The organism is Actinotignum sp. usb-actsch-rep-73 (assembly GCF_059082735.1).
In genome coordinates this window covers 1-57,671 of sequence record NZ_JBHNPV010000085.1, presented here as the reverse complement: position 1 = coordinate 57,671, position 57,671 = coordinate 1, and the positions used below count along the sequence as shown (strand labels likewise).

Below are 57,671 nucleotides of genomic sequence, written 5' to 3'. Positions count from 1 at the left end.
TTTCATGATCCCTATGATACGTGGTGATTAGCGCGCTGATGTGGGCTTTTCGACCTTTTTCATCGCTGCAATAAACATCAAATCCGTACCGTTACGGTGTTCCCACAGTTGGAGGGTGCGACCGGGGTATTTCTTGATACGACCAGCAGCGTCAGGGACGTTGAGAGACTCCGGTGCAAGTGCTTCGCCAAGTGCAACTGTATCGAGAAGCTCTACTTTCCCAGTTTTCAGTAGCTTCTCCACCTGAGCAAGCGTTTCGTCGACGTGCGGAGAGCAGGTGATATACGTCAGGATTCCGCCTTCGCGAACAAGTTCGAGACCGCGTGCCAACAGTTCCGCCTGCAAATCGACGAGGCCGCCAACATCTGCTTGCGTGCGCCTCCATCGTGATTCGGGGCGGCGCCTCATTGACCCCATGCCTGAGCAGGGAGCATCGATCACAACTCGGTCGAAGCTTCCAAGAGGCCACTGGCTCTTGCCCCCGCCGAAGGTACGACCATCGGACGAGACGACCTCAACGCTGTCAAGCTGGCGACACGCGCGTTCTACGAGGCGAGCACGGTGAGGATGGACCTCGTTTGCAATCAGTGTGGCTCCTTGAAGAGCGCCGATCGATGCGAGCATCGATGCTTTGCCACCCGGTCCTGCGCATAGGTCGAGCCAGCACTCGTCTTTGCCTTCAATCGGGGCGGTAGCAGCGATCATTGCGCCAAGCTGGGATCCTTCGTCTTGGACACCGGCGCGCCCTGAGCGGATCGAATCGAGACTACCCGGATCACCGTGTTCGAGAAGAACCGCGCAATCACTGACATCGCCTGGGGCGACGCGAGTTCCCAACACTGATTCAGCTTCATCAGCCAGATCGATTGCTTCGATCAGACCTGGGCGCGCAACGAGGGTCACCAGCGGAGGCTGGTTGTCGCCGGCTAGCAGGTCATCTAATTCGCTAGCCTCGAAGCCATGGCTAATGAGGGCGTCTTCGAAGGCATCGACCATCCAGAGCGGATGCGAAAACTCAATGGAACGACGTTCGTTCGGGTCGCTGATCTGGGCGATTGCATCTTCGATTGCTCCAGGAGCTTCACGAGTGATTGAACGCAAAACCGCATTCACCATTCGCGTTGGCCCCTCGGTCAGGTAGTGGCGAGCGAGATCAACGGTGGAAGCAACTGCCGCATGGTCGGCAACGCGCATATTCAGAAGCTGATGGGCTCCCAGGCGCAGGAGGACTCGAACGGGGGTATCGACCTTATCGATGGGCCTGGTCAGATAGCGTCCCAAAACCCAGTCGAGACGTCCCTGGGCTCGCAGGCTTCCATTGACAAGTTCGGAGGTAAAAGCAGCGTCGCGCGAGTCCAGGCGCTCATGTGAACGCGCGTCACGCAACGCCTTCGTTAGAGCGATGTTGGCAAAGGCATCTTCAGTTTCAACTGCCATGAGCACGTCAAAAGCAATGCGCCTAGGCGTATCGACGTCCTGAAGTTTGCGATATCCATCGGAGTAACGACGGGTTGCCATCAGTTTTCCTCCATCATGCCAAGCACTGCGTCTTCTGAAAGCCTGGCTCCCCTAGCCCATGCGGCAGCGTCCATCCAGCCTTTACCTGCCGGAGCAACCTGTCCAAGGCGAACGATTCCGTCCTGGCAGCCGACTTCAACGCTCTTCTTCGTTACTCGAATATGACCGGGTTCAAGATCATCGCCCTCTACGACTGTTACCGCGGCTAGTTTCAATCGCTTTGAGTCTGGAAGAAGCGTCCACGCGCCCGGGTTGGGGCTCAGACCAAGAATCTGCCGGTCAGTTGCCTGAGCAGACGAACGAAAATCAACGAACCCGTCGCTGGAGCTCAGTTGACGTGCGTGGCTTGCCCGCGGATCATCTTCGTTTTGAGGCACAGCGTGTGCGGTTCCATTCGCAATCGAGTCAACCACATCCACAACTTGTGGAGCGCCGAGAATTGCCATGCGTTCAAGTAATTCGCCCGCTGTTTCATGCGTGATGTCGACCGGAATCGAGGAATAAACAGGCCCGGTATCAAGACCTTTTTCAAGTTGGAAAACACTGGAAGCCGTAGTGGTATCCCCGCTGATCAGTGCCCATTGAACGGGAGCAGCCCCGCGCCACCGCGGAAGAGACGAGAAGTGGAGATTGATCCACCCATGAGTAGGCATGTCCAGAACGGAGCAAGGAATGAGTGCACCGTATGCGACAACGACACCAAGATCGGGGCGTAGTGACTCGACTTGGTTGCATACCTTAGGGTCTTTAAACGAAGACGCTTCAATCACAGGTAGGCCGTGTTCACGTGCGAACTGCGCAACTGGACTGGGGTGTAGCGTGCGCCCACGACCCACTCTGGCAGGTGGACGGGTAATGACACCGACGACCTCATGAGTAGACTCGACAAGACGCTCAAGCGTCGGGATAGCGGGAGCTGGAGTTCCAGCGAAAACAATACGCACGAGGATCAGTCTAACGAACGAAAGGAATCGCTTTAGAAAAGCTCTGGCGGATTGACCGTGATCTTCACGGTAGGAAGCTTGTGGGCACTGCGATATTGCAGGAGCTTCTTCAGTGTGACTAACACTTCGGGAAGCTGGTCACGTTCAACGCTGACCAAGGAGCGCACAATAGGTAACGTCCCTTCCTTCACCGCCTGATACGTGTACTCACCCAGGAGTTCGCCACCGGAGGACTCGGCAACTCCGAGAGAGTCTTTGCGTTGTCCGTCGATCGCGATCACGGTTTTTGCAGGGAAGAATCCGTTGGCTTTGCGGTCTTCAAGCAGATCGTGAGCAAATGAAACAGGGTTATAGCGAATAAGAGCCTGTGCCATGGAAGGCGTGATACCACCACAAATGAGGGCACTTGCTTCGGGGCGAGCGAGTGCCAACGCGTTGAACCACCGGCGCATTGCTTCTTGAGGGGCCCATAGTTCTGGTCGACCAGCAATCGCTTGGGCATCCAAGATCACCACAGCGTGATACCCACCTTCAGCCAGCGGTTCACTACCGGGGGTTGCGACGACAACCTGTGGTTTATGACTGATCGTGCGGGTCAACGCATTGCTTGATGATGAAACCAAGACTGACGCCGTCGGCATTGCGCGGGCGAGTTCTTCTCCCGTTCGTTCAGAGCCGATGCGTGCGTGTCGTAACCGCGTTCCTGCGCACGTTGGGCACTGCCATCCCGACGTGGGGCGGTGACACCATGAACACGAAATGGTGTCCTGGTCTGATTTCTCTAGTGGCCCGTGACAATGATGGCAACGCGCAACACTCCTGCATTGGGAGCATGAAACAACAGGAACATATCCAGCATGAGCGACCTGAACTAACACTGGGCCGGTGGCAAGACCCGTGCGGATAGTGGCAAGAGCAGCTGAGGGAATGCGCATTGCTCCACTGGGGCCTTCCCTCTCGATGTAGGCATCATCAACAACGCGGACGGTTGGGACAAGTGCGCGTTTCTTTGAACCATCTTCCATTAAGGAAACGGCCCAACCGGATTCAACAAGTGCTTGTGCTTTAACAGAACGCGAGAAAGAGGCGATAAGAAGCGAACAGTGTTCTTCGGCGCATCGTGCCATTGCAATGTCGAGTGCATCCGCACGCGGTGCTCGCTGTTCGACAAGACGGTCATCGCTGTCATCCCAAATGACAATGAGACCGAGATTCTTCAACGGCGTCCAGATACTTGAACGAGTACCGACGACGATGCCAAGTTCACCTGCCATCGCTTGGAGGTGCGTCAGATATCGGTCTTCCGCGGATGTCTGCGTTGTCATCAGTGCAGCTGGAACCCCAAGGCGGGTCTGGATCAGCCTATACAGCTGCGATGCCTGCCAGTGTGTGGGCGCGACGATGATGGCTCCACGGTGTGCGGCGGCGTTGGCCTGAATACAGTCCACGAGGCGCTCATCACGCGTTGGCCCCAAAGCTGTCCAGACGCTGCGGACTGGATCACCATGAGACAGGTGAGCAAGAAGCGTACATCCCACGGGATTGTCGTGCCAGGCTCCCCCATCTGCATCAGTGTCTACATTCCACTCAAGCTGTTGGCTTTCGTCCTGTGCTAAGAATGATTTTTCGGCACCCACATGACGCTGTGGAAGTGCAAGCGAGAGTGCTTGTGAGAGCGTTGCTACCTGGCGGTCTGCGATCTTCCGAGCCACTTTCGCAATCGAAGGCGAAAGGACGGGCAGGCGCGAGATAACTTTATCGATCGGACTTAAACGATGTTCGGGGACCTCGGTTCTGACGCTGAGGACCCAACCGGTGACGCTTCTTCCGGCAAGATGAACCTTTACGGCAACGCCTGGAACAACCGAATCGGCGAGCTCTGGAACGATTGCATAGTCCAGCGGGCGATCAAGGTGTGGGACATCAACATCCACGCACACGCTGGCAATAGCCTGCGCGGTGGCGACCTGCTCTAAGCCAAAAAGAACGTCGCTGTTACCTTGAATAACCATGGCTCTATTGCACCATGAGCCATGGAGGAATTGAACTGCACATCGGTTAGCCGAGCAGAGCTACCCCGTACCTGGCTACGACCATCGCGATCAGGATGAACAGCAACAATCCCCAGAACGACCAGTCATACCCCAAGGTCACACTGCGTTTCAACCACGCAGGCACCGGAAGAACACCTTCGCGGATATTAATCCGTGTCAAGCCCGCAAAGACAAGGGTTGTTGTCACGGTGATCGCCAAACACCACGGGCAAAGCACGTGGATCACGAAAAAAGACTGGCTGAAAAGCCAGTACGCGAAGAACAATGCGATTGTGTACAGCACATTGGCACACGCCATGTACCAGCGGGAAAACTTCACTCCGCTAAACAAAGCGACCGAAATGGCAAGAACTACCGCTTCGAAAAAGATTCCTAGGAATGCGTTCGGGAACCCCAGGATACGAGCTTGAGGCGTCTGCGCCACCGTGGAACATGACAGGACCGATGAAACATCACAAGCGAATGTCTTCGCTGAATCGGCAGCTAACTGCCATGCTTCAATCGAAAGGACGAAAGAAGCGTAAAGCCCAATCAGCCCAGAAATGATCATCTCTACTGTTGTTCGTCGTCGCCATTTCAAGTCAAATGACGAATCGGTGGAGGCGGCCTCGTCAATCAGAACAGAGGGAGCGGTCATCAGCTCACACTCAACAATTCGTCGACGCGGTTCGTTTCTTCCCACGGGAAGCCCGGACGACCAAAATGGCCGTAGGAAGATGTGGCAGCGTAAATCGGGCGTAGCAGATCCAGGTCAGCGATAATGCCGGCCGGACGCAAGTCAAAAACAGTCTCAATGGCGCGTGCAATCTGCTGGTCACTCACATTTCCGGTACCAAATGTTTCAACATAGAGACCGACAGGATGAGCGCGGCCAATCGCGTAGGCAAGCTGAATCTCGCATTTGGAAGCAAGACCGGCTGCAACTACATTCTTCGCCGCCCAGCGCGCAGCGTACGTGGCGCTACGGTCAACCTTCGATGGGTCCTTACCGGAGAACGCTCCACCACCGTGACGTGCCATACCACCGTAGGTGTCAACTATAATCTTTCGCCCGGTTACGCCTGCATCGCCGGCGGGGCCACCGATGACGAAGCGTCCGGAGGGATTGACGAGGATCTTCATATCGGCCGTGTCGAGATCGAGGCCGTCGTCGCGAAGAACCGGGTCAATCACGTGTGCCACAATCAGGTCGCGCAAATCGGATTGGTTCAGAGCCTCATCATGCTGAGTGGAAACGAGAACCGAATCAATACCAACAGGCTTGCCGTCCTCGTACGCCAATGTGACCTGAGTCTTTCCATCGGGACGCAGACCGGTGGCGATTTCGTTATGACGGACGTCAGCCAGGCGCTTCGACAGCTTGTGCGCCAGCCAAATCGGGGCAGGCATCAGATCGGGTGTATCAGCGCAGGCATAACCAAACATGATTCCCTGGTCGCCAGCGCCCTGACTATCACGGACATCACTTGCACTACCTTCACGCTCTTCAAGCGCGTGGTCCACTCCCCCGGCAATATCAGGGCTCTGCTGTCCAATCGAAATCGATACGCCACACGAGGCACCGTCAAAGCCCACTTGTGAAGAGTTGTAGCCAATTTTCAGAATCTCATCACGAACAATCTGAGGAATCTCAACGTAGGCCTCGGTTGTTACCTCACCGGCAACGTGCACGAGGCCCGTGGTCACCATAGTCTCGACCGCGACACGAGAATGCGGGTCTTTTTCTACAAGAGCATCAAGGATTGAATCCGAAATTCGGTCACAGACCTTATCCGGATGACCTTCGGTCACGGATTCTGACGTAAAGAGCTGTCGATTAGAAGTCACCCATCAATAGTAGCGAGTCTTTGAGCGATTGTTGTGATGAGAAAGTCCGCAACGCGAGCTTTTGAGCCAGAGACTTCACCGACAAGCTCGCCTTTCGAGTCGACGATCGTGACGTGGTTGTCGACGTCACCAAAACCGAACCCATCACCCACGCGGTTAATCGCGAGGAAGTCGGCGCCCTTACGGCGTGCCTTCTCTTTGCCATAGGCAAGTACGGTGTCTGCCTGACCTGTTTCAGCGGCGAATCCGACGAGCACCGTGGGCCTTGAATCGCTGTGGGCGACGGTGGCAAGAATATCCGTCGTACGTTCCAATTCAATGGTGGGAACGTCTGAAGAATCATCCGTCTTCTTGATCTTCGCATCAGCAACGCTGGTGGGACTAAAATCGGCGATTGCCGCGCACATCACCAGCGCGTCTGCGCCATCACACTGAGCCTGAACCGCGAGTTCAACATCGTGGGCCGTGGGTGCGAAGGAAACGCTAATCGAAGGTTCAAGATCGTCCAGCAGCGACTTTTCAACGTTCGATGCGATCAGGTGTACTGTCGCGCCCATTCGAGCTGATGAGCGAGCAATCTCGATGCCTTGGCGTCCCGACGAACGGTTGCCAATGAAGCGCACCGGATCCAGTGGTTCTTGAGTTCCGCCTGCGGTCACGACAATATGACGTCCAAAAAGCATCTGTTCGTTGGAAGAGAACGAAGTCTGCGTTGATGCGAGAGTATCGAGGCACACACGAGCAATTTCTTCAGGTTCGGGGAGCCTACCAACTCCATGATCCCCGGAGCCAAGCGCACCGGACGCGGGGTCGATGATGGTTATTCCACGCTGGCGTAGAACGGCAACGTTATCTTGAGTGGCAGCGTTATCCCACATTGCCGTGTGCATTGCCGGGCTCAGAACAAGTGGGCAACGAGATGCCAAGACGGTGGTCGTCAAAAGATCATTCGCAAAGCCGGCGCGAATGCGTGCCATCACATCCGCGGTAGCAGGGGCGATAACAATCAAATCAGCGATACGAGCAAGCTCCACATGATCAGAGCCTGGGTGATCGGTGAGCCCGGTGTGAACCGGGTGACCAGTCAGGCCTTCCCACGTTGCTTTTCCAACGAACTCTAAAGAGGCAGGTGTTGGAACAACACGAACATCGCATCCGGCGCGAATCAGCTCACGTACAAGAATCGCCGCCTTGTAGGCGGCGATTCCAGCGCTGACCCCGACGATCACCGTGGGGCGCATACGCGTCAGGCTTTCTGCTCGGCTTCGACCGAGATCATGCCATCGTTGATCTCGCGAAGTGCGATACCCAGGGGCTTTTCATCGGGTTCAACATCGACAACGGGTCCAACGAACTGAATCATGTTCTGTTCAAGCTGAAGGTTGTACGAGTTGATCTGACGTGCGCGACGAGCGGCAACGATAACGAGAGCGTACTTTGAATCGACGTGCTCAAGCAGATCATCAATCGGTGGCGACGTGATGCCTTGGGGCTGTGCGACGATTCCGGCCATGCGGTCCTCCTGGATTCAAACGTGGCCATCTGGCCACACTGGGGGCCAGTTTACTCCAGCCCCATAAGGTGAGCCAGTTCAGTAACGGTGTCGTCGAGGTCGTCATTCGTCACAGTTACGTTGAATTCCGTCTCTGCAGCCATCTCTACCTTGGCAGTTTGAAGACGACGCACGCGTTCCTCCTCGTCTTCGGTTCCGCGACCGACGAGGCGCCTCACAAGCTCATCCCACGACGGAGGTGCAAGAAAAACGAAGAGCGCATCAGGACGCGTTTTCATCACCTGACGGGCACCATCAAGGTCAATCTCGAGCAGGACAGGTTTACCTGCTTTCAAGGCCTCGTCGACAGGTGGCGCAGGTGTGCCGTAGCGGTGAACACCGTGGACTGTCGCCCATTCGAGCATCAATCCCGATTCGACAAGCGCGTCAAATTCTTCATCTGTCTTGAACAGATAATGAACGCCATCAACTTCACCCGGCCTGGGCGAACGAGTCGTCGCAGAGACGGAAACAACCAGTTCCGGGTGACGTTCACGAAGAGCTTGAACGACGGTCCCCTTACCTACAGCAGTGGGACCGGCAAGCACGGTCAGTCGTGGTTTATCCATGCTGACAATCGTGCCACCTTTACCTGCTATTAGCCGAATCGTTCGATTAAAGCCTGAGCTTGAACATGCCCAAGGCCCCTGACACGACGTGATTGAGCAATACCGTACTCTTCCATCAATGCCGCAGCCGTTGTGACTCCAACGCGTGGCATTGACTCAAGCAGTGAGACAACACGCATCTTGGCGATTGACTCATCCTTTTCGGCAAGGTTGAGAACCTCTGAAAGCGTAATTTCGCGATTCTTCAAACGTGCTTTGATATCCGCGCGCGCGCGACGCGCTGCAGTTGCTTTTTCTAGAGCTTGAGCACGTTGTTCGGGTGTCAGATGAGGTAGCGCCATTGCTTCCCACTCCTTCACAGATTGTGACTGTTGCAGGCGATTTTATCGTGTTAACAGGGCTTTTGTGTGAAGAAAGTGGGAAGCAATATTCACTCAGCTAATTCGGCGACCGCTTGAGCATATGCCTGTTGAAGGCCCAGAGCATCGGGGCCTTTCGCCAAAATCGCTCGAGATGACGACGCGAGCACGTTCAAAGCTGCTTGGCCGAACACCTCGCCCAGTTCCTTCGGACCGGCACCTTGAGCTCCCACCCCGGGGGCAAGAATTGCGCCATTGAAGGCATCGAAAGAGATGCCCAGGCGACGGCGAGCATCCCCAACGGTCGCGCCCACAACAATTCCAGCAGGACCCATGTGCTCAAAGTCGAACGTCGCATTGAAATCGGACACTGCTTGAATGACTCCCCCAGCAACCGATTGCCCCTCGGAGTTCACACAGTGTTGAACCGAAGCACCCTGAGGGTTCGATGTCAGAGCAAGAACGAACACTCCCCTGCCCGTCTCTTTTGCCATTTCAAGCGCCGGGGTGAGCGCGCCAACACCCAAATACGGTGAAAGAGTCACAGCATCGCCGGCCAGCGGAGAACCATTAGCCAGATACGCATCGGCGTAACCGTTCATAGTTGAACCAATGTCACCGCGTTTAGCGTCCACGATGCACAAGGAACCCGCATTTCGACAGGCGTCAATGACTTCTTCCAATACGCCGACGCCGTGTGATCCAAAACGTTCGAAGAAGGCTGACTGCGGTTTGAATGCAGCAACTTTGCCTCCCAACGCTTCAACAACGCCCAGAGAAAACCTACGCAATCCGTCGATCGAATGGTCTAAGCCCCACTGGTCAAGCAGACCGGGGTGCGGGTCAATCCCAACGCACATAGGCCCATGCTCAGCCATTGCATCGGCAAGACGATCACCGAAACCTCGCATGGTCATCGTTCATTCTCCTTTCGAAGCGCATCCCATTCCTGCAACGATCGCACGTGATACGCACCGTGAGTACGCACCTCAATCGCTTGAACAAGCGCGTTAAACGCCTGGAGCGTCGTCACAATCGTCTTGTCGTGGGTCATTGCAGCGGTACGAATCTGATAGCCGTCGTGGCGGTTATCGCTCTTCTGCGGAGTATTCACAACGATGTCGATCATCCCATCGTTGATCAAATCAACGATGGTGGGCTCACCTTCATTGCCTCGTCCCTCAGAGCGCTTGCGAACAGCTTGGGCCTCAATCCCGTTTCGGCGCAACACCGAAGCTGTACCCGTTGTCGCCAAAATCGTAAAACCAAGGTCCCGCATACGAGCCGCAGGGAACACGATCGCACGCTTGTCCGTATCCGCAATCGAAATGAAGACCGTACCTTCGGTCGGCAGTTTTCCGATCGCACCGGATTGCGACTTCGCGAATGCCGTCGGGAAGTTGTGATCGATACCCATAACCTCGCCCGTCGAGCGCATCTCAGGCCCGAGGATCGTATCCACGACCAATCCCTGAGCTGTACGGAAGCGCTTGAATGGAAGAACAACCTGCTTCACTGCAATCGAGGCACCATCACGGATCTCGCGTGCATCCGTGACAGGGAGAATGCCACGCTCACGCAACGATGCGATCGAATCGCCCACCTGGATCAAAGATGCTGCCTTCGCCAGAGGCACGCCCGTCGCCTTCGAAGCAAAAGGCACCGTACGAGAAGCACGAGGATTCGCCTCAATCACGTACAGGACATCGGACAAGAGGGCGAACTGGATATTGATCAGGCCACGCACCCCCACCTCACGTGCAATCGCTTCGGTCGATGCAGCAATCCGGTGAAGCTGGCTGGACGACAGAGTCATCGGTGGCAATACGCATGCCGAGTCACCGGAGTGAATACCGGCCTCTTCAATGTGCTCCATAATGGCGCCCATAAACAATTCATTACCGTCATACAGCGCGTCCACGTCAATTTCGATCGCCGCATCCAAGAAACGGTCAATCAACAGTGGACCGCGTGAGAACAGCGCGCCAATATCCGGCCTATCGAGATAGCGATCGAGCGCGGCCTCGTCATTCACGATTTCCATACCACGACCGCCCAAGACGAAGCTGGGGCGCAGAAGCACCGGATATCCAACGCGCTCAGCAACCTCACGAACCTGCGAGACCACATGAGCCGTATCGTGCGCCGGAGCCGGGCAACCGGCAATCGCCAGCACCTTAGCGAACTCTTCACGGTCTTCAGCCACATCGATCGACGACGGCGACGTGCCAAGAATCGGCACCCCCGCAGCCTCAAGATCACGCGCAAGCGACAGCGGAGTCTGACCACCCAACTGAACAATAACGCCCTTGACCGGACCGGCCTCGCTTTCTGCCCGGTAGATCTCGAGCACATCCTCAAGTGTCAGGGGCTCAAAGTAGAGGCGATCCGAAATATCGTAGTCAGTCGACACGGTTTCTGGGTTGCAGTTCACCATGATCGTGTCGTAGCGCTCGCGCAGGCTCATCGCTGCGTGCACGCACGAATAATCGAACTCAATGCCCTGACCGATACGGTTCGGTCCAGCACCCAGAATGATGACTGCTTCGCGCTCGCGGGGCGCAACCTCGTTCTCGAAGTCGTAGGTCGAGTAGTGATACGGAGTCTTCGCTGCAAACTCTGCCGAACACGTATCCACCGTCTTGAAGACGGGGTGAATTTCGAAAGCGCCTCGTACTTCTCGCACGCTCGTCTCCGACAGGCCTCGAATATCACCAATCTGACGGTCAGAGAAGCCGTGACGTTTCGCAAGACTCAGTACCTCGCGGTTGAGCGCGGGAGCTTCTGCGATTTCACAAGCAATCTCGTCAAGCAAGTAGAACTGGTCAAGGAACCAGGGGTCGATCTTCGTCGAATCGAAGAGCTCGTCGAGCGTCGCACCTCCACGGATTGCGTCCATGACCTGCACAAAGCGCTGTTCGGTACCTCGTGCAGCCTGAGCGACAAGTGCTTTTGTCTCTTCTGTGGTGGGACGAGGCCGCGCCCACGAGAATTGGACTCCCGACTTGTCGATGGAGCGCAACGCTTTTTGAAACGCCTCCGTGAAATTGCGCCCGATTGCCATGGCCTCGCCGACTGCTTTCATTGAGGTCGACAGCGTGGGATCAGCTTCCGGGAACTTTTCGAAGGTGAATCGCGGAACCTTCACCACGACGTAGTCCAGCGTGGGCTCGAAAGACGCAGGCGTGGAGCCCGTGATGTCGTTCGGGATTTCGTCGAGCGTGTAACCGGTGGCGAGGCGCGCTGCGATCTTCGCAATCGGGAAGCCCGTCGCCTTGGATGCCAGCGCGGATGAACGCGATACACGCGGGTTCATTTCGATGACGATGATGCGACCAGTCTTCGGATCCAGAGCAAACTGGATATTACAGCCACCAGTATCAACACCGACCTTACGGATCACCGCAATGCCGATATCGCGCAGACGCTGCAACTCGCGGTCGGTGAGTGTCAATGCGGGTGCAACGGTCACCGAGTCGCCCGTGTGAACACCCACCGGGTCAATGTTTTCGATCGAACAGACGACAACGACGTTATCCGCCTTGTCTCGCATGAGCTCGAGCTCGTATTCCTTCCAGCCGAGGATGGATTCTTCGAGCAAAACCTCGGTGGTGATCGACGCCGCAAGTCCCTGACCGGCGATGCGTTCGAGATCTTCGGGGGTGTAGGCGAAGCCTGAACCCAAACCACCCATCGTGAACGAGGGACGTACAACCAGCGGGTAGCCGAGTTGAGCTGCCGCTTCGTGGCATTCTTCCATCGTGTGAGCAATATAGGAACGTGCGACTTCGGCGCCACACGTCTCAACGATCTCCTTGAAGATTTCCCGGTCTTCACCTGCGTTAATCGCCTCGATGGACGCGCCGATCAGCTCAACGTTGTACTTTTCGAGAACGCCAGCTTCGTTCAGCGCAACCGCTGTATTCAGTGCAGTTTGACCACCCAGTGTTGCAAGTAGAGCGTCTGGTCGTTCCTTTTCGATAATCGACGTAACGACTTCGGGGGTAATCGGTTCAACGTACGTGGCATCGGCAATCTCCGGGTCGGTCATAATCGTGGCCGGGTTGGAGTTCACGAGGATAACGCGCAGGCCTTCTTCTTTGAGAACACGGCATGCCTGGGTACCCGAATAGTCGAATTCGCACGCTTGACCAATAACGATCGGACCGGACCCGATAACAAGGACGGACCGCAAATCTTGGCGCTTAGGCATCAGTTCGCCTCCTTCGCGGCCAGAATCATGGATACAAAACGATCGAAGAGATGCTCACCATCGTGAGGACCAGCCGCCGCTTCGGGGTGGTATTGAACCGAGAAAGCGGGAATATCAAGTGCCCGCAGGCCTTCCACAACCCCATCGTTGAGATCAATGTGGCTGACTTCAACCTTTCCATAGCGACCAGCGTCGAACGGTGCGACTGAGGGATCCCCAACGGGGGCGTCCACTGCGAAACCATGGTTGTGGGCGGTGATTTCAACGCGACCGGTCACCAGATCCTTCACCGGCTGGTTGACACCGCGGTGACCGAATTCGAGCTTGTAGGTTCCATACCCCAGAGCGCGACCGAACAGTTGGTGTCCGAAGCAAATGCCGAAGTACGGGAGCCCAGCATCCAGGACCGCACGTAGTAGCTCAATCTCCAGGTCAGCAGACGCGGGGTCACCCGGCCCATTCGAGAAGAAAACTCCATCGGGGTTCAGAGCCTGAATATCCGCGAAACTCACGGTGTTGGGCACAACATGAACCTCGACCCCTCTTTGCGCAAGCTGCTCCGGTGTGCGCGATTTGATGCCCAAATCCACGGCCACTACGCGACATACCGGTTCACCTTCGCCTTTAACAACGTAGGTGTCTTTTGTCGAAACCTCGGATGCTAAGGCTGCGCCGGCCATCATCGGTTGATCAACGACAATACGTACCAGAGCATCGCGCACCTGGTTAGTCAGGTGCTCAGCGCCTGCGGGAAGTGCACCACCGGAGAAGATTCCAGCGCGCATCGCGCCGTGTGAGCGGATGTGGCGCGTGATAGCGCGAGTATCAACACCACTGATTCCCACGATCCCCTGCTCAATGAGTTCTTCATCAAGGGTGCGCTTCGATCGCCAGTTTGATGCTCGACGTGCAGGCTCACGCACAACGAAACCGGCAACCCAGATCTGTTTGGATTCAGGATCTTCATCGTTGACACCGGTATTACCGATGTGAGGTGCCGTCATGACGACGATCTGGCGGTGATATGAAGGATCCGTGAGCGTCTCTTGGTATCCGGTCATGCCTGTGGAAAAGACAATCTCACCCAGTGTGCGCCCGCGTTTGCCCCAGGCGTATCCGGGGAATACCGTGCCATCTTCAAGGACGAGCAGTGCGAGTTCTGATTGGGTCATCGCCGGTCCGCCTTTTCAATCGGCATTCCGCCCATGACGGTTGCATCACCGGCGTACAGCGTGTACAGAACCTGGCCGGGCAACTCCATCCCTCGGTACGGCGAATTGGTTGAGCGCGTGAACTGCTGGGTGGGATCCACTTTCCGGCGCACGCTCGGATCAACCAGCGTGATATTGGCCGGAGCGCCCACCACAAGACCCTGCCCCTGAGTGGCAACCATGCCGATCTGCGCAGGCTTTGTCGACATCACGCGAGCAATATCGGCCCACGTCATGCGACCGGTGTTCACCATTGTTTCGATCAGGATCGGCAATGCAGTTTCCAGGCCGGTCATGCCGAACGCGCCCGCCTGCCACTCGCAGTCCTTGTCTTCGAGCGGATGCGGAGCATGGTCGGTTCCCACAACGTCAATCGTGCCATCGGCGAGGCCCTCGCGGACTGCCTCCACGTCTTCGCGAGTGCGAAGTGGCGGGTTGACCTTGTAGAGCGGATCGTAAGTCGTGGCCATTTCCTCAGTGAGGAGCAGGTGGTGTGGAGTTACTTCTGCCGTCACGTCAACACCCATGCGCTTGCCCCAACGAATCAGGTCTACCGATCCGGCAGTCGAAAGGTGGCACACGTGAAGGCGCGAACCGACGTGCTTTGCCAGCAAAATGTCGCGGGCAATGATCGCCTCTTCAGCGACGGGAGGCCAACCGGCCAAACCGAGTTCACCAGACAGTGGCGATTCATTCATCTGCGCACCGTCAGTCAAGTCCGGATCCTGCGAGTGCTGCGCAACGACGCCACCGAAGGTCTTCACATATTCGAGGGCACGACGCATGAGAACCGGATCCGACACGCACTTGCCATCATCAGAAAAGACGCGCACCTGAGAGCGGGAATGTGCCATCGCACCCATCGACGACAGGTGCTTGCCAGCGAGGCCTTGAGTCACGGCACCAACCGGGCGGACATCAACCCATCCCAGGTCGTGACCGATCTGCCACACCTGATCGACAACCGATGCGCTATCGGCAACCGGGGTCGTGTTCGCCATCGCGTGAACGGCTGTGTAGCCACCCACCGCCGCAGCGCGCGTGCCGGTTTCGATCGTTTCGGCGTCTTCACGCCCGGGTTCCCGCAGGTGCGTGTGCATATCGACGAGGCCGGGAAGCGCGATCAGACCGTCGGCATCAATATGCCGGGCATTGGTGGCGCCGTCCTTTGCTTCGGCACCGATAGCAACAATGACGCCGTCACGGACCAGGATGTCGCTGGATTGCTCTCCCAGAATCGATGCGCCGGAAATGAACCAAGTTTTCGAGGTGTTTTCAGTCATTGGTGTTTCCTTCCGTGGCAAGAAGCAGGTAGAGGGCAGCCATACGAACGCTGACGCCATTGGAGACTTGTTCGACGACAACGGAACGCTTTGAGTCAGCTGCCTCCGCGCTAATTTCAAGGCCTCGGTTCATCGGGCCGGGGTGCATCACGATGCATTCGGGGTTGAGAACGTTGAAACGCTGATTATCGAGGCCGTATGCGGTGTGATATTCGCCCGGTGACGGGAAGAATCCGCCGCCGGCAGCGCTCATGCGCTCACGCTGGACGCGTAGCATCATCACGGCGTCGGGGTCGGTGGCGAGAGCCTTATCGAAGTCGTATTCGATATCACAGGTCCAGTTTTCAACGCCCACGGGAAGCAACGTAGGAGGCGCGACCAACGTGACGTGGGCGCCCAGCAGAGTCAGAAGATCAACGTTGGACCTCGCAACTCGCGAGTGGAGAACATCGCCGACGATCACGACGCGCGCGCCTTTGAGATCGGTGCCCGGTGCCAGCGGTTCAACGTCGGGGTCTGAGGGGTTGCGTTTGTAGTGGCGACGCAGGGTCATGGCATCAAGAAGCGCCTGAGTCGGATGCTGGTGAGTGCCATCGCCCGCGTTCAGCACCGGCAGGTCCATCCAACCAGCGTGTGCAAGGCGGTGAGCCGCTCCGGAAGAAGAGTGGCGGACAACCACCGCGTCGGCGCCCATGGCTTGGAGGGTGAGAGCCGTGTCTTTGAGCGATTCGCCTTTGGAGACCGACGATCCTTTAGCGGAGAAATTAATAACGTCTGCCGAGAGGCGTTTTGCAGCAGCCTCAAACGACAGACGTGTACGGGTTGAATCCTCGAAGAACAGATTGACAACAGTGCGACCGTGAAGTGTTGGTAGTTTCTTCACTCGACGTGACTGCGTTGCCGCCATCTGTTCAGCCGTATCTAGAAGCAAGAGGGCTTCGCGATATTCGAGGTCACGGATGGAAATGAGGTGATTCAAGGACATCAGTTGTTCCTCTCAATCAGAACGCAGTCTTCACCGTCAGTTTCATTCAGCCAAATCGACACTGACTCATCACGAGCGGTGGGAAGGTTCTTGCCCACATAGTCGGGGCGAATAGGCAATTCACGGTGACCACGGTCAACGAGAACTGCGAGCTGGACTGCCTTCGGGCGACCGATCGATGTCAGCGCATCGAGGGCAGCCTTGATGGTGCGTCCCGTGTAGAGCACATCATCGACAAGAACGACGGTGCGTCCGTCGATGCCATGGGCCGGTACAAATGATTCCTTTGGCTCGCGAAGGGGCTGAGAGGAAAGGTCATCCCGAAACATTGTCGTGTCGATGATGGCAAGTTGCGTGCGCCTACCACCGACCTCGTTGATCTTTTCGACGAGGCGCTTGGCAAGCGTCGCGCCACGAGTCGGGATTCCCGCGATGACCAGCATCTGGTCTTCGCCATTTCTTTCGATAATCTCAAACGCGATTCGCGTGAGTGAACGGGCAATATCATCGGCATCTAAAACCTGCCGTGCAGAGCTACCCCGCTCTGCATGTGGGTGCACTGATCCCATCAGTGAATCTCCTTCCCCGCCTCACGGGACGGAATTTAAAGGAACGCTTCGTCAACTAGTGTAGTGTCCTACCCCCTGGATCTGTCGAGTTGACGGCGTGCTGATCATCACCGATGCTTGCCAAGAAAGCAGGAGGTTTTCTTGCACAGCACACCAGCCCGACTCCCCTATTCTCACCGGGCTGGAGAAGCAGTGAGAACGGGAATCGGGCTGGATGATGGGGGTGACTCAGGCCTTCAGCTCATGGACTGCTTCCACGATGCCGTCAACGGTGATGTCATTCATTTCGAGGAGTTCCTCGTAGGTTGCGCTTTGACCGAACTGATCCTGGATGCCGATCTGGCGGACGCGCGCGCCACCTTCGCGGGCAACAACCTGCGAAACAGCAGCACCGAGGCCATGCATGATCGTGTGGTCTTCAACCGTGACAATTGCGCCGGTTGCGATGCAGTTCTTGACCTCGTCCTCATCGAGAGGCTTGATCGTGTGCATATCGACGAGGCGCACGGACAGGCCTTCATCTTCAAGCTTTAGTGCTGCCTCAATCGCCAGACGAACCGTGTCGCCGTTTGCAATGATCGCAACGTCAATGCCTTCGTTCAGCACCTTTGCCTTGCCGATCTCGAATTCCTCATCTTCACCGTAGATTGACGGTACTGCGTCACGGGTGAAGCGCAGGAACATCGGGCCTTCCCAATCCGCAGCAGCGCGAACGAGCTTGCGGGTTGAGTTGTAGTCGGCGGGCATCACAACGGTCATGCCCGGCAGGCCACGCATGGCACCCATGTCTTCGATCGCCTGGTGGGAGCCACCATCGTTGCCCGGGGTCAGGCCACCGTGCGAGCACGCGATCTTGACATTGAGCTTCGGGTAGCAAATCGACTGACGAATCTGCTCGCCCATGCGTAGAGAGCCGAAGACGGCATAGGTGACAACGAAGGGAATCTTGCCCGAGGTTGCCAGACCTGCTGCGAGACCTGCACCGTTTTGTTCGGCAATACCGACGTTCACGTGCTGGTTCGGCAGAGCCTTCGAGAATGCTGTGGTCTGACAGGACTTCGCGATGTCACAGTCGACAACGTAAATCTCGGGGCGTTCCTTACCGAGTTCAACGATTTCATCGCCGAACGCGTTACGAGTAGGAGCCTTTTCGTCGTAGTTCACTGACACCTTCATCAATTCAGTCCCTTCTCAAGTTCGGCCATAGCCTGTTCGAACTCCTCCTTGCTCGGTGCCTTGCCGTGCCACATGGCCTGGTCTTCCATGTAGGACACGCCCTTGCCCTTGATCGTCTTCATGACGAGGCCCTTTGGCTTGCCATTCTTGTGCTCACGGAACGTGTCGAATGCCTGTGAGATCGCATCCATGTCGTGACCATCAACCTCGACTACTTCGTATCCGAATGCTTCGAGCTTCTTCACGAAGTCGAGGTTCGGGCTGACCTCGTCGCAGTGGCCGTCGATCTGCAGGTTGTTGTCATCGATGATGACGGTGAAATTATCTAGGTGGTAGGTGTGGGCGCACTGGATTGCTTCCCAGACCTGACCTTCCTGCGTCTCGCCGTCACCAAGGAGGGTGTAGGTCCGGGAATCGCGTCCATCACGCTTCTGCGCAAGAGCCATGCCGACTGCTGCCGAAATGCCCTGACCGAGCGAGCCGGTTGAGATTTCGACACCGGGGCACTTCTTCGAATCCGGGTGTCCCTGGAACGGTGACCCCTTCTTACGCAGTGTGTGGATCGTCTCCATGGGAACGAATCCAGTGATAGCGAGTGCTGAGTAAAGCACGGGAGCAACGTGGCCCTTGGAAAGAACAAAGCGATCTCGGTCTTCCCACTTCGGGTTCTTCGGGTCATAACGCATTTCGCGGAAGTACAGGTTAGCGACAACGTCAGCAGCCGAGAGAGAACCGCCAGGGTGACCGGACTGGGCCTCGTAAACCATCTGAACGGAAGTCTTGCGAAGCTCCTTCGCCCGTTCCTTGAGTTCTTCGGTGGTGATGTTTTGCACCATGATTCTATTCTTTCTTCGGTGAAAGGGAGTGAGACGGGTCGGGTAAAACCGCCGGTTCGACCCGACCCAAAGATGGAGTACTTACGCTGGGATGAACATCAAGCCAGGCAGGTAAGCAACTCCGAGGACGAACAGGATAATGAGGGCGTAGAAGAGCACGAGCTCTCTGGTGACCTTGTTGATACCCACTCGACCGATACCGGCTGAAATGTAGAGCGTCGTTCCGACTGGTGGAGTGTAGAGGCCCATAGCGAGCGTGCAGACCATCAGGATGCCGAGGTGAACTGTTCCCATTCCAATGGCGCTTGCCAGAGGCATCAGAACCGGAGTGAGCAGGAGGATGGCGGGAGCCATATCCAAGAACATGCCGGTAATAATCAGGATGATGATGATGAACAGAACGATCAGCGGGTAGGAATCCGTGGTAGACAGCAACGTGGTTGCGAGCTTCTGCGGGGCTTCCTGAATCGTCAGCAGCCAGGACAGTGCAGCGGAGAACATGATCAGGATCATGACGACTGCGGTCGAAGCGGCGGACTCTGCAATCGAACGAACGAAGGACTTCCAGGTAAGGTCGCGGTACATCGTTGTACGAATCAGGATTGCGTAAACAGCTGCCAGAACTGAAACCTCAGTGACGGTTGCAGTACCGGTGAACAGGAAGATGCGGATCAAGACAACCGGGATCAAGATAGCCGGGGTGGCGATCAGAAGATCGACGGCGAGCTTCTTCGCAGTCAGCTTTGCCTTCACACGCGGATAGTTGTGCTTCCACGCAATGAACCAGCAGCCGAACATCAGGCATACAGCCATCACGATGCCGGGCATGAGGCCTGCGTTAAAGACCGATGCGACAGAGGCGCCAGACGCTGCGGAGAAGAGGATCATCGGGATCGACGGCGGGATGATAACGCCAAGAACCGATGAGGATGCGTTGACGGCTGCAGCGTACTCTGCCGGGTAGCCGAGGCGCTTCGTCCACGGAATCATGACTTTACCAAGGCCGGTAGCGTCAGCCACTGCCGAACCAGAAACACCGGCGAAGACAGCGTTGGTCAGAACAGATGTCATGCCGACACCACCACGGAAACGGCCAACGAGGCGCGTTGCAAGACCGATAACCTGAGCACCGAGCCTGCCGGAGAACAACAGGTCAGCGGTCAAGATAAAGAACGGGATTGCAAGCATTGAGTAGTCGGTTGCACCTGCGAAGGACTGTTGCGACAGTGCTTCCATCGGCAGCGAGCCAATGGCGAACAAGCCTGCAACGGAGCCTGCAATAACCGAGAAGGCAACCGGAACTCCACATAAAAGTAGGGCGATAAAAACGAGGATCGCGATACCAACCTCAAGCATTGGTGGCCTCCTTCTTCACTGAACCGGCCTCGGGTTGCATCTCGATCGAGCGCAGTGCACCGTCACGATGGAAGAACCAGGCTCGAACGAATGCCTGGATTGAAAGTGCAGCGGTCATGACGATGAATGCCGAGAAGCTACCGATCTGGGGCCAGCCCATGATCGGGGTAATCTGAGCGCTCATCGGGCCTGCCATGTAGGCGCCAAGGTAGGTTACGTACGCCATGAGGATGCCAACGAATACCCAGATACAAACCGAGGCATGCTGGAAGGCTTTGCCGGAGAGCTTCTCAAGGAAGAAGTTGACTCCAACGTGGGCCATCTGTGCCTGCGCAACAACGGCGCCAGCGCAGATCAACCAGGGAAGAAAGTAGCTTGGTCCTTCAGACGCCAACTCGATAGACGAATTGAAGACGTATCGCATGACGACCGACAGAGTCACAAGTACCAGCATGATCACTGTCAGAACGACAGCTACCCACGTACCAACCTTCAGGAAGATTGCGTTAATGGGATCTGTTGCTTCCAGTGGCTCGTCGAGGACTGCTTGAGTATCAAGCCTTGCTATGTCCTCTTCGGTAATCACTGTTTTGATCTCGGGTTCAACCGAGTTCGGAGTTTGGGATTCACTCATTGAAAATCACTCCCCTCCTTCTGCGTACTGCGAACGATGAGCGTCAGCAGCTTCGGTGATCGTGGTGTAGAACTCCGGGAACTTTGCCTGCCACTGGACGTAAACAGGCTTCGTTGCGTCTCGGAACGCGGTCTTGTCCGGGTGAGTGACCGTCAGGCTCTGTTCAAACTCAGCGTAGATTTCCTTAGTTTGAGTGGTCATTTCCTGACGCTGAGAATCGCGGGCCTCGTCAGCGGCTTCCTGAATGATCTGTTGCTGTTCAGGGGTCAGTCGTTCCCAACGAGTCGTCGACATGACGAAAGGGTTGGTTTCATACTTGTGACCGGTGACTGCTAGGTAGGGCTGAACCTCATCGAGCTTGGAGCTCTTGATGTTGACAACCGGGTTTTCTTGTCCGTCGACGGCACCCGTACGAAGAGCCAGGTAGAGTTCGCCGAAGGCCATCGGTGTCGGGTTTGCCTTGAGTTCATTGAAGATCGAGATCGTCATCGTGTCATCGGGTGTACGAATCTTCAGACCTTCAACGTCCTCGGGGCTGTTGATCTCGCGCTTTGAGTTCGTCAGATCACGCATGCCGTTATCCCAGAAACCAAGCAGGTGAAAGCCGTGTTCTTCTGCTTGATCAGCCAGGTATCCTTCGATCGATTCATCATCGATAACGGAATAGGCATGCTCGGAGCTCTCGAACAGGAAGGGAAGACCAATCAATGCTGCTTCGGGAACGTAGGTCGCGAACGGTCCCTGAGAGTTGATCGTCATATCGAGTGTGCCGGCGGCAACCGAGACCATCATTTCGGAGTCCGAGCCCACGGTTTCCTGACCGAGAATCTGAATATCGATCGTGTTGTTCGACTTCTCTTCAACCAGCTGTTCGAAAAGAAGTGCGGCGTTTGAGCGCGGATTACCGGGAGCTGCACCGTGACCGAGAATGATACGGATCGCGTCGGTGTGACGAGGTCCGGAACCTCCAGCACAACCGGCAAGTAATGCAGCGACGGCAACAGTGGCAGCGATGCCACTCACCATGTTTCGTCGTTGAAACATATGTCGTCTCCTTTGACGTGCAGATGGGAAAGAATCAACAGATGTACGTGCCACCGTTGATGGAGTGAGTGCAACCGGTGATGTACGCCGAATCTTCACTGGACAGCCAGCAAATCAGGGCGGCGATTTCCCAAGGCTCTGCTTGGCGGCCAAGTGGAACTGCTTCTGCCAGAGCCTTTTCGGTGGCCTCGTCGGTACCGACGCGAATTTCAGTGTTCACTACGCCTGGGGCAACAGCGTTCACGGTGATACCGTACTCGGCGAGTTCGCGTGCCATGCCACGAGTCAGACCGAGAACCCCGGCCTTTGCTGCTGCGTACGAGGTCTTCGAGAACACGCCACCACCGTGCTGAGCGGTCACCGACGATGTGTTAACCACACGTCCGTAGCCGTTCTCGATCATCAGCGGAACCAGTGCCTGTGCCAACAGAAATGAACCGGTGAGGTTGACCGCAAGCACCTTGTTCCAGGTTGCCAGGTCAAGTTCGAGGAAGCCCACAGGCGAAGGAATACCAGCGATGTTCGCAAGAGCACCGACAGGGGGAAGATCAGATGCAACGATGGCGTCCTTCACTCTGGCAACTGACTCGGGGTCCGCAACGTTCACCGTGAATGCTTGCACGACAGCTTCAGGAACAGCAGCCTTTACTGCTTCGGCAACAGCCTTTGCGCCTTGTTCGTTGATGTCAAGCATTGCGACGCCCCAGCCTTCCTTCGCAAAGCGAAGTGCGGTCTGGTAACCGATGCCCTTAAGTGATGATGTTCCGGTAACGACAGCGGTACGCTGCCCAACACCTGTGCCGTAGCTCATGATTTCTCCACCTCTTTGTGATTGTCAGCACCATTGCTGACGTATTGTTAACAGTAGACCGTCAACTATCTACTGTCAATCAGTTTGACGTGGCAATCTAAAAGGTTGATAGCTTCAAAGCAAAGGGCGACACTCCCCATTTTTCAGGAGAGTGTCGCCCTTAAAAAGAATGCGATTGAACTAGTCTTCGTCGACTCGAGACGCTTGTTTTTCCCTGTTCACTGCCCAAACCTCACCCGCATAGCGCATGTGCTCATTCAGAGTCTCGCGTGCCGTTTCGGGATCTCCAGCGCGAAGGGCATCAACAATCGGTTGATGATAAACACCGCTCATCAGCTCAGCGCGTTGTGCAGATGCGTCGGACATGATTGCAACGCGCATCCGATCCTGCAAGTCGTTCCACATCTCCAACAGCACTTCATTGCCGGATTCGTGACACAAAATCTGATGGAAACCAAGGTCTTCATCCAGAACTTCCACGGCACTCTTGCCATCCGCCCCTGCAGGGAGATTCTTTTCAAGGAGATCGGCGACTTCGCTGCCTCTCCCCTGGGTCACGATCGTCGATGCCGCCAGTCCCTCTAGAGCTGCGCGTACAGCAAAGAGCTCACGAAGTTGCTTGGGAGTAAATTGAGCGACGCGCAAACCAATGCGGTCTTCACCTTCGACAAGACCAGACTGCTGGAGCTTACGCAGTGCCTCGCGAACGGTGCCCCGACTCACGTTCAGTTGTTCGGCAAGATCGACCTCACCCAGACGCGAACCAGCTGGCAAGTTGCCCTCAAGGATCTCTGCGCGCAACGTCGTCCACACCTGCTCACGCAGTGTCAGTCGGTTAATCCCCTTCATGGGCATAGCGACGACTCCTCATCTTTGACAGTCGTTAACACTCAACAAATATCACTGTCACATTAACACTTTTCATCAAGGTTAATAAGCACAGAAAGCAAGTGGCGGACCATAGCTTTCGCTACAATCCGCCACTACAAGCCAACCTGCTCAGTATTCGTCGAGCAACTCGTCAAGCTCTTCAAGCTCATCGACACTCAAATCATGCGTCTTAGGGGAGGTATCCTCATCTGAGCCTGCCAGGCTGGGCGCATCATCACCGGGAGCCGACACGTCAGCGTCATTGTCACAACTGCGACGCGACCACGGGGATGCCTCGAGTTCACGTCGAATAGCGTCAAGGACAGCATTGACGAACTGCGGAGCCCCGTCACCAGAAATCGACTTCACAATTGCAATTGCTTCATCGATCGCGATGATGTTCGCAACATCGTCGTTGTCCAGCATTTCCCAAACGCCAACGCGCATAACCGCCAGGTCAACACCGGCGATTCGATCAAGGCCCGCTACGTTCGCGTGTTTTTCGATCAAATCATCGATGCGACGCAGGTTATCAGCGACACCTTCGATTGCTTGAATCGAGTATTCCGGAAGCGGGGTTTCTGCTGCCGTGATCACTTTGCGCTGACGCAAAAGATCGCGCAAGACATCGGGGTTACGCCCCATGCCTCGCTGATCTGCTTCAAAAACGACGTCAGCAGCGCGCTTGCGAGCTTTCGTTCGTGAAGTGAAACGAAATGCCTTGGACATCAGTCGTTGACACGTCCCGAGAAGGAACCATCGCGGGTGTCAACCTTGATGCGAGTGCCTTCTTCCATGTAGAGCGGGACCTGGATCTCGTAGCCGGTTTCAAGCGTTGCGGGCTTGGTACCTGCCGAGGAACGGTCGCCCTGCAGACCGGGTTCAGTGTGCGTGATGGTCAGGACAACAGTAGCCGGGAGCTCAACGAACAGGACAGTGCCATCGTGCTGGGAAACGATGACGGACTGGTTGTCGATCATGAAGTTACGGGCATCGCCGACGATCTCTTCGGGAACGTTGATCTGCTCGTAGGTCTTTTCGTCCATGAAAACATAGTCGGTGCCGTCCTGGTACAGGTACGTCATATCGCGACGGTCAACAGTTGCGGTTTCGATCTTGAGACCAGCGTTGAAGGTCTTGTCGACGATCTTGCCACTCATCACGTTCTTGATCTTGGTGCGCACGAATGCGGGGCCCTTACCCGGCTTGACGTGCTGGAATTCAACGACCTGCCACAGCTGGCCGTCGATGACCATGACTGTGCCGTTCTTCAGATCATTCGTCGTTGCCACAGATATACCTCACTTTGGTTTTTCAAAGAATCAACGCGATTTTACACTGTTCGATAACGGTTCTACTAACCTCATCGACGGTTTTACCGCGTGTATCAACTAACACATTAGCGATCTCTGAGTATTTTTCATGCAGGTTTGCAATCATCAGTCTGAGCATTGCACGTGGTGCACCCAGGCCAACCGAACGCGGTTTATTCAGTCCTTCGCGTCGAGCCACTTCGCTCACGTCGGCATAGAGCTCAACGATTGCGGCTCCCTGATCGTTGAGGCGTTGAAGCCGCCTAGCCACGGCCTCGTTCTCAATTTGCGAGGCACCAACCGTGACGATTGCACCTGCACTACCGAGCGCCCGAAGCGCACATTCTTGTCGTACCTGCTCCACATCGCCTGTGCCTGCAATGATCAGTTGCGCAACACTTTTGCCACTCTGGTGTTCAACAAGGTCGTCAGTTTCAACCAGGCGCATTCCAGTCAGCGAAGCAATGGCGCGGCCAACCGCTGTCTTTCCCGCGCCGGAAACTCCCACAAGGACGAGGCCGGGAACCCCAGATGATTCTCTATCACGGACAGTGCCCGCCACAGAAGTATCAACAAACTCGATTGTCATGCGATCCCCAATCGCGTAGCTACCTGCCTCGCTTCATCAGGCAATATCCGATAGGTCGCCGCATTTCCAATGCCATCAAGCAAAACGAAACGGAGCTGACCCGCACGCACCTTTTTATCTGAGAGCATGACGTCCAGCAATTCATCGAAGGACGTACCGGAATAGGTAACCGGCAAGCCAACTCGCGAGAATGCATTGACATGACGTTCAACGTCGGCATCTGTCAGAAGCCCACGAACAACGCCGAGGTGTGCGGCAAACACGCATCCGACGCTGACCGCTTCACCATGACGCCACGAAAAGTTCTCGCACTTTTCAATCGCATGAGCCAGCGTGTGCCCATAGTTGAGGATTTCGCGCAATCCCGATTCTTTCAGGTCAGCTGAAACAACATCCGCTTTCACTACGATAGCGCGTTCGATCAGCTCCCGAATCTGGTTGGAGCGCGAATCGCTCAGGAGGTTCGTGTCGGTTCCTTCGATAATGCGAAGAATTTCCGTATCGCGAATGAATCCACATTTCACAACTTCGCCGAGACCGGCTACGAAGTCTTTTTCCGGCAACGAGGACAGATAATCGAGGTCCACGATCACGCGCAACGGCGGGTGGAAGCAGCCAATCAGATTCTTGCCCGCTGATGAGTTGATACCCGTCTTCCCACCGACTGCAGCATCCACCATGGCCAGCAAGGTCGTCGGAATGTTGATCAAACCGATCCCACGTAGCCACGTTGCTGCAACAAACCCCGCCATATCAGTTGTTGCACCGCCACCAATGGCAATCACTGCATCTGCTCGGCCGAGCTTCATGCGCCCAGCTTCATCCCAGAGACGTGCAACGACGTCGAGGCTCTTGCCCGCCTCACCATCGGGGTGCGTAGCGATACCCACCTCAAAGCCCATCGTTTCAAGACCGTTTGCAATCTCGCGTGCTTTGGTCTCAAGAGGCTGGGCGTGGACAATCAATACCTTCGAAGCATCAGATCGCAACGCTCCTGCAATCGCGCTGACTGGAATCGAGTGACCAACACACACGTCGTAGGGAGCATCTCCCCCAACGTGAATCCGTTTCCATCCAAGATCCACCAAATCCACCACGCGATCGGCAACCTCTGAAGCAGGCCCATCGTCAGACTCAAGCCGAATCGTCTCTACTGCCTCATAGAGTGGCAAACGTTCGCGACGCAGTTGGCGGAGCATCCCATCAGGATCTTCACGAAGCAAAGGGCGGTGAGCCTTCTTCGTCACCCGACGCACTAACTCATCATGTTCTACATGAATATGGACGACACAAACATCACGCAGGACATCGCGAACCTCTTCAGATGTCACAGCACCACCGCCTAACGAGATCACCCCGCCCATCTGCACAGCCTGATGCACCGCGCGAATCTCACGCTGACGAAAACCCTGCTCAGCCTCGTCCATAAAAATCTGCGAAATCGACTTACCCGCGCTCTTTTCGATGAGGTCATCAGTATCCACGTGGGAAACCCCAAGCTGGGCGGCAACAAGGCGCCCAACCTTCGACTTACCCGCACCGGGCAATCCAACAAAAACAAGCGGAAGATGCAGTCGAATCGATGAAGGTGAAGAGACACTCATGCGCGCTCCTGAATTGACGCGATATATGCGCCAAGATTGCGACGCATTTCCTCTACCGACATTCCTCCGGCGTGACCATCGAGAACATCGGCCAGCACAAGCGCGAGCTCAGCTTGCGCAATGACAGCACCGGGAACAACCTGACAGGTATCAGAACGCTGATGCAAGCCGACGGATTCTTCACCCGTCGCAAGATCCACGCTACGAAGAGCACGCGGAACCGTAGAAATCGGCTTGAACGCAGCACGAGCAACAATCGGCTGACCATTCGAGGTGCCACCTTCGATACCACCGGCACGATTTGACGTACGACGCAGATGCCCGTCGTCGCCCTTCACGATCTCATCGTGAGCAACACTGCCCCGCAACGCCGCCTGAGCAAAACCATCACCGATCTCCACACCTTTGACAGACTGGATCGACATCAGCGCAGCCGCAACCTTCGTATCCAAACGACGCTGGGCATTCACGTGTGTTCCCAAACCAATGGGCACGTTCCACGCAATCACTTCGACGACACCGCCGACGGTGTCCCCGGCTCTCTTTGTTTCGTCGACGACATCAACGAAACGCTGGTCAAGCTCGGTATCAAGGGTACGCATGCGAGATTCGTTCAGAGCACCCTCATCATCCGGAGTCGGAAGATGAGGATCAGTTGCGATCTGCGTTCCCACCTGCACAACATGGCTGACCAGACGAATACCGGCCACCTGGTCCAAAATCGCCTCGGCAACGCAACCGAGCGCCACACGAGCTGCGGTCTCACGCGCGCTCGCACGCTCCAGAATTGGTCTGGCATCATCACAACCGTACGACAGCATTCCCGGAAGATCCGCATGACCTGGACGCGGGCGGGTCAGCTTCTTGTTCCGCGCAATTTCACGTTCGTCGCCAGTACCGGCATCAATCAGCAGAAGATCTGGGGCAACTGGATCGGAGCTCATCACAACTTCCCATTTGGGCCATTCTGAGTTCGCAATCTCAATCGCAATCGGAGCACCCGTCGACATACCATGACGGACACCGCCGACGATACGCACGACGTCCTTCTCAAAAGACTGGCGTGCCCCACGCCCATAGCCAAGACGACGACGGGCTAGAGCCCGCACAAAATCGTCGGATTCGATACGAAGACCGGCTGGAACACCATCAATGACAGCGATCAAAGCCGGACCGTGTGATTCACCTGCGGTAAGCCATCTGAGCATGGCTCCAGTCTTTCACACGTGACCGTGCAAGGCCGTGGCGTATCACATGCGAACAGGGAAACCGGCCTGATCCACGGCCGTTTTCACGTCGCGAATCGCTACTTCACCGAAGTGGAACACGGACGCCGCCAAAATCGCGTCGCTTCCCGCGCGAGCAGCCTCAACGAAATGCTCAACCGTTCCGGCGCCACCCGAAGCAATAATCGGCACGTGCACGCGTTCTTTCACAAGATTCAGTAGTTCGATATCGAAGCCCTGCTTCACCCCATCTGCATCCATTGAGTTCAGCAGAATTTCACCCACACCACGGCGCTCGGCATCCATCGCCCATTCGAACGCATCAATACCGGTCGAGTGCTTTCCACCGTGAGTGGTCACTTCAAAGCCCGAAGGTGTTTCAACGCCGGGAGGGCAACGCCGAGCATCAACAGACAGAACCAGAACCTGATTACCGAAACGATCCGCAACCTCGGAAATCACGTCAGGGTTGCCGATCGCAGCGGTGTTCATTCCAACTTTGTCAGCGCCCGCTTTGAGTAGGGTCGCCACGTCTTCGCCAGTCCGAACTCCACCGCCAACGGTCAAAGGAACGAACACCTGTTCCGCCGTGGCCGACACGACATCAAGCATCGTGCCACGGTTCTCAGTCGATGCACTCACATCAAGGAAAGTTATTTCGTCAGCCCCTTCAGCCCCGTAGCGCTTAGCCAACTCAACAGGGTCCCCAGCATCGCGCAGATTCTGGAAATTCACGCCCTTCACGACGCGCCCAGCATTCACATCAAGGCAGGGGATAATTCTCAGTGCGACACTCATGTTTATCCTTCTTCGTCGAGGTCTCTTCACTACCTGAGGGCAGTCCTGCCTTGTGCATGCACAGCATGTGTGGGCGAACTACTGGCTGACTGGCTGTCACTTACGTTAGCGGTTCGGACTGTATTTCGCTCCGCATACTCTTCGGCGGTGCTGTGGGCGTTGGAAGAAGACTCAGGTTAATCTGACGGAGCTACGCCCGTCTGCTCGGCTGAAGCACCCGACTGAGACGCATTATCGGATGCTGGTTCAGTGCCCAGAATATCGATGACGATGCACACAGTGTCGTCACCGTTCGCCAGATCGGGCGGAATAGAAATCGCCAGTCGCGATCCCACTCGTTGATCAACAAGAGTCTGCTTCAAGCCGGTCATCGCGGTGAGCATTGAGACGACCTCTGGCTTGCCCGTCCGCCATGTCGATGCTCGAACAACGCCGTCGTTCCATCCCACTGCGGCGTACTGAACCACAATCTGATCGTTCGATGTGACCTGCTGTCCTTCACCTTTGATCAGAATCTGGGTTGTCACGTCCGTGGGCACGTCGCTTCCATGTTCGATAACAGGACCTTCGTCGGTCATTGTCACAGACAGGACCCCGGAAGATTCACCGGTGTCTTCACTACCGTTCGCGATCGAATACAAAATATCAATCACGAAAAGCTCAGTGTCCTGATCTGTCGGCTTCGCTAACTTGCTCTGAGACGAAGCCAACGGATGGGCGACAAGGACTCGTGATCCTTCGTGAAGTCCAACGACAATGTCAAGAAGAGCATCGTTCAAGGTTGCTTGGTCTGCGGATCCGACAACGAGGTCGGGTCGCCCATCCGCAGACAGATTCTCGCCTGTTTTACCGTCGAACGAGGTGATAGCCAGCAGAATCGGTGAATCCTTCGTGATTTGCCGCCCAGTTCCGATCTCAAGAACCTTGGCTTTTGCGGCATTCACCGTCACTGGCTGTCCCATGGTCACAACAGGGATCGCGCCAATACGACCCGAGACTGACACGGAGTCAAGGGGGCCTCTGATGCCCTGCACCTTCGATGAGCCCGAGCCGTTGTGGGTCGCGTGCACTACGGCGATGATTGCGGCGCCAGCAACCACGACGGTGGCAAGCAACGCAATGGTCAGATTGCGCAGACCATGCCTATGCGAGGGTGTGAAAAGATCAATCATGCTCATGCGGGAAGCACCGGTGAGCAGGAAGCGATCTTTCCAATGAGCTCATCCACGCGTGGATCTTCATTGGCCAGAGGATCCTGCAGTGAAAGCGGGGAAGACGATAAGTCGTCAACGCGCACGTGAACCCAGTCAGCACTCAGGTCAACGCGCGCATCTTCGGCAGCGCCGATGATGCGGCCTCGTAGATGAGCGCGGGTGGTCGCAGGCGGAGTATTCACGGCCGCCTGCACACTTTCGCGCTTCGTTAGTCGTTTCACGAGGCCAGACGCCTCCATACGGTCAAGCAGGGAGCTGCCGGTAATATCGTGGTAGCTCAAATCCAAACGAGCCACACGCGGATCGGCAAGGTTCGTCCCTGCCTTTGAAACGTAGGATGAGAAGAGCTTAGCTTTGATAGCGATATCGAGTTCGGTGTCGACCGGAGACCAATCGCCGGATTCGATCGCGTTCAAACCCCGTTCCCAGAGATCAAGAACATAGCGATGTGTATCGTCAAGCTCTGCAGCATCGATTGTGCCCAAGATACGTTCGCGAATCTCACGCTGGATTTGGACGGGAGTCCAGCGACGACCATCGGCAAGCTCGACTTCAGTTCGACCGGTCAAATCAATGGAAATCTCGCGGATGGACCGCATGGGGTCAGCCATCGTCAGGTCTTCGATATGCAAGCCGTCTTCAACTGCTTGAAGGAGAAACTCGGTGGCCCCCACCTTGAGCGCAGTCGTTGGCTCAGCAACGTTCGTATCGCCTACGATCACGTGCATGCGACGGTACGAACCGGAATCTGCTAGCGGTTCGTCACGGGTGTTGATGATCGGGCGTGAACGCGTTGTTGCGGATGAAACGGCATCCCACATCTGCTCAGCGCGCTGGGAGAAAGCGAGTGTTGCACCGGAGGCATTACGTCGAATCAGACCGTTGCCCACCAGAATCTGGCGAGTGATAAAGAATGAAACCAGGGCATCTGCGACCTGACGGAAATCACGACGACGGTGCAGGAGGTAGTTTTCGTGGCAACCGCACGAGTTTCCTTGCGAGTCGACGTTGTTGCGGAACAGGTGGAGGCGCTCAGCGCTCCCCTCTTTTTCAAGCGAGCGATCAGCATCTGCTGCCAGCATCGCGAGCATCAGTGAGCCTGCACGATCCTGGTTCAACAGGTCTTCTAGGCGATCGCATTCAGCGGTCGCATATTCGGGGTGCGAGCCAACATCAAGGTAGAGCCTGCCACCGTTGCGTAAGAAGAGATTCGATGATCGTCCCCGATGGAGCAACGGTTCAAAGAGCTTGCGTGCAGCCATGTCGGCGTCCATTGCCAGAACCCCGGGCGGTGCGGCGCTCATCAGGCCATATTCAGTTTCGATGCCGACTACGCGACGCCTCACTTCACTGGCCACCCTTCTGGACGAAGCCCTGAACGAACGCTTCTGCATTCGTTTCAAGCACGGAGTCGATTTCGTCGAGCAGATCGTCAATCGACTGAGTCTGTGCGTGAACCTGGCCAGCGGCCTCGGTATCGCCGAAATCGTCGTTGTCCCCCGAAGGAGCGAACAGTTGACGGATATCCATTCGTTTCTCCTAAACCTGTGTTGCTTTACTATGTGAAATTATTCCACTGGTGAGGATCATTCCACGGGGCTACGTGTTTGCGCAGTATCCGGAATCGGATAGCGGACAAGATTCCCCTGTCCCGGATCAATGACGAGGGACGTCCACGAGGCTTTCACCAAGTCTGGTCGTGACGCCACAGCCTGACCGCGGGCAAACGCGCGGGTCGTTGTCGGGGCTTGAGAGGCTGCATCCTCAACCTGTTGGTCGCTAAAGAGTCTCTTGATGCGTCCGGCTTTACCCAGCTTCAAAGCAAGCGAGTGCTCCGGGCGAAGATCGGCCCACTGCAAGTCCATCGCCGTCAAACGGGGGTCGTTCCACTCAACTCCCAGACGATCCTTTTGACGACCCAACAGCTGATACTTGCCAATCCATTCAACTTCAGTGGAAACAGAGAACATGTCAGCGCGCATACGATCAAGGACGTCCTGCCAGAGGGTCAGAATCGCTTGGTCTTCACCTTCGGGGCTGATACCCATTCGGTCAAAGGTTGCAAGAATGAGGTCCACATACACCTGAAGCAATTCAGGTCCCGTGTATGCGCGTCCACCGGCCGTGTTCATCTTGTAATCAAGATTCGGGTGGTGGCTGAGGTTCCATGTTTCCTGCACGGCGTCATCGAGCGCGAGGGCTTCCCACTCCAGCCCAATCCCCTGCTCGATTGCCCACAACACCAGCGATGTCGCGCCAAGCTTCAGCAAGATTGACACATCGAACATATTGCCGTCACCACCGATGACGTGCAGACGCCGGTAGTGTGCCGGATTCGCGTGCGGTTCGTCGCGCGTATTAATGATCGGGCGATTAAAGGTGGTTTCCAAGCCCACTTCGTTTTCGACGAAGTCAGCTCGCTGAGAGATCTGGAACCCTGGAACTTGAGATTTCTGTCCCAGACCCACGCGTCCAGCACCGCACATGACCGGTCGAGAAACAAAAAACGGAGTCAGTCCACGAACCACATCGTCGAAGTCAACACTGCGGGGGATCTGGTAGTTCTCGTGAGTTCCGTAGGCGGCGCCTTTACCGTCCGTATTGTTCTTCACTAGGACGATAGGACCGTCTTCGCTCTTGAGCGATTCTTCAATAATCCGGCGTGCGATCACCTCGCCGGCACGATCATAGAGCGTGGCTTCAAGGGCACCCAACGCTTCTGGAGCGGAATACTCCGGATGAGCGTGGTCGACATACAGGCGTGCACCATTCGTCAAAACCGCGGTGGTCTGTGCAGGCAAAGCCATTTCTTCTGGAGTTGGGCGTTCAATCTGCTCACTGCCACCCGACGGCGCCAAGTGATATGGATCGTCCGTCAGCAACGAGGGGTCGGCGGCCGCACGTGACAAGCGGATACCGCGCATATCGTTGAGCGGGTCCTCAGCCCGATAGTCCCAGCGAACGGGTGCAGCGCCCTGTGCCGGCGTCCCATCGCGAGAAATCTCAGCGTAGAGACGAACCGCCTGCGACGAAAGTGCAATGGGGTTCGCCCATGCATCACCTGGGCGATAGACGCCGTACTCGGTTTCGGTTCCAATCACGTGGGTCATCTCAGGCCTCCAAGGCAACGATTGATGCGATTTCTTCACGCAGGCCAATGGTGCGGGCCCAGTCGTCGGGAGACGAAGAGACTGCGAGTTCAATAGACTCGCCCATTTCTTCTTTAACACCGGCAAGCAGGTGCTTCGCCGACAGGCCATATCCCCCGCCTGTGAGCGATTCTTTGATCGCATGTTTCTTTGCGCGCTCAACGATTCCGGCGATCATGGCACCAGAGACGATATCCCCAAGGTGAATGCGCTTCGTGCGTCCAGATGCCAGCACGACATCAAAGAGCGCAGTCGTTTCATCTTCGCGAAACAAGACGTCAAGTGCCTGATCGACCATGTTTCCGAGTGCCTGGCCGAGGGTCATGCCGACGCCGATTTCATCATCACGAAGTGGCACGTCAGTGTTCAAGTGTTTCAAGAAGATGTCGCGGGCACCTGTGCGATCGGGCCGATCCACGCGAATGCGCACATCCAGTCGGCCGGGGCGAAGGACGGCAGGATCGATCATGTCAGCACGGTTCGAGGCGCCGATGATGATGACGTTATCCAGGGTCTCGACACCGTCCATTTCCGCAAGAAGCTGGGGAACGATCATCGTTTCTACGTCCGATGAGATCCCGGTTCCACGCGTCCTGAACAGGGCTTCCATTTCGTCAAAGAAAATGACGACAGGGATATTGCCAGCAGCAAGTGAACGTGCTCGCGCGAAGATCGCGCGAATGTGTCGCTCAGTTTCACCAACAAACTTGTTCAGAAGCTCCGGCCCCTTGATTGACAAGAAGTAGGTTTTCACACCACTTGTCCGACCCGACAGGGAATTTGCGACTGCCTTTGCAATAAGCGTCTTACCTGATCCGGGTGGACCGTAGAGCAGGATGCCCTTGGGCGGACGCAAACCATACTCGCGGTAGAGCTCGGGATGACTAAAAGGAAGCTCAATTGCGTCGCGGACCTGACGAATCTGCGCATCCAAACCGCCGATATCGTCGTATGTCGTATCGGGAGTTTCGGGGGCGAGAAGCTGCTCGACATCGGATCGCACAATCTTTTCCAACGCGATTCCGCTACGTAGATCCACCATCAATGCGTCGCCGAGACGCAGATTGCCGTGACGTAGAGGGCCTGCCAACATCAGCAGATGCTCCTGGCCAGCTTCGCCTGCAACCAGCACGCGGTCATCACCCACCAACTCAAGAATCGAGGCAATTGAACCGGACCTCGAAAATCCATCAGCGGCAACGACGACCATCTTGTCGTCGACGCGCACCCACTGACCATACGACAGCGAGTAAAGATCAAGGTCAGGTGCAACAGCGAGGCGCATACGACGACCGTTCACGATCGCTTCAATCTGACGCGAAGGCACATCCGCGGATACAAACACGGCCATCGTTAGTGGCGGACGATTCACTTCAAGGAGCTGAGACTGCACCTTCACCAACTGTCCGCGAACCTGGGACAGCGCCTGGGCAAGGCGCTCATTCTTCGCTTCCAGAGAGACAACAAGGCGTTGCATCTCTTCGATGCGAGTTGCGTAGAAGTCATCACTCATCAGTGCTGATCCTTCCCTCAACCCACTGGTCAGCCTGACGCGTCACATCACGACGAACCTTGCGTAACTTCTTTTCAGATGCCGTTCGAAGGCCAACGTTTTGTTCATTCCACTCATCAACATCATCCCACTGGCCACCCAGACCTTCAGACGACTTCGCGGGACGAACCGACCTTTCTTGTGGGTTAATTCCCGGAGCAAGACGGCGCGTAACCAACAGGAAACCAGTGTGAGCAACCATGCGGTGCTCGGGACGGACAGCCAAACCATCAACGTGCCATTCACGACGCATGTCTTCCCAGGTGATCGGATCCGTGAAGTTCTCGCTTGCACGCAAGTCTTCAATAAGACGCGACAGCTGCGTAACCGTCGCGACATAGCAGACCAGCACGCCACCGGGGATCAGAGCGTGTGAAACAGCATCAATGTTTTCCCAAGGCGCCAGCATGTCCAGGACTACGCGGTCAACACTGGCCTGGTCCATCGCTTCCAATTCGGTAGCTAAGTCGCCGACGCGCAAATCCCACGCAGGATGTGGCGCACCAAACCAGAGTTCGACATTTCCTCGTGCTATATCGGCAAACTCTTCGCGACGCTCAACTGAGATCAGACGCCCAGTCGGACCAACCGCGTTCAACAACGCCATCGACAAGGCGCCAGACCCCGCACCAGCTTCAACGACAACTGCGCCGGGGAAAATATCGCCCATGTGCGTAATGACACCGGCATCCTTGGGATACACAACCGCTGCACCTCGTGGCATCGACATCACGTAGTCGACCATCAACGGGCGCATAATCTGGAACTGGCGACCTTCTTCAGTCGTAATGACCTGCCCATCGGGTTTGCCGATGAGGTCATCATGGAAGAACTCGCCACGGTTCGACTGAAACTTTCCGCCGTGCGTCAAAATCACTTGGTGGAATCGCCCCTTTGGATCGCGAACCTGAACGCGATCGCCTTCTTCCAAGAGACCACGCCGATTCTGCTGACCAAGCGGCGCGTAGTTATCGGTTGTATCTGGCTGTGTATTCATCCCAGAAAGTCTATCGCGGCTATCCACAGCTCCCACTGTGAGATCTGCTGGTGAACGCGTTTCACGTTACCGTTGTCCTATGACTGCCACTACCGAGTCGAACCCACGTATTTCAGGTTCTTTCGACCCCGCTCTCTCACCTTCGCGAGCCAAGGAATACTTGAAATGCCCGTTGCAGTACCGCCTGCATGTGGTCGATCGCATCAAAGAACCTCCCACGCCTGCAACCGTTGCCGGCACGCTGGTCCATTCGGTATTGGAGAAGCTTTTCGATGTAGCTCAAGCGGACCGAAATGAAGAGACGGCAATGGGACTCTTCGACCAAGAGTGGGTTGCAACAAGAGAGTCTTCAGATGATGTTGTTGCGATGTTCGACGACGAGGCCGCGCTCGATCAATGGATCGACAAGAGCCGTGATCTTGTGCGCGGTTATTTCACGCTCGAAAATCCGCAGCGCCTAGAACCAGCTGCGCGCGAGAAGCGCGTGGACGCTTACACTCACGACGGCGTGCGTCTGCGTGGCATCATCGATCGCATTGACCGTAACCCTTCTGGGGAATTGCGTGTGGTCGACTATAAAACGGGTAAGGCGCCTTCGCCCCGTTTCCCAGACGAGGCCCTGTTCCAGATGCGCTTCTACGCCCTGCTGTTGAAACTCACCGATCGGATGCCGTTGCGCACCCAGTTGGTCTACATCAAAGCGGGTCAGACCCTGACATTTGATCCGACGGTCGATGACATTGAACGCTTCGAAGACGAAGTGTCAGGTATTTGGGATCGGATTGAGCGTGATGCGAAGCGTGGGGAATTCGCTCCTCGAAAAAATCCCCTATGCAACTGGTGCGGTGTGCGCGCCCACTGTCCTCTCTTTGACGGGGTGCTTCCCGATGCGCCAGCAGACGGCATTAAGCGCCTGCTGCAAACGCGGGTCCCTGCTTCAATGCAGGAACCCGCGTAGACCCCTACTGGGCGAAAGAACTGGGGCGATCAGCTACATCACCGCAGTTGACGCTGCGCTGAGTACTCCGGTCACCAGCAGAATTGCAACAACAATAGCCAAGCCAATTCGGTACCACACGAACGGCTTGTATGACTTCGTTGAAACCAGCTTGAGGAACCAGATGATGACTGCCCATGCCACAACGAACGCGATCAGTGTGGCGACGATGGTTGGGGCAACATCAACGTGATCTCCGCCGGAGAAGACCTTGTACACCTTGTACAGGCCGGATGCGAAAACTGCTGGCATGGCAAGAAGGAAGGAATAGCGGGCTGCCGCCTCGCGAGTGTACCCTAATGCGCGTCCCATCGTGATCGTTCCACCCGAGCGGCTGACGCCGGGGATCAAGGCCATTGCTTGGGCAAGGCCATAGAGGAGCGCGTCACGCCAGGACATATGGTCAAGGGTGAGTTTCTGAGGAGCATAGCGGTCAGCAATACCCAGAAGAACGCCGAAAAGGGCAAGCATGACGACTGTAATCCACAGGTTACGGAAGGAAACGTCAATCCAGTCTTCCAATAGAAGACCAAGGATCCCGATCGGGAGCGAGCCAACGATGATCATCCAGCCCATGCGGACGTCGGGATTGCTTGAGCTCAGACGCTTTTCACGCGGACGAATAGGAAGCGACTTCCACCACGAAGACAAGATCCGGACAATGTCTTTCCAGAACACGATGAGGACTGCGGTTTCAGTACCGATCTGGGTGATGGCAGTAAAAGCCGCGCCCGGGTCAGCATTGCCGACCAATTCCCCAAGAATCCTGAGGTGAGCCGAAGACGAAATCGGCAGGAACTCAGTAAGTCCCTGCACGAGGCCAAGAAAAATCGCATCGAACCAAGTCATAGTCGAAACTCTACGGGCTATTGGCAGGTATTGACGAAACGGTGTGCCACGAAACCTGTGCAACCTGACACGGCTAGGCTAGAGGCTATGGAAATTCGTCAGTGCGGTCGCAGTGGTCTGAGGGTTTCGTCACTTGGCTTGGGCACACTCACGTGGGGACGCGACACCGATGGTGAAGAAGCATGGGACATGCTTTCTCACTTTGTCGATGCGGGTGGAACGCTTGTTGAATGTTCGCCGATGAACGGCGAAGGAATGGCCACCGACGTTCTTGGAGCAGCGATGAACCGAGTCGGACGCCACCGCCTGACGATTGCTTGGAGGGGTGCCACCCGTCGCGACCACTCAGGTCGTTGGGTTTCCTCGGCTGGGCGTGGTGATATGTTGCGCAGCCTAGACGATGCTCTTGCTCGTTTAGATACCGACTATGTGGACGTGTGGATGGCGGAGCCCGACCCCAGTGTCCCACTCGAAGAAACGCTGGGTGTGCTTGAAGCAGCGTCCCGTTCAGGGCGAGCTCACTATGTTGGTCTTTCTGGCTGGGATACGTGGACAACAGCCTGCGCCCTTACCCGCCTTGGTGAACACGGGCTTGTTCAGCCAGCGGTAGCACAGCTCCCCGTCAGCCTGTTAACTGCTCCGGCTACCCATAGCTTGCGTTCACATCTGGCCGACGAAGGATTGGGTGTATTTGCTCGGTCTCCACTTGCAGGTGGGGTATTAACTGGAAAATACCGCCATTCCACTCCCCCAGATTCGCGCGGGGCTACCGAACATATGTTGCCCACTGTCGCTCCTTTCCTGACCGACGAATACGCGGGACGTGTTGAAGCAGTTGTTCGCGCCGCGCAAGGGCTTGATCGCAATCCAGGTGACGTTGCTCTTGCATGGGTACGGGATATGCCTGGCATTGCCTCAGCAATCTGCGGTCCGCGAAATGTACGACAGCTTGACCACATCCTTGACTCGACCGAGCCTCTGCCTGCCCCGATTCGCCAAGTGCTCAACGAAGTCGCGTACTCGTAAGAACGCATATTTCTTAGATCCCAGCCCTCAAGTTTGGGATCCCAGCCCTCAAGTTTGGGCTTTCAAGCGCGACGTTCAGCAGACAGTGTCGCGCGATATCAAACAAGCGTCTGATATCGCGCCACAAAAGAATTCTTAGAATCGCTCAGTCGTCGACGTCGATGAAATCATCATCCAAATCGTCCGAATCCTCATCGTAGGATTCATCATCGTCCTCTTCCTCATCATCATCTTCGTCGTAATTATCGTCGAGAAGATCGAAGGGAAGCTCGACACCGAACTGTCTGAACAGTTCGTCGTCGTAGGTGAAGAACGCATCTCGCAAAGTGTTCTCTGCTTCTTCAAGCGTCGAAGGATCATCATCGGTTGCCTGCGAACAGGCAACATAATGAGCTTCAAAGGCTGCAATCAGTGCGTCAAGCGCTACGCGAGGATCATGAGTCATGAGAAGATCCTAGACCTTATGCGAACTGGACTCACGGAAGATTAAGTTGCGAGCGGATAACAGAAACCATCAGGTCAGCGCCCTTGATTTCTGTTGTCTGATCAGCACCGACAATGCGGGACACACCTTCAGAGTCAACCAGCTGCGATGCACCCATATCCGGCCCCAGCGGGAGGATCACCCATTCCTTCGTAGGCTCGTAGATTGCTTCGGGCGTCTCGCCAGCGATTTGAGACGAAATATTCGCGATGACAACGCGGGCTTGCTGGCGAGCAGCATCAGCACGCTTTGACTCGGGGACGTCCGTCAGATCGCCAACGGCGTAGGTGTGGGCATGGCCCTCAACCTGCAGGGTCTTACCAACACGGATTGTGCCGTTCGGGCGCAACATAGGCTCGTAATCGGTACCTGCGAGGTAGCCGCTGTTCGCACGAGAGCCGTAGCACTGGAACCAGATATCGCCTTCAATTTCTTCACCTTTGCAGGTCGACACATGGAAGTGACCGAGTTCGCCAACGTTGTGCGGAGGCAAGAAAGCAAGTTCAGAACCGGTGATCACGCGAATGCCGAGCTCAGCGAGTTGCGTGGAAATTTCTTGACGCAGGTCTTCGGAGTAGCCGGGGGCAGAAAGGATCTGATCGGCCTTCTCGACGATCGTGATATCAAGGTCGGGGTAAGCGTGTGCGAGTTCGCCGGCGAATTCGATACCGACGGTGCCACCACCGACTAGCATGACGGAGCGCGCGCCAGCAAGGTTTTCGTGCAGTTGGTTCAAACGAGCCTTTGCAACAACGGACTTCGCTGACGAGTACTTTGCTGGGAAGGGATATGTTGCGCCGGTTGCAAGAACAACGTAGTCCGCTTCGATGGGTTCGCGACCGAAAATATGGACGGTGTTACCGACAATCTGAGAAACAGTGCCGTGAATGAATTCACCTCGTGTCAGCAAGTTCGAATAGGGCATGAAGATTGCTTCCTGCCACACGTCGTCTACGGCTGCGCGCAGTGCAGCTGCGTGGTGGACAAACTGGTCTTTTTGTTCAACGAGCGTCACGTCAGCAATAGGATCGAGTCCTTTTGCAACAGTCACGCCACCGTAACCGCCACCTACAACAACAACACGAGCCACTTCATTCTCCTTCACGTCGAGCTGGTCTAATTCTTGCACGTGATACGGGTTTGCGCGCGAGACTATCGGGCGCGTCAGCCCTGATCGATACCGAGTGCTCGGGCAATGTTGGGGACAAAGAAGTTCGGTCCCTTGAGGACTTTGCCGTCTTCACGCAGTTTTACCGAACCGTCGGGCATCAGCTTCGACAGATTCGATGCCTGAACTTCAGCTAAAACCGCGTCCAAATCGATACCCGATTCGATTGCCATTCCGTAGATGACATAGACGAGGTCTGCCAGAGCATCGGCAGTTTCGATGAGATCTCGCGTGTGGTCGTCACCGTCAACGGCCTTTTCAGTTGCTTCTTCAACGAGGCTCCGTGCAGCAGGTCCGTACACGGCGCCCATCAGTTCAGCGAATTCTTCGCGGATCAGTGACATGCGCATGTTGAGACGTTCGTAGTCGATGGTTGGCAGGGAACCGGTGCCAAGGCGCACGGGCATGGAGTAGGTTCGGTGGAACTGCTCAACAAGCTTTCCTGGGCGTGAAGGATCAAGGGCAGGTCCCTGTCCGGCACCGGGGCCATCCCATGGGGTCTTCGGTTCGCGAGTGTCCGTGATCAGAAGGCTTGCCTGCCAGAGGGCCGGGCCTTCAGCTCGCCTGCGGATCCCCTCGCGCTTAAAACCGTTGCGCCACGCTGGCTTCCAAGAACCCCAGTTTTCGACGTGGCAGTACCAGTCGATGCGGGTGACATCCATCTGATCAAAGGCAAAATCAACGGCAAGACCGAGCGCTTCGGTCATAAACCCTTCACCCCAGGCATCAGTGCGGATGAAGTAGCCAACCTCAGCCGACTTGGGATCACGCTGCCCACGCCAAAACTCCAGGCGACCAAGGAACCTTTGATTCTTGGCAGAAAGAATCGCCCAGTCAGCGTTACCGTTCTTCCAAGACTCTTCAGAGCGCGAAAGATGCTCAACCGCCATATCCCTCGTATACGGGTGGGGAACGGTCGTCGTTTCACTTATGCGTGCGTCTTGGAGCACCTCGGTAATTGCGTCGACGAAATCAAGGTTCATCGGAACCAAGGTGACGCGCGGTCCTTGAAGAGTCTGCGGCAGTGTTTTACTCATGCTTCTTCCTTCCCCGTGTTTGCCCATGCTGTAGCAAGAATATTGCCAAGTGCAGGAACGGTCTGATGATCTTGAACAACGAACTGACGATCGATCAGGGCGGTGGGTACACGGTCGATGCCCATCTGTACACCGATCTGGAAATCAGAGAAGACATCGGATGCAGTGTGCGGATCAGTCAGCGCATCGAGGACGAACTGAGCGTCCAACCCGAGGTCCTGCGCGCAGCCGATCACAACGTCGCTGTTTGAAATATCGAGGGCCATCTCAAAGTGGGCGCGTCCCAAAGCTTCGGCAAGCTTCAACTGCATTGAGTCGGGACCATAGAGAGTGTCACGATCGTAGTCTTCGATGCGGGCGGCATTGATCACGCGGTGTGCAAATGAGGATGGAGCAACGATCAGTTTCTCGAAGTCAAAAACGACGCCTTCTGCACGTCCAAGCTTTTCAAGTCGCTCGTCCAGCGCCACTGCTTCCTCGTACGTGAGTTCGCCTTCGTTCATCAGATAGACGCGACGAGGTTCTTCACGGGCGCTATCCAATTCGGGGTCGAGGAAGAAAGCGTGGAGCGTAATTTCCACCTCGTCACGATGATCGAAAGAGGACAGCGCCTGTCGCCAGTGTCGAATACCCAAGTACGACCATGGGCAGGTCACATCGAACCAAAGATCAATATGCATTCGCACGCTCTTTCATCGCTTCGTTGCATTGATCCGGATTTTCTTCACGGTTGTAAGAAAAATCCGAGATAAAACGAAAGCCCGGAACTTATTCAAGCTCCGGGCTTCCATCTGTGCGCGGAGGGGGACTTGAACCCCCACCCTCTAATACGAGGACTAGCACCTCAAGCTAGCGCGTCTGCCTATTCCGCCACCCGCGCAGGTGACTTGCTCTTCTTGATTACCTCAAGTCGAACGTGGAAAACTCTAACACGGTTGGTAGCCGTACTGCCAAATCGAAAGGAGAAATTCCTGGGGACCATCAGCATTTTTGTTGGAATAGCGCCGATAGTCAGTGTCCACAGGAAGTGGCGACGAGGAAGGTCCCCCAGCAGAGTTAATTCTTGTTCCGTGAACGCAGTCGCTCATCCAACGCGGAAAAAACCCTCACAATCTGGGATATTTCCGCATCGGTCATATCCGCAAGCAAGAATTCGCGAAGCGTCTCTTGGTGAAGACGAGTTGCTTCCTTCACGATCCGCGCACCCTGTGAAGTCAGACACGCTTGATAGCTTCGCCTATCCTCCTTCGACATCACTTTCTTTACCCAACCGTCACGTTCTAAATGAGTGACCAAATAGGTCAGGCGCGACGGAGAATAGACAACCTGGCCGGACAATTCACCCATTTTTAGACATTGACCAGGCGCTTCGAACAGGGCAAGCAGGATGTTGTAATCGGGCACCGACAGGCCGAAATTCTTCTTCAAGCTGGATTCCAACAGGCCATGAAGACGCCCATTCGCTTCGAAATAAAGTCGCCAAGCACGCTGACGCAAGTGAGCTGAATCAGTATCCAGAAGCGCGGGACTATTCATTTCGTTTTCTTTCACGTGTTGAAGAATATTCTATGAAGTTGGAAAAGCACTGATAAACCCTGGTCTATCTCATATTTTTGACTGAATGGTGAGACAGTTGCTCGCATACCGTTATGCGTGTTTGCTCCGCGCCACGAAATGCCGAGAGTTTCTCAATGTGCGCGGCCTCGTGCCACCATTAAGACACAAGCGATGAAGGAGTAGTTGGTTGAGCGCAGAAACACAATTCACGTGCGTACTTTTCGATGTTGATGGCACTCTTGTTGATTCTGCCCCCGCAGTGATCCACTGCTTCAACACGGTTCTTTCTCAGCGCGGCGTCACACCCCTGCCAGCGGATGCAATGCGCAAGTACGTTGGCCCCCCGCTCTGGTGGTCATTTGCTGACCTTGGCTTTGAAGGCGAGATCACAAAAGAACTCGTCGACGAATACCGGGCGCTGTACCGCACAATTTTCCTTGAACCCCCACTTTTTCCTCGGATGGATGAAGTAGTGCGTGGCGCCCACAACGCTGGGATTCCCGTGGCAACGGCTACGTCGAAGCAAGAGCCCCTTGCTCTGGCACAAATGGAACATCTGGGAATTCTTGACGCTTTCGACGTCATCGCCGGCGCAACTCCGGATCCCGCTTCTTCGAAAGCAACAGTTATCGCCGGTGCACTTTCGCGCCTGAGCGCCAAGGGAATGGATATCTCCCGCCCCGTTCTGATCGGTGATTCCTGCTGGGATGTTGAAGGAGGCCAGCAAGCTGGTATTGACGTCATGGGCGTGAGCTGGGGGTACGCGAAAGACGGCGACCTTGACGAATGTGTTGCTATCGCACATACCCCCGAAGAGCTTGCACACCTGCTGGGGTTCACGCTCTGAGCCTTTCAGCTCATCTGTACAGCTAGCGGAAGTCTCGCAAGCGTACGAGGTGCGGATGCTAGTTATCGAGAAGGTCCACCAGGTCGGACATATCGAGCCTGGATAAGAGCTCGCCACCCTCACCATTTCCTACGCTTTCGACGACTGTTGATACGAGTTCGCGTTTGCGTTCTTGGAGCGCGACGACTTTGTTTTCGATGGTGTCAGCGCCGACCAGTCTGTACACGTTGACTTTCTTTGTTTGGCCGATTCTGTGAGCGCGGTCGACGGCTTGTGCTTCAGCTGCAGGATTCCACCAGGGGTCCATCATGTACACGTAGTCTGCTTCCGTGAGCGTCAGACCGGTGCCTCCCGCTTTCAAAGAGATGAGGAATACGGGGACTTCTCCGGATCTGAAGCGTTCGATGACTTCGTCTCGGCGGGTTGTGGATCCATCGAGTTGGACTGTGGCGATTCCACGTCGTTCTAAGTAGTCACGAATGCGCGTAAGGAACGTTGTGAATTGGCTGAAGACCAGAGCTTGGTGTCCGCTTGGGATGATTTGTTCAAGTTGAGTGGCGAGGTACTCGATTTTTGCCGAGCCGATGTGTCCGCATGTTGCGTCGACAAGACCGGGATCCAATGCGAGTTGGCGCAAACGTGTCAGCGCCGCGAGGATATCGATTTTTGCACTCGGATCGTCGGTCAGCGAGAGTATTTTTGCGCGCTCTGCCATGAGGTGTTGATCGTAGATACGTCGGTGCTCCGTGCCGAGGTCAATGGGGATAACGGATTCGATCTTGTCGGGCAGGTCAGTGGCAACTTCTTCTTTGGTTCTACGCATCATGTTGGGACTAAGAAGAGAGTGAAGACGGTTCAATGCCGTGACGTCGTGATCGTTTTCGATGGGGCGACGAATTTTGTCGTTAAAAAGGGACCATTTGGGAAGTAGTCCGGGCATTGCGAGGGCCATGATCGACCAGAGGTCACCAAGAGAGTTTTCTACCGGGGTTCCGCTGACCGCAAAAGTCCAGTTTCTTTCTATTCCTCGCAGCACACGGTGAATGGCGGTCCGCGGATTCTTCACATTTTGTGCTTCATCGAGAATAAGGCCGTTAAAAGGAATCTGTTTCCATTCTTCGTCGTCGATGCGCACGATTGTGTATGAGGTGATAACGATGTCTGCGCCTTCGATTTCGCTGGCGAGGCTCCTTTCGCGCCTCTTCCCCGTTGTATTGATCGTGCGCACGTTGAGATCTGGGAAGAATCGTTGAGCTTCTTTTTCCCAGGTACTTAAAACCGATGTTGGCGCGACGACAAGCGTGGGCAGATCGCGTTTGAAAGATGATGCGACGTCAGATTCTTCGTTTTCTTCGCATACTGACGCATCTTTGAGGGAGGCAAGAGCAGTTAAAAGCTGAAGGGTTTTACCGAGCCCCATATCGTCTGCCAAGATGCCACCTGTTTGGCTACAGGCTCGAGCGATCAGCCAGTGCGCTCCGTCAACTTGATACGGGCGCAAGGTGGCACCCACGGGGTTCCGGAGTGGAATATCTGCGCCGGCGTGACGCAGGTGTTCAAGACGGGCTTCCCACTGCTGGGAATCGACAGTCGTATCCGTAAGGCAGTCGAGTTCTTCCCAGAGGCCAAGATGTGCGGGTACGAGGCGTGGCTCATCATCAAAAGAAAGTGTTCGTGCTTCTTCGAGAAGTGCTGTGATGGATTCAATTGTTTCTTTGTCGATACTGACCCAGCGTCCGTCAACGTAGAGATAGTGTTCCGAGTGGGCGATTGCCTCGAGAACATCACTGAATGGAACCGGATATCCGCCGACGTCGAGTCTGACGTCAAGGTCGAACCAGTCATTGTGCGCTTCGCTTGGCGTGACGCGGATCGATGAATGGAGCGGGATTTCATCAATCATGAACGTCAGTACTGCGTCGCTGATCTCCCATGCAAGACGCGAGTCATTCAGCTGATCGATCACATCTTTTCGAAATTGCGGGATAGTCCACGCGGGAAGTCGGAGGTTTTTGAATTCTCCGTCCCACAAAGAAGCGGGCACGTGCTGTCGCGCAAGAGTTTTCAGGGAAGCGACGATCGGTCGAACGGCTTCTAAATCCATGACCTGCTGAAGTCGGACTCGCGAGGGGGAACCTGAATAGTCGTATTCCGCCCACCAGGTGAGGGTGAATTCTTTTCCTTCGACAAGGTCACATTGTCCAATAATGCGCACTGTTGCTTCTTCGCCAAGATCGACTGACGAGTCAATTGAAGAGACTTCGAAACGACGTTTGAGATGCGGGATATATGCGCTGGTCAGTTCGGCGATCTGGTCGGCGGGCACACTGATCGGCCCCTGTTCGAATAGGGTCATGAGTTCTTGCCCACCCACACGGGCTACCCGCGTGCCACCGTCCAAGATGAGCAGGCGGGTCGCGGTATCAATTCGGGGTTTGAGGATACGTTTATCCCCATCAAAGGCCATCATCTGCAGGAGTAGTTCATCCCCCTGCAGGCTGAGGTCGCAGCCCAAATCCCACGATGATCGATCGAAATGTATGGGCGTCAGTGGATCAAGGCTGGAATAGAGTTCGATTCCTTGGTTGATCAGTCTGAGTAGCCACGGTGCAGCATCCATTCCGAGCATCTGAAGACTAATTTCATTTCGTGCTGCGCGACCATCATCCACTTTTGCAAGACGATAGCCTTCTCTGATTAACCCGAGCTGAGAACGCGATAATCCATCTGAAACTGAAGCCCACTGCGTCGACACCAGATCCGGCCACGTTGCTCGCTTCTTTGTCCATTGAATGCGATTGCCGGGGCGTAGTGGGTGCATCCAATACGGGCGCTCTGGGTCGCTAGTATCAATCAATAGTGCGATTGGCTCTCCGCTTGAATCCCCAGTATGCGTGAAGGAGCGGAGACGCGTTTTCCACTCTGGTTCGTCTTCCGTTGTGAGTTCGTTGCTTTGGCGTCGTAATTCGAGGAACAGAGCAACCGAATGCTGACAGTTTTTTCCTTCAATACACGCGCAGGTCAGAACAGGTTGCCCTCCGTTGAGTCCGACCCAGGTTTTAAGACGAAGCCCCTTTGAAGCCACACGTCCACTAAAAACTCCGTCATCACCGATCTCAACGTCGGTGACTTTGTTTCCTTCACACAGTGCACTCGCGCGCGCCCAGGCAGCATAGCCGACTTGATTGCGGATGATTGCTTCGTCGAACTCAGCGACGCGACGGAGTTCTTCGGATGAAATGCGCATTCTGTCAGTCTATCTTTCACCGTCAGATTCTGCTGAGAAGGCCCCTTCTATCCACCAGTGTTTGTCTGTATAAATCAGAAGGAGATCGCTTCCCTGATCGGTGATGACGCGAAGGTATGCTCGCGCGGGCGATGAATCATCCCACCGGTTGCCACGGATTATCCAAGAACCGTGCGAGATACGAATGCTTTGCGGAGCTGATGGGTCAACAATGCCACGATCATCCATGCACGACTGAGCCTCTCGCTTGTTTTTCGGAACAGATATCCAAGCTGGTTCTTCACTCAGTTTCCCGCGTTGAGTGACATGTATAGGTGAGGAAGAAGAGTCGTTCAGATGCACCGGGAGCCGAACGGATAGTAGGGTCTGAGGGCTCACATCGATTTTCCTGTCCCACTCCCCTGCCTCAGGTGTTAAAAAGCTGGGAGTATTCCAGGGAATAAAAGCAACGCGTTCGCGTGAATCCCAACCACCTTGACGGCGAATACTACCACCACCCCATTAGCGTAAAGTTCTTGCGCTAGTTGCCCGATAGCTCGCCGAAGCGGAAAAGAAGAGTATTGACGTTGTTATCAGAGGTTTCGCATTCAACAATGGCGTTTCAGTCCGGATACGCAGATTCCATGGTCGGGACGAAAACATCGTGCCCTTCGCTGAGCTTCCAGTAGATATCAGCATTGCTTCCAAAACGGGCATATATGTGGTCCTTACCTAAATCTTTGAGCTGCCCACAGGTGCGCACCCCCAAAGTGGCAAGCAATTCAATGTCTTGAGTTGCCCACTCTTTCTCTTTACCGTCAAGAAATTCCAGAATGTAACGAATGGGAATTGAGGCAAGAAATGAGGGCATTTCTTGATCGGTCACGATTCTTTGGGTTCGCGCCGCATATGTTGCAGCAAATACTCCCTGCGCGACCCCGACGAAGGCTTCGACACCAACCTGTTGCGCAACAGCATCAACGATGGCAGTTGCGGCTGCTTCTTCGCTTCCGTGCCAACGCGTAGCGGGAGTAGCCCACGCCCAACTTAAGCCCGGACGCATACACATCACTGTGGCTACAACTGACTTGAAGGCTTCGATAACAGCGTCAAAACTTCTACCTTCACGCTCTTGATCCCGAGGCACGATGATGAGCTCTGGGCACAGATACCGTGCCGTTTCAATACGCATGCCGTGGCGTACACCGTGTTTACGCGCACTAAAAGAAACGACATCAATTTTTCCGCGGTGCCCCACTGCTCCTGGAGCACCCGGAGGAAGATCAATGACCAACGAGTTCACAGGCCAGTCAGGAATCCATAGAGCAATGAACCTCATGAGGCCCTCCTTGATTCTTTGATAGCGAGATTCCACGGTCGCGAAATACCGACCCAATGTTCGTAGATAAAAAAAGTCCTGCGCTTTGCTCGAAATCACCCCCCTATTTAGAACATCTGTTCTATACCGTAGGTGCGACCATGTACAAATCAGATTGCAAAAAGTCCATGTTCTTCCGGTTACCCGTCGCACCAACAATGGTGGCAAAATAAACGAGTGCTTCACATCCTCTTCTTCGAACCCGAAATTCCCGGAAATTCAGGCGCAGCAATCCGCCTCTCCGCATGCACCGGATCAATGCTCCACCTGATCGAACCGCTGGGATTCGATATGTCCGACACAAAACTCAAGCGCGCAGGCTTGGATTACCACGATCTCGCGCACGTGAAAGTACACCCAAACCTTGATGATGCACTTGCGGAAGTTCCCGGACGCATCTGGGCATTCACAGGACGAGCCTCAACAATGTACGCCGACGTTTCCTATCAGGACGGCGATGGACTCCTCTTCGGCCGAGAATCCGTCGGCCTTTCCGAAGAAGCAATGAATCACCCCCGCGTCGAAGATCGCGTCCGCATTCACATGCAACCGGGACTCCGCTCTCTCAACCTCGCCAATTCAGCATCGATTGTTCTGTACGAAGCATGGCGCCAACTCGGTTTCCCAGGTGGAATCTAAACCGACCCCACACTATATTCCGCTTCACACAGCACAATCGGCCTCGTCCCCCGCACATTGGGGCGAGGCCGAAATTTTCACCACCGCCATTTTTACGAACGAGGCCGCTCAAGGCGCTCAGCTAACTCCACAATCCGGCGCGGATTCGACCTCCACATCCACCCCACACCAATCATGGAAATAATGAGTGGCAGATAGTAAAAGTCCGCACCCCACCGGCTCCACGCCGAACGAGCCACAATCAGATCGGGCACATCAAAGCCTGCAATACCGATAATGATCGGCGCCGCAATGCTAATACCGATGCTGTAGCCGGCAATAATGCGCATTCTCCTGCCATTGTGCGTCAAGCCCGCCGCACCAACGAAATACACGATTCCCGCAATCAACGCGACAATTTGAGGACCCCACGGGAGGGCGTTCTGATGATGGAACAGATCAACGATCGCTGTCACGAACACCCAAGCCCCAAGCGCCCAGAACATAGCCATAACAAGACGACCAAGGCCAAGCGCTCGCGGGCGCCTATCTTTCACACTCTTGCCATTGCCGGAAACGTCGGCGCCCTCCAAAAGCTGCGGGGATTCATTCATAGGTTGATCATACGTTGCGCCCACCATCATCCTCACTTCGCACGAATGTTCGGTGTGGCCGGTTCCACCTCATCTCATCCGTCTGCGCGCGGACATCATTGCCCGCAAGTGGGACAATAGGCCTAGATGGTTCACAATACTGTTAGCAGAAAACACGACGTAAGGAGTCTCAGACGTGAGCGAACCAGAATACGACATCGTCGTACTGGGCGCCGGATCCGGTGGATACGCCACCGCTTTACGTGCTTCCCAACTGGGAATGAAAGCTGCCTTGATCGATGGAGACAAGGTTGGTGGCACCTGCCTCCACCGCGGTTACATCCCCACGAAGGCTTCTCTGCACGCAGCTCAAACCGCTGACGCTGCCTGCGAATCCGAAACATTCGCCATTCGTTCCACCTTCGAAGGCATCGACATGGCGATAGCCGGTACCTACCGCGATTCAGTCATCACCAAGCTTGACAAGGGCCTTCAGGGGCTGTTGTCCTCGCACAACGTCAAGGTCGTCAAGGGCTGGGGTCGCCTGACTGGTGCCAACACCCTCACCGTTGACGGACGCGACATCACCGCCCGCTACAGAACCGTCGAATACAACCTTGCGGGCAACAGAAAGTCTAATATCCTGAATACCCAAGGCTTCATCAAGCTCGTGAGCGTTGAAGATGGACCGATCGTCGGTTTCCACGGAAATGGCTCTCGCCGGTAAACCCCTGCACGCCCACAACTAGCACACCCGTCTTTCAAGGAGAACATCCATGGCAACCGCAGTAACAATGCCCGCCCTAGGCGAATCCGTCACTGAAGGCACCGTCACCACCTGGCTGAAGAACGTCGGTGACACGATCGCAGCTGACGAACCCATCGTCGAGGTCTCGACCGACAAGGTCGACTCCGAAGTTCCATCCCCCGTGGCGGGTGTGCTGCTCGAGATCCTCGTCCCCGAGGACGAAACCGTCGAGGTCGGCACTACGATCGCAATGATCGGTGACGCATCCGAGGCCACTTCCGCTCCAGCACCTGTAGCCGAAGCTCCCACAGCGCCAGCACCCGTTGCCGAAGCGCCTGTAGCTCCTGCGCCTGCATCACCCATCGCTTCTGCTCCCGCTTCCGGCACCGAGGTCCTCATGCCCGCCCTAGGCGAGTCCGTGACCGAAGGTACCGTCACCACGTGGCTGAAGTCCGTTGGCGACGCCGTTGAAGCTGACGAGCCTCTGCTCGAGGTTTCCACCGACAAGGTCGACTCCGAAGTTCCATCCCCCGCAGCCGGTTTCCTCGCTGAAATCCGCGTCGAGGAAGACCAGACCGTTTCAGTTGGCACCGTTGTCGCCGTCATTTCGTCTGAGGCTCCGGGCGCAGCTCCTGCAGCTCCTGTAGCTCCGGCAGCAGCCACTCCGGCTCCGGTTGCCCCGGCAGCGCCTGTTGCTCCTGCAGCCCCGGCAGCAGCCACTCCGGCTCCGGTTGCCCCGGCAATGCCTGTTGCTCCTGCAGCCCCGACTCCGGTCCCGGCAACCCTCGATCAACTGAGCAATGCTGTTGAAACCGCCGCCCCGACCGGAACCCCGGTCGCATCGCAGACTCCGGCAGCAGTGGCAAACACCGGCTACGTAACCCCGATCGTTCGCAAGCTTGCTCGCGAGGCCAACATTGATCTTGCAACGATCACCGGCACCGGCGTTGGTGGCCGTATCCGTCGCGAAGACATCGAGAATGCTGTTGCAGCCCGCGAAGCTGCCAAGGCTCCTGTTGCCCCGGCACCCGTAGCTTCGGCTCCGACTGCTTCAGCTCCGGTTGCACAGAAGCGTGAACCGTCACCACTACGTGGCACGACCGAGAAGATGTCGCGTCTGCGTCTCACGATCGCTCGTCGCATGATGGAGTCCCTGCAGAACTCTGCTCAGCTGACGACCGTGGTCGAGGTTGACGTCACCAAGGTTGCAGCTCTGCGTGCACGCTCGAAGGATGCCTTCATCGCCAAGCACAACACCAAGCTGACCTTCCTGCCCTTCTTCGTGAAGGCCGCAACCGAGGCTCTTCAGTTCCACCCGAAGATCAACGCAACCATTGATGACAACAAGGTCACCTACTTCGACCATGAGCACATCGGTATTGCAGTTGATACCCCGCGTGGCCTGCTGGTTCCGGTGATCAAGGATGCGGGCACCAAGGACATCCCGGGTATCGCAGCTTCGATCAACGATCTTGCCGCTCGTACCCGCGACGCCAAGGTTGGTCCGGAAGAACTCACCGGTTCCACCTTCACGATCACGAACACCGGTTCCGGTGGCGCACTGTTCGATACTCCGGTTCTGAACTCGCCCGAGACCGCAATCATGGGTGTTGGCACGATCGTGAAGCGTCCGATGGTTGTCAAGGCAGCCGACGGTTCCGAGTCCGTTGCGATCCGCTCGATGGTGTACTTGTCGCTGTCGTACGATCACCGCCTGGTTGACGGTGGCGACGCGGCTCGTTACCTCATGGAGGTCAAGAAGCGCCTTGAAGAAGCAAACTTCGACGCTGACCTTGCTCTCTGAGTAGAACCAATCTGGCAAAGTAATCTGCCGATCTGACGTTCAGGCACCCCCAGTTCGTGCCGGGAAACCGGTGGGAACTGGGGGTTTACCAGATCCGCCTAAGGGTCTTGCTGAGCGGTTCGTGAAACTCGTCCCGTCAGACGCATAAAAGTCATCACTACGTCTTGCGAGCTACTAGCAGGAAGAGTCACACACTTTGCCCCTTCGCAGCGTTGGTATTCACTTTGTGTCACCGTTGCTTCGATTGTGAGCTCCGTGTCCGAACAGTATGGTTGGTTGACCACGTGCGATTCGGATTCCAGATGTTTAACGAACGCATCAAAGCGGCGAAGGGTTGCAATCTTTTCAGCTTCGGCTCGAAGAGCATCCCCTTCCATAAAATTGTCCAGGTCAGCGATATTACGATCCATCACTGCTTGATCTCGCGCATGCATAAAAGTGGAGACGATGTCGTTCGCCTGGCTGACGTCGGCGCAGCCATCGATTGCGAAGTCGTCGATCGAAGCAACCTGATTGCGACCAAATGGTTGGATTCCTTGTCCCAGGTCCATTCCCTTCATCGGATCTGCCGGCTTAGTTTCTTCTTGAGTCTCTCCCGATTGCCTATTTTCACTCAGTGGCGCAGATTGCGTGGCATCTGGATGTCGAGATCGTTCAATACCCCCACTCGAGGGCACCGACTGCGCCTTAATTCCGCCCGTTGAGAAGGACGCGTTTGATAGTGTGGGCGGCCTCGTCATTCCATAGATGACGCTAAGGAGAACGATGATGATCCCCGCCAGCGCACCGCGTCGCCGCCCCTGAGTCGCTGGCAATCCCCGTGGATGTTTATCGAGAAGGTGTTCCTTTCGCCACGTGACTACATCGTTCATCTGAGACGGATTATCACAGCGTGAGTCAACTGTCTGTTGTAGCGGGCGTTGCTCGACGCGCGTGGGGTTAAGTCCGAGTGGATCAATATTCAATGCGCATGCGATGGCTTCAACTCCGGCATCGTCACTGCGCTGGTCCTTTGTTGCAGACAGAGAAAAACCGGGGGTTCCTTCACCGGCCTGCGCGGGAATGGCAATATCAATCAGCGTCGCGTGAAAATCACTGCTGACAACAATGTTTGATGGCGCAATATCGGTATGGATAATTCCCCTATCATGTAGCGCACAAACGCCAGCACGCACATCGGCGACGATACGTCGGCGCTGGTTGTCGTTCAGTTGCTGACCGCTATCGAGTAGCGCCTGCAAGGTTCGCCCGGCGTACCGACGCTGAGAAAGACTCACGCGACCATCCGGCTGGGACGATATTTCCACCAGCTCTGCCACATTCGGGTGCACGAGGCCACGCCATGCAATCCAACGCTGCATCTGATCACGCGCGATATCAGAGCTATATACGCTGATCAACAGTGCTTCATTGTCACGAGTGACCTCCCACAGCGGACCGTTGGAGGTCATAAATGCAATCGTTCCAAGGCGATCTGAATGCATAGTCATAGCCGCATTGTGCGGTCCAGATTTCTTGAAAGCGACCGGCCTTGCCTAAGCTTGTGGATAACTGCGATCCCATGCATTGGAATATCGCCATTACAGGTAGAATAGGTTCGCTATGAGTGAGAACACTGCCCCCAAGAAGCGTCGCTGGTACCACAACCTCGCGGACGCATACCGTATTACAAAGCGCTCCTATCCGTGGATCGGATGGGCACTTGCCGGAGCATGGATCCTAACGATCTGTCTTGCACTGGCGATCGCCGCCCTGATGCACGCGAACTACATTGTCTGGGCAATTCTGGGCGTTTTGGTAGGTAGCACGATCGCGATGTCACTGCTGTCGTTCTTGGTGCGTCGTGCTCTATACGATCAGATCGATGGCACTGTCGGCTCTGTCTACGCTGTTTTGTCGCAGATCAAGTCCGGTTGGATCATTCCCGAACAGCCGATTAACGTCACGCGCGAGCAGGATGTTATCTGGCGAATTATCGGTCGCGCCGGTGTTGTTCTTATTTCCGAAGGTCCTTCCAGCCACGTTCAGCCACTTCTTTCAGCTGAGCGTAAGAAGGTTCAACGCGTTGTGAAGAACGTTCCTGTTCACGTTATCCAGACTGGCCACGATGAAGGCCAGCTGGAACTTGCGAAGCTGCAGGGCAAGTTGCGTGGTTTCAAGAAGATTCTGACGAAGGAAGAGGTTCCTGCCGTTTCGAATCGTTTGAATGCGTTGCAGTCCAATGCTCTGCCGATTCCCAAGGGAATTGATCCGATGAAGGCTCGCCCGAACCGCAGGGCGATGCGCGGCCGCTGAGAGTTTCGACTCAAATACCGAGACACCCCTATGCATAATATGCATAGGGGTGCATACTTATATGCGTAGAGAGAAAATCTCCGAAAGGTACTCCCATGCGCAAGCTTCCTGCAGCACTCCTCCTGACTGCTACCGCATCGATGGCACTCGCCGCATGCTCCGACCCGTCAACCTCTTCGACTTCTCAGTCCGCTGAGGGGGCAGTATCGGCCACCGCGATTGAATCATTCGACACCTCGTCGATCGAAACCGTCGATGAAATCGCCGCTCTGGTCCCCGTCGCAGTCAAGGAACGAAATATCCTACGTAACGGCACATCCGCTGACTACGCCCCCGCCGAGTTCCGCGCTGAAGACGGTCAGACCCCCGTTGGCTACGACATTGATATCGTCAAGGCTCTGGCAAAGGTGATGGGTCTTGAAGAAGGCACCACGACTCACGCAGAGTTTCCGACCATCATCCCGGGTCTCGGTTCCAAGTTTGATATCGGCGCTTCTTCCTTCACCATCACCGAAGAGCGTCTTGCTCAGACCAACATGATCTCCTACGTCGAGGTCGGTTCCGCATACGCTGTCGCTCAAGGCAACCCGAAGAACTTCGATCCCGCCAACGCTTGCGGCACCACAATCGGCGTTCAGAACGGCACTTACCAGCAGGAATACGCTGAGCATCTGTCCGAAGAATGCGTTGCTGGTGGCAACGAAGCAATCAAGATTATGCCCCTCGACCTTCAGACCGACATTGCAACCAAGGTCATCGGCGGCCAGTACGACGCCACTCTGGCTGACTCCACCGTAATCGGCTACACGGTTGAACTCTCCGGTGGCAAGCTCGAGCAGGTTGGTGACATCATCGAGGCCGAGCCTCAGGGTATTGCTGTCGCCAAGAACGACACTGAACTGGCCAACGCAATCCAAAAGGCCATGCAGTACCTAATGGATAACGGCTACCTGACCAAGATTCTCGCAGCCTACGGCGCCGAGGATGCCGGTCTCACCACGGCCGAACTGAACCCCGGCCTCTGATTTGAACTCAACGTATGGGGCTCGCACCATATGGCGCGAGCCCCATACTGAGCAAGGTAAACATATGGCACACGTTAAAGACGGCATCACCCTCATTGATGCAAAACCGGTACCGCGACCCGGACGGTGGATCAGCGCAGTGATCGTTGCGATCTTTGCGCTGCTCCTCGCCACGGGTTTCATTACCAATGACAACTACCAGTGGGATGTCGTTGGCAAATGGCTTTTCTCGAAGACGATCGTTTCAGGCGTTGTATACACGTTGATTCTGACTGTCATCGCGATGACAATTGGCACGATCCTCGCCATCACGTTTGCGATTATGCGCCAGTCGATTAACCCGGTTCTGCGCTGGGTTGCCACAGCCTATATTTGGTTCTTTAGAGGTACCCCGATCTACACGCAGTTGATCTTCTGGTCACTGCTACCCACGCTGTACCCGCAGATTGAGCTTGGCATTCCGTTTGCTCCACCGTTCGTTTCCTTCGACACGGCAACGTACTTCACACCGTTCTGGATGGCGTTCATCGGTCTGGGACTCAACGAAGGCGCTTACCTTGCTGAGATTATTCGCGCCGGCTTACTGTCTGTTGATAAGGGTCAGTGGGAGGCTGCCACCGCTCTTGGTATGCCTCGTTCGATGATTTTCCGTCGCATTATTTTGCCCCAGGCGATGCGCGTGATTGTCCCGCCGATCGGCAACGAAACGATTTCCATGTTGAAGACGACATCGCTTGTTTCGGCGATTCCGTTCACGTTGGAACTGACGTTCGTTGCATCGACAAAGGGCCAGTCCCTGTTCCAGCCGGTTCCGCTGTTGATTGCGGCTGCTCTTTGGTACCTGTTCATCACGAGCATTTTGATGTGGATCCAGGCACACATTGAACGTTACTTCGGTAAGGGCTTTGATCGTCGCGATAACGCGACCGCTTCAACCTCGACTCAATTCTTGGATGTGACACCGTGAAATCTTCAACTCCTATGGTGAGCGTCAAAGGCGTCCACAAGTTCTTTGGTGACCTTCACGTGCTCAAGGGCATTGATCTTGAGATCGCGTCCGGCGAGGTGTGCGTAATTCTGGGTCCGTCGGGTTCAGGGAAGTCGACGTTGCTCCGTTGCCTGAATCAGCTCGAAGAGATTAGTGCTGGTGAAGTGAGCGTTGATGGCGAGCTTCTCGGATACCGCAGGGACGATGCTGGCCAGTTGCACGAGCTGGCTGACAAGGTCATCGCCGCCCAGCGTTCGCGCATTGGCATGGTATTCCAGCGTTTCAACCTGTTCCCGCATAAGACTGCGTTGGAAAACGTCATGGAAGCACCGATCCATGTTGCGAAGGTGGATAAGGCAACGGCGAAACAGCGTGCGCTTGAACTGCTTGAACGCGTCGGATTGTCGGATCGTGCGGATCACTATCCCTCGGAGCTTTCCGGTGGTCAACAGCAGCGTGTGGCGATTGCTCGCGCTCTGGCGATGGATCCGGAGATCATGCTTTTCGACGAACCAACATCGGCGCTTGACCCCGAACTGGTGGGCGAAGTTCTGCAGGTCATGAAGGATCTTGCACAGTCGGGCATGACGATGGCTGTAGTTACGCACGAAATTGGTTTCGCACGTGAGGTCGCTGACATGGTTGTCTTCATGGATGAGGGAGTTATCGTCGAGGCTGGTAGCCCCGCTGACGTGATCGACAATCCGCAAGAACAGCGAACAAAGGAATTCTTCTCGAAGGTGCTCTGACGCGGTGTACGAGGCTCCTGCTTCACACA

The 57,671-nt window shown here is 55.6% G+C and carries 54 protein-coding genes, 1 tRNA gene and 1 pseudogene (1 of these 56 running past the window's edge); 10 read left to right on the top strand and 46 right to left on the bottom strand.

Annotated features, from left to right (window positions below; all coding sequences use genetic code 11):
• The 35 genes from rpe to AC5RE1_RS08850 form a co-directional block, all read right to left on the bottom strand.
• Positions 1-6: the 5' end (the start) of a ribulose-phosphate 3-epimerase gene (gene rpe, locus AC5RE1_RS09020; protein ID WP_103633741.1), read on the bottom strand. 657 nt of this gene lie to the left of the window's left edge; only the first 6 of its 663 coding nucleotides appear in the window; the start codon lies at positions 4-6; the stop codon falls past the left edge of the window.
• 21 nt (positions 7-27) lie between these two features.
• Entirely contained in the window at positions 28-1,518 is a 1,491-nt protein-coding gene (locus AC5RE1_RS09015; protein WP_103633740.1) for a transcription antitermination factor NusB, read from the bottom strand.
• Positions 1,518-2,462, bottom strand: a complete 945-nt coding sequence (gene fmt, locus AC5RE1_RS09010) for a methionyl-tRNA formyltransferase (RefSeq protein WP_493938722.1) — start codon at positions 2,460-2,462, stop codon at positions 1,518-1,520. Before fmt ends, AC5RE1_RS09015 begins: the two co-directional genes overlap by 1 nt.
• Before the next feature lie 32 nt (positions 2,463-2,494).
• Positions 2,495-4,474, bottom strand: coding sequence for a primosomal protein N' family DNA-binding protein (locus tag AC5RE1_RS09005; RefSeq protein WP_103633738.1), 1,980 nt, complete (start codon positions 4,472-4,474; stop codon positions 2,495-2,497).
• A 46-nt stretch (positions 4,475-4,520) separates the two neighbouring features.
• On the bottom strand, positions 4,521-5,066 hold the full coding sequence (locus tag AC5RE1_RS09000) for a vitamin K epoxide reductase family protein (RefSeq protein ID WP_493938767.1): 546 nt from the start codon (positions 5,064-5,066) through the stop codon (positions 4,521-4,523).
• An 86-nt stretch (positions 5,067-5,152) separates the two neighbouring features.
• Entirely contained in the window at positions 5,153-6,343 is a 1,191-nt protein-coding gene (metK, locus tag AC5RE1_RS08995) for a methionine adenosyltransferase (RefSeq protein ID WP_006681002.1), read from the bottom strand.
• Positions 6,340-7,584, bottom strand: coding sequence for a bifunctional phosphopantothenoylcysteine decarboxylase/phosphopantothenate--cysteine ligase CoaBC (gene coaBC, locus AC5RE1_RS08990; protein ID WP_006681001.1), 1,245 nt, complete (start codon positions 7,582-7,584; stop codon positions 6,340-6,342). Before coaBC ends, metK begins: the two co-directional genes overlap by 4 nt.
• 5 nt (positions 7,585-7,589) lie before the next feature.
• Positions 7,590-7,856: a DNA-directed RNA polymerase subunit omega gene (gene rpoZ, locus AC5RE1_RS08985; RefSeq protein ID WP_006681000.1), complete on the bottom strand. Its 267-nt coding sequence runs from the start codon at positions 7,854-7,856 to the stop codon at positions 7,590-7,592.
• A 50-nt stretch (positions 7,857-7,906) separates the two neighbouring features.
• Positions 7,907-8,464 carry a guanylate kinase gene (gene gmk, locus AC5RE1_RS08980; RefSeq protein WP_179370368.1) on the bottom strand — a complete coding sequence of 186 codons (558 nt, stop codon included), beginning with the start codon at positions 8,462-8,464 and terminating at the stop codon, positions 7,907-7,909.
• A 29-nt stretch (positions 8,465-8,493) separates the two neighbouring features.
• On the bottom strand, positions 8,494-8,805 hold the full coding sequence (gene mihF / locus AC5RE1_RS08975; RefSeq protein WP_006680998.1) for an integration host factor, actinobacterial type: 312 nt from the start codon (positions 8,803-8,805) through the stop codon (positions 8,494-8,496).
• Positions 8,806-8,894: 89 nt separating this feature from the next.
• Complete coding sequence (gene pyrF / locus AC5RE1_RS08970) at positions 8,895-9,740, bottom strand: orotidine-5'-phosphate decarboxylase (protein ID WP_103633737.1); 846 nt, start codon at positions 9,738-9,740, stop codon at positions 8,895-8,897.
• The gene (carB, locus tag AC5RE1_RS08965) at positions 9,737-13,036 is read right to left on the bottom strand and encodes a carbamoyl-phosphate synthase large subunit (RefSeq protein ID WP_493938717.1); all 3,300 of its coding nucleotides are present in this window, start codon (positions 13,034-13,036) and stop codon (positions 9,737-9,739) included. The genes pyrF and carB overlap by 4 nt, the downstream gene beginning before the upstream one ends.
• Positions 13,036-14,208 carry a glutamine-hydrolyzing carbamoyl-phosphate synthase small subunit gene (carA, locus tag AC5RE1_RS08960; protein WP_493938715.1) on the bottom strand — a complete coding sequence of 391 codons (1,173 nt, stop codon included), beginning with the start codon at positions 14,206-14,208 and terminating at the stop codon, positions 13,036-13,038. Before carA ends, carB begins: the two co-directional genes overlap by 1 nt.
• Entirely contained in the window at positions 14,205-15,530 is a 1,326-nt protein-coding gene (locus AC5RE1_RS08955; protein WP_006680994.1) for a dihydroorotase, read from the bottom strand. The genes carA and AC5RE1_RS08955 overlap by 4 nt, the downstream gene beginning before the upstream one ends.
• A complete protein-coding gene (locus tag AC5RE1_RS08950) occupies positions 15,523-16,515 on the bottom strand; it encodes an aspartate carbamoyltransferase catalytic subunit (protein WP_006680993.1) in 993 nt (330 codons plus the stop codon). Before AC5RE1_RS08950 ends, AC5RE1_RS08955 begins: the two co-directional genes overlap by 8 nt.
• A complete protein-coding gene (gene pyrR, locus AC5RE1_RS08945) occupies positions 16,515-17,084 on the bottom strand; it encodes a bifunctional pyr operon transcriptional regulator/uracil phosphoribosyltransferase PyrR (RefSeq protein WP_006680992.1) in 570 nt (189 codons plus the stop codon). The genes AC5RE1_RS08950 and pyrR overlap by 1 nt, the downstream gene beginning before the upstream one ends.
• 228 nt (positions 17,085-17,312) lie before the next feature.
• Positions 17,313-18,260 (bottom strand): transketolase C-terminal domain-containing protein, encoded by a 948-nt coding sequence (locus AC5RE1_RS08940; RefSeq protein ID WP_179370373.1) that lies wholly within the window; start codon positions 18,258-18,260, stop codon positions 17,313-17,315.
• Positions 18,260-19,096 carry a transketolase gene (locus tag AC5RE1_RS08935; RefSeq protein ID WP_218840508.1) on the bottom strand — a complete coding sequence of 279 codons (837 nt, stop codon included), beginning with the start codon at positions 19,094-19,096 and terminating at the stop codon, positions 18,260-18,262. The genes AC5RE1_RS08940 and AC5RE1_RS08935 overlap by 1 nt, the downstream gene beginning before the upstream one ends.
• A gap of 81 nt (positions 19,097-19,177) precedes the next feature.
• Positions 19,178-20,452, bottom strand: coding sequence for a TRAP transporter large permease subunit (locus AC5RE1_RS08930; protein ID WP_179370374.1), 1,275 nt, complete (start codon positions 20,450-20,452; stop codon positions 19,178-19,180).
• On the bottom strand, positions 20,445-21,086 hold the full coding sequence (locus tag AC5RE1_RS08925) for a TRAP transporter small permease subunit (RefSeq protein ID WP_179370375.1): 642 nt from the start codon (positions 21,084-21,086) through the stop codon (positions 20,445-20,447). Before AC5RE1_RS08925 ends, AC5RE1_RS08930 begins: the two co-directional genes overlap by 8 nt.
• A 6-nt stretch (positions 21,087-21,092) precedes the next feature.
• Positions 21,093-22,130, bottom strand: a complete 1,038-nt coding sequence (locus AC5RE1_RS08920) for a TRAP transporter substrate-binding protein (RefSeq protein WP_179370376.1) — start codon at positions 22,128-22,130, stop codon at positions 21,093-21,095.
• 34 nt (positions 22,131-22,164) lie between these two features.
• The gene (locus tag AC5RE1_RS08915) at positions 22,165-22,941 is read right to left on the bottom strand and encodes an SDR family oxidoreductase (protein WP_179370377.1); all 777 of its coding nucleotides are present in this window, start codon (positions 22,939-22,941) and stop codon (positions 22,165-22,167) included.
• 180 nt (positions 22,942-23,121) lie between these two features.
• Positions 23,122-23,796, bottom strand: a complete 675-nt coding sequence (locus AC5RE1_RS08910) for a GntR family transcriptional regulator (RefSeq protein WP_179370378.1) — start codon at positions 23,794-23,796, stop codon at positions 23,122-23,124.
• 144 nt (positions 23,797-23,940) lie between these two features.
• Entirely contained in the window at positions 23,941-24,540 is a 600-nt protein-coding gene (gene nusB, locus AC5RE1_RS08905; RefSeq protein ID WP_006680990.1) for a transcription antitermination factor NusB, read from the bottom strand.
• Entirely contained in the window at positions 24,540-25,103 is a 564-nt protein-coding gene (efp, locus tag AC5RE1_RS08900; RefSeq protein ID WP_006680989.1) for an elongation factor P, read from the bottom strand. The genes nusB and efp overlap by 1 nt, the downstream gene beginning before the upstream one ends.
• Positions 25,104-25,125: 22 nt before the next feature.
• A complete protein-coding gene (locus tag AC5RE1_RS08895) occupies positions 25,126-25,713 on the bottom strand; it encodes a shikimate kinase (RefSeq protein ID WP_179370379.1) in 588 nt (195 codons plus the stop codon).
• A complete protein-coding gene (gene aroB, locus AC5RE1_RS08890) occupies positions 25,710-27,317 on the bottom strand; it encodes a 3-dehydroquinate synthase (RefSeq protein WP_179370380.1) in 1,608 nt (535 codons plus the stop codon). The genes AC5RE1_RS08895 and aroB overlap by 4 nt, the downstream gene beginning before the upstream one ends.
• Positions 27,314-28,525, bottom strand: coding sequence for a chorismate synthase (aroC, locus tag AC5RE1_RS08885; RefSeq protein WP_179370381.1), 1,212 nt, complete (start codon positions 28,523-28,525; stop codon positions 27,314-27,316). Before aroC ends, aroB begins: the two co-directional genes overlap by 4 nt.
• A gap of 42 nt (positions 28,526-28,567) precedes the next feature.
• Positions 28,568-29,341 (bottom strand): imidazole glycerol phosphate synthase subunit HisF, encoded by a 774-nt coding sequence (hisF, locus tag AC5RE1_RS08880; RefSeq protein WP_493938706.1) that lies wholly within the window; start codon positions 29,339-29,341, stop codon positions 28,568-28,570.
• 176 nt (positions 29,342-29,517) lie between these two features.
• The gene (locus tag AC5RE1_RS08875; RefSeq protein WP_179370383.1) at positions 29,518-30,519 is read right to left on the bottom strand and encodes a peptidylprolyl isomerase; all 1,002 of its coding nucleotides are present in this window, start codon (positions 30,517-30,519) and stop codon (positions 29,518-29,520) included.
• Positions 30,516-31,901 carry a Pup--protein ligase gene (gene pafA, locus AC5RE1_RS08870; RefSeq protein ID WP_179370384.1) on the bottom strand — a complete coding sequence of 462 codons (1,386 nt, stop codon included), beginning with the start codon at positions 31,899-31,901 and terminating at the stop codon, positions 30,516-30,518. The genes AC5RE1_RS08875 and pafA overlap by 4 nt, the downstream gene beginning before the upstream one ends.
• 1 nt (position 31,902) lies before the next feature.
• The gene (locus AC5RE1_RS08865; RefSeq protein WP_006680982.1) at positions 31,903-32,085 is read right to left on the bottom strand and encodes a ubiquitin-like protein Pup; all 183 of its coding nucleotides are present in this window, start codon (positions 32,083-32,085) and stop codon (positions 31,903-31,905) included.
• Between the two features lie 56 nt (positions 32,086-32,141).
• Positions 32,142-33,665, bottom strand: coding sequence for a depupylase/deamidase Dop (gene dop / locus AC5RE1_RS08860; protein ID WP_179370385.1), 1,524 nt, complete (start codon positions 33,663-33,665; stop codon positions 32,142-32,144).
• Position 33,666: 1 nt separating this feature from the next.
• A complete protein-coding gene (gene arc, locus AC5RE1_RS08855) occupies positions 33,667-35,217 on the bottom strand; it encodes a proteasome ATPase (protein WP_179370386.1) in 1,551 nt (516 codons plus the stop codon).
• On the bottom strand, positions 35,210-36,253 hold the full coding sequence (locus AC5RE1_RS08850; RefSeq protein ID WP_179370387.1) for a tRNA (adenine-N1)-methyltransferase: 1,044 nt from the start codon (positions 36,251-36,253) through the stop codon (positions 35,210-35,212). The genes arc and AC5RE1_RS08850 overlap by 8 nt, the downstream gene beginning before the upstream one ends.
• A gap of 79 nt (positions 36,254-36,332) precedes the next feature.
• On the opposite strand from AC5RE1_RS08850, the gene AC5RE1_RS08845 reads away from it, so the two are divergent.
• Positions 36,333-37,211, top strand: coding sequence for a PD-(D/E)XK nuclease family protein (locus AC5RE1_RS08845; RefSeq protein ID WP_179370388.1), 879 nt, complete (start codon positions 36,333-36,335; stop codon positions 37,209-37,211).
• A 33-nt stretch (positions 37,212-37,244) separates the two neighbouring features.
• On the opposite strand, the gene AC5RE1_RS08840 is transcribed toward AC5RE1_RS08845, so the two are convergent.
• Positions 37,245-38,099 (bottom strand): undecaprenyl-diphosphate phosphatase, encoded by an 855-nt coding sequence (locus AC5RE1_RS08840; protein WP_006680977.1) that lies wholly within the window; start codon positions 38,097-38,099, stop codon positions 37,245-37,247.
• An 87-nt stretch (positions 38,100-38,186) separates the two neighbouring features.
• Here AC5RE1_RS08840 and AC5RE1_RS08835 point away from each other — a divergent pair, with 87 nt between their 5' ends.
• On the top strand, positions 38,187-39,125 hold the full coding sequence (locus AC5RE1_RS08835) for an aldo/keto reductase (protein WP_006680976.1): 939 nt from the start codon (positions 38,187-38,189) through the stop codon (positions 39,123-39,125).
• Positions 39,126-39,270: 145 nt separating this feature from the next.
• Here the strand turns inward: AC5RE1_RS08835 and AC5RE1_RS08830 are convergent, their stop codons facing one another.
• The 6 genes from AC5RE1_RS08830 to AC5RE1_RS08805 all read right to left on the bottom strand — a co-directional run bounded on the left by AC5RE1_RS08830 (position 39,271) and on the right by AC5RE1_RS08805 (position 43,350).
• Positions 39,271-39,570 carry a hypothetical protein gene (locus tag AC5RE1_RS08830; RefSeq protein ID WP_006680975.1) on the bottom strand — a complete coding sequence of 100 codons (300 nt, stop codon included), beginning with the start codon at positions 39,568-39,570 and terminating at the stop codon, positions 39,271-39,273.
• A gap of 31 nt (positions 39,571-39,601) precedes the next feature.
• Entirely contained in the window at positions 39,602-40,699 is a 1,098-nt protein-coding gene (locus tag AC5RE1_RS08825; RefSeq protein WP_179370389.1) for an FAD-dependent oxidoreductase, read from the bottom strand.
• Positions 40,700-40,773: 74 nt separating this feature from the next.
• Complete coding sequence (locus AC5RE1_RS08820) at positions 40,774-41,814, bottom strand: GNAT family N-acetyltransferase (RefSeq protein ID WP_179370390.1); 1,041 nt, start codon at positions 41,812-41,814, stop codon at positions 40,774-40,776.
• Positions 41,811-42,494 (bottom strand): DsbA family oxidoreductase, encoded by a 684-nt coding sequence (locus AC5RE1_RS08815; RefSeq protein ID WP_006680972.1) that lies wholly within the window; start codon positions 42,492-42,494, stop codon positions 41,811-41,813. The genes AC5RE1_RS08820 and AC5RE1_RS08815 overlap by 4 nt, the downstream gene beginning before the upstream one ends.
• A 114-nt stretch (positions 42,495-42,608) precedes the next feature.
• Positions 42,609-42,694, bottom strand: a tRNA-Leu gene (locus AC5RE1_RS08810).
• A gap of 176 nt (positions 42,695-42,870) precedes the next feature.
• Positions 42,871-43,350 carry a MarR family winged helix-turn-helix transcriptional regulator gene (locus tag AC5RE1_RS08805; protein ID WP_006680971.1) on the bottom strand — a complete coding sequence of 160 codons (480 nt, stop codon included), beginning with the start codon at positions 43,348-43,350 and terminating at the stop codon, positions 42,871-42,873.
• Positions 43,351-43,558: 208 nt separating this feature from the next.
• Between AC5RE1_RS08805 and AC5RE1_RS08800 the strand changes: the two genes are divergently transcribed.
• A complete protein-coding gene (locus AC5RE1_RS08800) occupies positions 43,559-44,218 on the top strand; it encodes an HAD family hydrolase (protein WP_493938698.1) in 660 nt (219 codons plus the stop codon).
• A 58-nt stretch (positions 44,219-44,276) separates the two neighbouring features.
• On the opposite strand, the gene AC5RE1_RS08795 is transcribed toward AC5RE1_RS08800, so the two are convergent.
• Both AC5RE1_RS08795 and AC5RE1_RS08790 read right to left on the bottom strand, forming a co-directional pair.
• Entirely contained in the window at positions 44,277-47,465 is a 3,189-nt protein-coding gene (locus AC5RE1_RS08795) for a DEAD/DEAH box helicase (RefSeq protein ID WP_493938696.1), read from the bottom strand.
• Between the two features lie 601 nt (positions 47,466-48,066).
• Complete coding sequence (locus AC5RE1_RS08790; RefSeq protein ID WP_179370393.1) at positions 48,067-48,783, bottom strand: DNA polymerase Y family protein; 717 nt, start codon at positions 48,781-48,783, stop codon at positions 48,067-48,069.
• Positions 48,784-48,999: 216 nt separating this feature from the next.
• Here AC5RE1_RS08790 and AC5RE1_RS08785 point away from each other — a divergent pair, with 216 nt between their 5' ends.
• Positions 49,000-49,461, top strand: coding sequence for a tRNA (cytidine(34)-2'-O)-methyltransferase (locus AC5RE1_RS08785; protein ID WP_179370394.1), 462 nt, complete (start codon positions 49,000-49,002; stop codon positions 49,459-49,461).
• A 92-nt stretch (positions 49,462-49,553) separates the two neighbouring features.
• Here AC5RE1_RS08785 and AC5RE1_RS08780 read toward each other — a convergent pair whose 3' ends face one another.
• On the bottom strand, positions 49,554-50,054 hold the full coding sequence (locus AC5RE1_RS08780; protein WP_179370395.1) for a hypothetical protein: 501 nt from the start codon (positions 50,052-50,054) through the stop codon (positions 49,554-49,556).
• 175 nt (positions 50,055-50,229) lie between these two features.
• Here AC5RE1_RS08780 and AC5RE1_RS08775 point away from each other — a divergent pair.
• Positions 50,230-50,628: pseudogene (locus AC5RE1_RS08775) on the top strand (FAD-dependent oxidoreductase); the annotation flags it as partial.
• Positions 50,629-50,809: 181 nt separating this feature from the next.
• On the top strand, positions 50,810-52,585 hold the full coding sequence (gene sucB / locus AC5RE1_RS08770) for a 2-oxoglutarate dehydrogenase, E2 component, dihydrolipoamide succinyltransferase (protein ID WP_179370396.1): 1,776 nt from the start codon (positions 50,810-50,812) through the stop codon (positions 52,583-52,585).
• 98 nt (positions 52,586-52,683) lie between these two features.
• Here the strand turns inward: sucB and AC5RE1_RS08765 are convergent, their stop codons facing one another.
• Entirely contained in the window at positions 52,684-54,075 is a 1,392-nt protein-coding gene (locus AC5RE1_RS08765) for a protein kinase domain-containing protein (RefSeq protein WP_493938692.1), read from the bottom strand.
• Between the two features lie 112 nt (positions 54,076-54,187).
• Here AC5RE1_RS08765 and AC5RE1_RS08760 point away from each other — a divergent pair, with 112 nt between their 5' ends.
• The 4 genes from AC5RE1_RS08760 to AC5RE1_RS08745 all read left to right on the top strand — a co-directional run bounded on the left by AC5RE1_RS08760 (position 54,188) and on the right by AC5RE1_RS08745 (position 57,642).
• A complete protein-coding gene (locus AC5RE1_RS08760) occupies positions 54,188-54,880 on the top strand; it encodes a DUF4191 domain-containing protein (protein WP_006680961.1) in 693 nt (230 codons plus the stop codon).
• Between the two features lie 95 nt (positions 54,881-54,975).
• Complete coding sequence (locus tag AC5RE1_RS08755) at positions 54,976-55,905, top strand: ABC transporter substrate-binding protein (RefSeq protein ID WP_179370398.1); 930 nt, start codon at positions 54,976-54,978, stop codon at positions 55,903-55,905.
• Between the two features lie 64 nt (positions 55,906-55,969).
• The gene (locus tag AC5RE1_RS08750; RefSeq protein WP_006680959.1) at positions 55,970-56,872 is read left to right on the top strand and encodes an amino acid ABC transporter permease; all 903 of its coding nucleotides are present in this window, start codon (positions 55,970-55,972) and stop codon (positions 56,870-56,872) included.
• A 14-nt stretch (positions 56,873-56,886) separates the two neighbouring features.
• On the top strand, positions 56,887-57,642 hold the full coding sequence (locus AC5RE1_RS08745) for an amino acid ABC transporter ATP-binding protein (protein WP_179370559.1): 756 nt from the start codon (positions 56,887-56,889) through the stop codon (positions 57,640-57,642).
• Positions 57,643-57,671: the final 29 nt, after the last annotated feature.

What these genes read in the sequence shown, in the direction of transcription:
- AC5RE1_RS09015 (WP_103633740.1), bottom strand. Translation starts at nt 1,518, where the DNA reads ATGGCAACCCGTCGTTACTCCGATGGATATCGCAAACTTCAGGACGTC.
- AC5RE1_RS09005 (WP_103633738.1), bottom strand. Translation starts at nt 4,474, where the DNA reads ATGGTTATTCAAGGTAACAGCGACGTTCTTTTTGGCTTAGAGCAGGTC.
- AC5RE1_RS09000 (WP_493938767.1), bottom strand. Translation starts at nt 5,066, where the DNA reads ATGATCATTTCTGGGCTGATTGGGCTTTACGCTTCTTTCGTCCTTTCG.
- coaBC (WP_006681001.1), bottom strand. Translation starts at nt 7,584, where the DNA reads ATGCGCCCCACGGTGATCGTCGGGGTCAGCGCTGGAATCGCCGCCTAC.
- rpoZ (WP_006681000.1), bottom strand. Translation starts at nt 7,856, where the DNA reads ATGGCCGGAATCGTCGCACAGCCCCAAGGCATCACGTCGCCACCGATT.
- gmk (WP_179370368.1), bottom strand. Translation starts at nt 8,464, where the DNA reads ATGGATAAACCACGACTGACCGTGCTTGCCGGTCCCACTGCTGTAGGT.
- mihF (WP_006680998.1), bottom strand. Translation starts at nt 8,805, where the DNA reads ATGGCGCTACCTCATCTGACACCCGAACAACGTGCTCAAGCTCTAGAA.
- pyrF (WP_103633737.1), bottom strand. Translation starts at nt 9,740, where the DNA reads ATGACCATGCGAGGTTTCGGTGATCGTCTTGCCGATGCAATGGCTGAG.
- carB (WP_493938717.1), bottom strand. Translation starts at nt 13,036, where the DNA reads ATGCCTAAGCGCCAAGATTTGCGGTCCGTCCTTGTTATCGGGTCCGGT.
- carA (WP_493938715.1), bottom strand. Translation starts at nt 14,208, where the DNA reads ATGACCCAATCAGAACTCGCACTGCTCGTCCTTGAAGATGGCACGGTA.
- AC5RE1_RS08955 (WP_006680994.1), bottom strand. Translation starts at nt 15,530, where the DNA reads ATGACTGAAAACACCTCGAAAACTTGGTTCATTTCCGGCGCATCGATT.
- AC5RE1_RS08950 (WP_006680993.1), bottom strand. Translation starts at nt 16,515, where the DNA reads ATGTCCTTGAATCACCTCATTTCCATCCGTGACCTCGAATATCGCGAA.
- pyrR (WP_006680992.1), bottom strand. Translation starts at nt 17,084, where the DNA reads ATGGGATCAGTGCACCCACATGCAGAGCGGGGTAGCTCTGCACGGCAG.
- AC5RE1_RS08940 (WP_179370373.1), bottom strand. Translation starts at nt 18,260, where the DNA reads ATGAAGGTGTCAGTGAACTACGACGAAAAGGCTCCTACTCGTAACGCG.
- AC5RE1_RS08935 (WP_218840508.1), bottom strand. Translation starts at nt 19,096, where the DNA reads ATGGTGCAAAACATCACCACCGAAGAACTCAAGGAACGGGCGAAGGAG.
- AC5RE1_RS08930 (WP_179370374.1), bottom strand. Translation starts at nt 20,452, where the DNA reads ATGCTTGAGGTTGGTATCGCGATCCTCGTTTTTATCGCCCTACTTTTA.
- AC5RE1_RS08925 (WP_179370375.1), bottom strand. Translation starts at nt 21,086, where the DNA reads ATGAGTGAATCCCAAACTCCGAACTCGGTTGAACCCGAGATCAAAACA.
- AC5RE1_RS08920 (WP_179370376.1), bottom strand. Translation starts at nt 22,130, where the DNA reads ATGTTTCAACGACGAAACATGGTGAGTGGCATCGCTGCCACTGTTGCC.
- AC5RE1_RS08915 (WP_179370377.1), bottom strand. Translation starts at nt 22,941, where the DNA reads ATGAGCTACGGCACAGGTGTTGGGCAGCGTACCGCTGTCGTTACCGGA.
- AC5RE1_RS08910 (WP_179370378.1), bottom strand. Translation starts at nt 23,796, where the DNA reads ATGCCCATGAAGGGGATTAACCGACTGACACTGCGTGAGCAGGTGTGG.
- nusB (WP_006680990.1), bottom strand. Translation starts at nt 24,540, where the DNA reads ATGTCCAAGGCATTTCGTTTCACTTCACGAACGAAAGCTCGCAAGCGC.
- AC5RE1_RS08895 (WP_179370379.1), bottom strand. Translation starts at nt 25,713, where the DNA reads ATGACAATCGAGTTTGTTGATACTTCTGTGGCGGGCACTGTCCGTGAT.
- aroB (WP_179370380.1), bottom strand. Translation starts at nt 27,317, where the DNA reads ATGAGTGTCTCTTCACCTTCATCGATTCGACTGCATCTTCCGCTTGTT.
- aroC (WP_179370381.1), bottom strand. Translation starts at nt 28,525, where the DNA reads ATGCTCAGATGGCTTACCGCAGGTGAATCACACGGTCCGGCTTTGATC.
- hisF (WP_493938706.1), bottom strand. Translation starts at nt 29,341, where the DNA reads ATGAGTGTCGCACTGAGAATTATCCCCTGCCTTGATGTGAATGCTGGG.
- AC5RE1_RS08875 (WP_179370383.1), bottom strand. Translation starts at nt 30,519, where the DNA reads ATGAGCATGATTGATCTTTTCACACCCTCGCATAGGCATGGTCTGCGC.
- AC5RE1_RS08865 (WP_006680982.1), bottom strand. Translation starts at nt 32,085, where the DNA reads ATGGATATCCGTCAACTGTTCGCTCCTTCGGGGGACAACGACGATTTC.
- dop (WP_179370385.1), bottom strand. Translation starts at nt 33,665, where the DNA reads ATGACCCACGTGATTGGAACCGAAACCGAGTACGGCGTCTATCGCCCA.
- arc (WP_179370386.1), bottom strand. Translation starts at nt 35,217, where the DNA reads ATGAGTGATGACTTCTACGCAACTCGCATCGAAGAGATGCAACGCCTT.
- AC5RE1_RS08850 (WP_179370387.1), bottom strand. Translation starts at nt 36,253, where the DNA reads ATGAATACACAGCCAGATACAACCGATAACTACGCGCCGCTTGGTCAG.
- AC5RE1_RS08845 (WP_179370388.1), top strand. Translation starts at nt 36,333, where the DNA reads ATGACTGCCACTACCGAGTCGAACCCACGTATTTCAGGTTCTTTCGAC.
- AC5RE1_RS08840 (WP_006680977.1), bottom strand. Translation starts at nt 38,099, where the DNA reads ATGACTTGGTTCGATGCGATTTTTCTTGGCCTCGTGCAGGGACTTACT.
- AC5RE1_RS08835 (WP_006680976.1), top strand. Translation starts at nt 38,187, where the DNA reads ATGGAAATTCGTCAGTGCGGTCGCAGTGGTCTGAGGGTTTCGTCACTT.
- AC5RE1_RS08830 (WP_006680975.1), bottom strand. Translation starts at nt 39,570, where the DNA reads ATGACTCATGATCCTCGCGTAGCGCTTGACGCACTGATTGCAGCCTTT.
- AC5RE1_RS08820 (WP_179370390.1), bottom strand. Translation starts at nt 41,814, where the DNA reads ATGAGTAAAACACTGCCGCAGACTCTTCAAGGACCGCGCGTCACCTTG.
- AC5RE1_RS08815 (WP_006680972.1), bottom strand. Translation starts at nt 42,494, where the DNA reads ATGCATATTGATCTTTGGTTCGATGTGACCTGCCCATGGTCGTACTTG.
- AC5RE1_RS08805 (WP_006680971.1), bottom strand. Translation starts at nt 43,350, where the DNA reads ATGAATAGTCCCGCGCTTCTGGATACTGATTCAGCTCACTTGCGTCAG.
- AC5RE1_RS08795 (WP_493938696.1), bottom strand. Translation starts at nt 47,465, where the DNA reads ATGCGCATTTCATCCGAAGAACTCCGTCGCGTCGCTGAGTTCGACGAA.
- AC5RE1_RS08790 (WP_179370393.1), bottom strand. Translation starts at nt 48,783, where the DNA reads ATGAGGTTCATTGCTCTATGGATTCCTGACTGGCCTGTGAACTCGTTG.
- AC5RE1_RS08780 (WP_179370395.1), bottom strand. Translation starts at nt 50,054, where the DNA reads ATGAATGAATCCCCGCAGCTTTTGGAGGGCGCCGACGTTTCCGGCAAT.
- sucB (WP_179370396.1), top strand. Translation starts at nt 50,810, where the DNA reads ATGGCAACCGCAGTAACAATGCCCGCCCTAGGCGAATCCGTCACTGAA.
- AC5RE1_RS08765 (WP_493938692.1), bottom strand. Translation starts at nt 54,075, where the DNA reads ATGACTATGCATTCAGATCGCCTTGGAACGATTGCATTTATGACCTCC.
- AC5RE1_RS08760 (WP_006680961.1), top strand. Translation starts at nt 54,188, where the DNA reads ATGAGTGAGAACACTGCCCCCAAGAAGCGTCGCTGGTACCACAACCTC.
- AC5RE1_RS08755 (WP_179370398.1), top strand. Translation starts at nt 54,976, where the DNA reads ATGCGCAAGCTTCCTGCAGCACTCCTCCTGACTGCTACCGCATCGATG.
- AC5RE1_RS08750 (WP_006680959.1), top strand. Translation starts at nt 55,970, where the DNA reads ATGGCACACGTTAAAGACGGCATCACCCTCATTGATGCAAAACCGGTA.
- AC5RE1_RS08745 (WP_179370559.1), top strand. Translation starts at nt 56,887, where the DNA reads ATGGTGAGCGTCAAAGGCGTCCACAAGTTCTTTGGTGACCTTCACGTG.